Raw genomic sequence first — 54,480 nt, forward strand, 5'->3', positions numbered from 1 at the left:
TTTTCGAGGATTGTCCGGCCCGCTGCCGCGCGGCAAGCGGAAGTGCCGCGCGACTTGAGAGCCGACAAATCCGCGTGCTATACTCTTTGGCTAAGTCGACATCCAAATTTGCCGTCGTGCCCCATTTTGGGGTGGCATCGCGGTGAAAGGCTTACGGCACGGGCGTTTTGCACGTGCCGAATCGCAAGCCGGCGCAACCAGGGTGCCGTCCGTGCGGAATTCCCGCCTTTCGGGGCAGGTTCGCGCGGCGGTACGGCAGCCGGCTTAAGACCCAACCCTCGTGGAGAATTTACATGGCAGTCACGATGCGCCAAATGCTGGAAGCAGGTGTCCACTTCGGTCACCAGACGCGCTTCTGGAACCCGAAGATGGCTCCGTTCATTTTCGGTCACCGCAACAAGATTCACATCATCAACCTCGAAAAGACGCTGCCGATGTTCACGGACGCACAGAAGTACGTGCGCCAGCTGGCAGCGAACCGCGGCACGATCCTGTTCGTCGGCACGAAGCGCCAGTCGCGTGACACGATCGCCCAGGAAGCGCAACGTGCGGGCATGCCGTACGTCAACGCACGCTGGCTCGGCGGCATGATGACCAACTTCAAGACGCTGAAGGTATCGATCAAGCGCCTGAAGGACATGGAAGCGGCCGTCGAAGCGGGTGAAACCGAGAAGATGAGCAAGAAGGAAGCGCTGCTGTTCGAACGCGAAATCGCCAAGCTGCAGAAGTCGATCGGCGGCGTGAAGGACATGGGCGGCATTCCGGACGCGATCTTCGTCATCGACGTCGGCTACCACAAGATCGCCGTCACGGAAGCGAACAAGCTGGGCGTGCCGGTCATCGCCGTGGTCGACACGAACCACTCGCCGGAAGGTGTGGATTACGTGATCCCGGGTAACGACGACTCGAGCAAGGCAGTCGCGCTGTACGCCGAAGGCGTGGCCGACGCGATCCTCGAAGGCCGTGCGAACGCGGTCAACGAAGTGGTCCAGGCCGCACGCGGCGACGACGAATACGTCGAGGAAAACGCGTAACTGGCCCCGAGCCGGCGCAAAAAGGGGGCTCTCAACAGGCCCCCTTTTTTTAAGCTTGTGCGCCGGACCTGATCGCGCCGAATCGGCGCGGGTCCGGAAACGAATCTCGGCCGTTCGCGTCCAAGCGGGCGGCGTTGTGAATACAGACTCAAGGAGCGAATGATGGCGGCAATTACCGCAAGCATGGTGGCAGAACTGCGCGCGAAGACCGACGCACCGATGATGGAATGCAAGAAGGCGCTGACGGAAGCCGACGGCGATCTGGCCAAGGCTGAAGAACTGCTGCGCGTCAAGCTCGGCAACAAGGCGAGCAAGGCCGCATCGCGCGTGACGGCGGAAGGCGTCGTCGCATCGTTCGTCGGCGGCAACGCAGGCGCGCTGGTCGAGCTGAACTGCGAAACCGACTTCGTCGCGAAGAACGACGACTTCCTCGCGTTCTCGAAGACGGTCGCGGAACTCGTCGCGACGCAGAACCCGGCCGACGTGGCCGCGCTGTCGGCGCTGCCGCTCGAAGGCTCGACCGTCGACGCAGTGCGTCTGGCGCTGATCGGCAAGATCGGCGAGAACGTGTCGATCCGCCGTTTCGTCCGTTTCGAAACCGCGAACAAGATCGCGACGTACCTGCACGGCGCGCGTATCGGCGTGATCGTCGAGTACACGGGCGCGGAAGAGCAGGTCGGCAAGGACGTCGCGATGCACATCGCCGCGATGAAGCCGGTCGCGCTGTCGTCGGCCGACGTGCCGGCGGAACTGATCGAGACGGAACGCCGCGTGGCCGAGCAGAAGGCTGCCGAATCGGGCAAGCCGGCTGAAATCGTCGCGAAGATGGTCGACGGCAGCGTCCAGAAGTACCTGAAGGAAGTGTCGCTGCTGAACCAGACGTTCGTGAAGAACGACAAGCAGACGATCGAGCAGATGCTGAAGGCAGCGAATGCGGCAGTGCAGAAGTTTGCGCTGTTCGTCGTCGGCGAAGGCATCGAGAAGCGCCAGGACGACTTCGCCGCCGAAGTGGCCGCGCAAGTCGCAGCAGCCAAGCAGCAGTAAGCAGTCAGCAGTATCCGCGGCGGGCGTCCGTTCCGCCGCGGCCGGCGGCGCCGCCGGCCGGCCGGGAACCCCGGTCCGGTCGTCGGCGCTTGCCCGAATCAGTATTTCGCCCCTACAGTTCGTGGTTGTCATCCTCTCGTCGCTCGGAAGCCCCTATGTCCAATGCCTATAAACGCGTCCTCCTCAAACTCTCCGGCGAAGCGCTGATGGGCGACGATGCCTTCGGCATCAATCGCGCGACGATCGAACGGATGGTGGCCGATATCGCCGAAGTCGTGCGTCTCGGGACGCAGCTTGCGGTCGTGATCGGTGGCGGTAATATTTTCCGCGGCGTCGCGGGCGGCGCGGCCGGCATGGACCGCGCGACGGCCGACTACATGGGGATGCTCGCGACGATGATGAATGCGCTGGCGCTGCAGGACGCGATGCGCCACGCCGGCATCGAGGCGCGCGTGCAGTCCGCGCTGCGCATGGACCAGGTCGTCGAGCCGTACATCCGGCCCCGTGCGATCCGTCAGCTCGAGGAAGGCCGTGTCGTGATCTTCGCGGCCGGCACCGGCAACCCGTTCTTCACGACGGATACGGCCGCCGCGCTGCGCGGCTCGGAAGTGGGCGCGGAAGTCGTGTTGAAGGCGACCAAGGTCGATGGCGTATATTCTGCCGATCCGAAGAAGGATCCGTCGGCCACGCGCTACACGACGATCAGCTTCGACGAGGCGATCAGCCGCAACCTGCAGGTGATGGACGCAACGGCGTTTGCACTGTGCCGCGACCAGAAACTGCCGATTCGCGTGTTTTCGATCAACAAGCCGGGCGCGCTCAAGCGCATCGTGCTGGGCGAGGACGAAGGTACGCTCGTCCACGTGTAAACTCCCGCGGATGCGGGCGAACGGCGCGGGTTGCCGGCCGCGGCGCGCGACATGCGCCGGGCGGGGCTCGCGTTCTTTGAAGGTTTGAAGGTTCGGAGGTTGAAATGAGTGTCGCTGATGTGAAGAAGGGCGTCGAGCAAAAGATGCAGCGCTCGATCGAAGCGTTCAAGAACGATCTGGCCAAGATCCGTACGGGCCGTGCACACACCGGTCTGCTCGATCACGTGCAGGTCGACTACTACGGCTCGATGGTGCCGATCTCGCAGGTCGCGAACCTGACGCTCGTCGACGCGCGCACGATCGGCGTGCAGCCGTGGGAAAAGAACATGGTCGCGAAGGTCGAGAAGGCCATTCGCGAAGCCGATCTGGGCCTGAACCCGGCGACGGCCGGCGACCTGATCCGCGTGCCGATGCCCGCGCTGACGGAAGAGCGCCGCCGCGAGCTGACCAAGGTCGTGAAGAGCGAAGGCGAAACGGCCAAGGTCGCGATTCGCAACCTGCGCCGCGACGCGAACGAAGCGCTCAAGAAGCTCGTGAAGGACAAGGAAATCTCGGAAGACGACGAGCGCCGCGCGAGCGACGACGTGCAGAAGCTGACCGACAAGCACGTTGCCGAAATCGACAAGCTCGTGCAGACCAAGGAAGCCGAGATCATGACGGTCTGACGACCGTCCTCGCGCGCCGCCTTCTTCCCGCAACTGTCTCAACGGCCATGACCTATACCAGCTCTACCGTTCGCGTGCCTGACGTCGGCGTCGTGCCGCGTCACATCGCGATCATCATGGACGGCAACGGCCGTTGGGCGACCGAACGCCGATTGCCGCGCGTCGCGGGGCACACCCGCGGCGTCGATGCCGTGCGGGCGGTGGTCGAAGGCTGTGCGCGCGCCGGCGTCGAATACCTGACGCTGTTCGCGTTCAGTTCGGAAAACTGGCGCCGGCCGAACGACGAAGTGTCGTTCCTGATGCGGCTGTTCATCACCGCGCTCGAGCGCGAAGTGGGCAAACTGCATGCGAACGGGATCCGCCTGCGCGTCGTCGGCGATCTCGACCGTTTCGAGCCGCGCATTCGCGAGCTGATTCGCCGCGCCGAAACCAAGACGGCGCGCAATACCCGTCTGACGCTCACCATCGCGGCCAACTACGGCGGCCGGTGGGACATCCTGCAGGCGACGAAGAAACTCATCGAGCAGGCGGTGCGCGAAGGTCGCGAGGTCGAAGTGACCGAGGACGCCTTCGCGCCGCACCTGGCGATGGCCTACGCGCCGGAGCCCGATCTCTTCATCCGCACCGGCGGCGAGCAGCGCGTCAGCAACTTCCTGCTGTGGCAGCTCGCGTACGCCGAATTCTATTTCACCGACAAGTACTGGCCGGATTTCGACGGCGCGGCACTGGCCGACGCGCTGGCGTCGTATACCGAGCGCGAGCGCCGTTTCGGGCGCACGAGTGCGCAGCTCGAACCGCAATCGCAGAACGCCGACTCCCTTTCATGCTGAAAACCCGTGTGATCACGGCGATCGTGATGCTGGCGGTGCTGCTGCCGGTGACGCTGTTCGCGCCGCTCGCCGGATTCGGCGCGCTGATCGGCGTCGTGCTCGTGTTCGCCGCGTGGGAGTGGGCGCGCCTGCTGAAGCTCGGCGGCGCCGCTCCGATCGTCTATGCGGGCGTCGCGGCGCTCGCGCTCGCGGCCACCGCGCCGCTCGGCGTCGATGCGGCTTCGTCCCGTCCCCTTTTCATGGCGGCCGGCGTGTTCTGGCTGCTGGTCGGCCCATTCGCGCTGCGGCGCAAGCCCACGCTGGCGGGCGGCGTCTGGCGGCCGTTCCTGCTGGCCGCCGGCCTCGTCGTGTTCGCCGCCTGCTGGCACGCGCTCGTCGCCGCCCGCGCGCAGGGCGTGCCGTTCGTGCTGTCGCTGCTTCTGGTCGTCTGGCTGGCCGATATCGGCGCATACTTCGCGGGCAAGGCCTTCGGAAAGCGTAAACTGGCCATCACGATCAGCCCCGGCAAGAGCTGGGAAGGCGCGATCGGCGGCTGGTTCGCGGTGATGGTCGTCGGCGGTGTCGCGATGGCCGTGCACGTATTCGAACCGACCCTGTTTTCTGCATTCAGCGCGCGCTACGGGATGCCCGGCGCGTGGGCCGCGCTGACGCTGCTGGTCGCGTACAGCGTGATCGGCGACCTGTTCGAGTCGCTGCTGAAGCGGCAGGCGGGCGTGAAGGATTCGAGCGGATTGCTGCCGGGCCACGGCGGCGTGCTCGATCGTGTCGACGCGCTGCTGCCGGTGCTGCCGCTCGCGATGCTGCTGCTTGGTTAAACCATTATTTCTGTTATGCAAAAACGTCTGACATTGCTCGGTTCCACGGGCTCGATCGGAGACAGCACGCTCGACGTGGTCGCGCGCCATCCCGAGCGCTTCTCCGTCTACGCGCTCACCGCGCACCGCAACGGCGACAAGCTCGTCGAGCAGTGTCTGCGCTTCGCGCCCGAAGTGGCGGTGGTCGGCGATGCCGCGACGGCCGCGCAGGTCGACGCGAAACTGCGCGCGGCGGGCAGCAAGACGGTCGTGCTGCACGGGCCGCAGGCGCTCGTCGACGTGTCGAAGAGCGATGGCTGCGACACGGTGGTCGCGGCGATCGTCGGCGCGGCCGGCCTTGCGCCGAGCCTGGCGGCCGCACGCGCCGGCAAGCGGATCCTGCTCGCGAACAAGGAAGCGCTCGTGATGTCGGGCGCGATCTTCATGGACGCCGTGCGCGACCATGGCGCGATCCTGCTGCCGGTCGACAGCGAACACAACGCGATCTTCCAGTGCATGCCGCGCGACGCGGCCGAGCACGGCGGGATCTCGAAGATCATCCTGACCGCGTCGGGCGGCCCGTTCCGCACGCGTGAACCTGCCACGCTCGTCGACGTGACGCCGGACGAGGCGTGCAAGCATCCGAACTGGGTGATGGGCCGCAAGATCTCGGTCGATTCCGCGACGATGATGAACAAGGGCCTCGAAGTGATCGAGGCGCACTGGATCTTCGGGCTGCCGGGCGACCGGATCGACGTGCTGATCCATCCGCAGAGCGTGATTCATTCGCTCGTGTCGTACCGTGACGGCTCGGTGCTCGCGCAGCTCGGCAACCCCGACATGCGCACGCCGATCGCACACGCACTCGCGTTCCCCGAGCGCGTCGACGCCGGCGTCGACCCGCTCGATCTCGCGCAGATCGCCCAGCTGTCGTTCGAGAAACCCGATTACGCGCGCTTCCCGTGCCTCGCGCTCGCGCTGAAGGCGCTCGAGGAAGGCGGTATCGCGAGCGCCGCATTGAACGCGGCGAACGAAGTGGCGGTCGAAGCCTTTCTCGAGCGCCGGATCGGCTTCATGGCGATCGCGGCGACGGTCGACGCGGTGCTCGACGCGCTGCCGAACCGCGCGCCCGACGGGCTCGACGACGTCCTCGCGGCCGATGCCGAGGCTCGCCGCCTCGCCGCCGCGATCATTGCGAAAGCGCCTGCGCCCCGCGTGGAGCGTACGGTCTGAATGGGGTGCTCATGAACGTGCTGGTCGAACTGGTCGCGTTTGCGGTGGCGATCGGGGTACTGGTCGTCGTGCATGAGTACGGACACTATCGCGTCGCGCGCTGGTGCGGCGTGAAGGTGCTGCGTTTCTCGATCGGCTTCGGCCAGCCCGTCGCACGCTGGGTCAGCCGCAAGACGGGCACCGAGTGGACGCTGTCCGCGCTACCGCTCGGCGGCTACGTGAAGATGCTCGACGAGCGCGATCCAGGCCCCGGCGGCATTCCGGCCGACGAGCTCGGCCAGGCATTCAACCGCCAGTCGGTCTACAAGCGCATCGCGATCGTCGCGGCCGGCCCGATTGCGAACTTCCTGCTGGCAATCGCACTGTTTTCCTTCGTATTCGCCACTGGCGTGACCGAGCCGGCCGCGATCGTCGCGTCGCCGGCCGCCGGCACGGCGGCGGCCCGGGCGGGTTTCGACGGCAGCGAGACGGTGGTGTCGATCCGAAACGCGCAGGGCGGCGAGTCCGAGCCGGTGCGGTCGTGGTCGGACCTGCGCTGGAAGCTGCTGGCGGCCGCGTTCGACCATCGCGAGGTCGTGCTCGGCGCGCGCGACGGCAATGCGACGTTCGATTTCCGCGTCGATCTCCGCAACGTCCCCGACAGCCAGCTCGACGACGACTTCATGGCCCATCTGGGCTTCGAGGCCGGCGGCGGCACGTTGTCGGTCGCGTCGGTGCAGCCGGGCAGCGCGGCGGAGCAGGCCGGCCTGAAGGTCGGCGACAAGCTGGTCGCGCTCGACGGCAAGCCGATCGGCGGCGCGTCGCGCTTCATCGACGCGGTGAAGCACCATGCGGGCCAGCCGCTCGAGTTGCGGATCGAGCGCAGCGGCGCCGCGCAGACGGTGCCGATCGTGCCGCAGAGGCAGCGCGACGACGAATCGGGGCAGCAGGTCGGCCGGATCGGCGCGGCGCTGTCGATGCACGCGCCGTCGGTGGACGTGCGCTACGGGCCGATCGAGAGCCTGCGGCTCGGCGCGCACCGCACGTGGGACATTTCCGTGTATTCGCTGAAGATGTTCGGGCGGATGATCACGGGCAACGCGTCGCTGAAGAACCTGTCCGGCCCGGTGACGATCGCCGACTACGCAGGCAAGAGCGCGCGGCTCGGTCCGTCGGCGTTCCTGTCGTTCCTCGCCCTTGTCAGCATTAGCCTTGGCGTCCTGAACTTGTTGCCGATTCCCGTTTTGGACGGGGGGCATCTGTTATATTATGCGGTTGAAGCCGCGACCGGGAAAGCCGTCTCGGAGCGCTGGCAGCTGATTCTGCAAAGAGCCGGGTTGATCTGCATCGTCGCGTTGTCGGCGATCGCGCTGTTCAACGATCTGGCTCGGTTAATCCATTTCTGAAGCGTCAGGCGGCGGCCGCTGGTCAGCCGCCTGATTTGATGCAGCTAAATATTGGGGATGCATGTTGTTCAAACCTCATCGCTTTGTACCTAAGACAGTTGCAGCGGCCGCGCTCGCCGCGCACGGCCTCGCGGCGCATGCAGCGGCACCGTTCGTGGTGCAAGACATCAAGATCGAGGGGCTGCAGCGCGTCGAAGCGGGTTCGGTGTTCGCCTATCTGCCGATCAAGCAGGGCGATACCTTCACGGACGACAAGGCATCCGAAGCAATCCGCGCGTTGTACGCGACGGGCTTTTTCAACGACGTGCGCATCGCCACGCAGGGCAACGTCGTCATCGTGCAGGTGCAGGAGCGTCCGGCCATCGCGTCGATCGACTTCACCGGCACGAAGGAATTCGACAAGGACAACCTGACGAAGGCGCTGCGCGCGGTCGGCTTGGCCGATGGCCGCTACTACGACAAGGCGCTCGTCGACAAGGCGGAGCAGGAGCTCAAGCGCCAGTACCTGACGCGCGGCTTCTATGCGGCCGAGGTCAAGACGACGATCACGCCGGTCGACGCGAACCGCGTGTCGATCCTGTTCGCGGTGGCCGAAGGCCCGAGCGCGAAGATCCGCCAGATCAACTTCATCGGCAACAAGGCGTTCAGCACCAGCACGCTGCGCGACGAGATGCAGCTGTCGACGCCGAACTGGTTCTCCTGGTACACGAAGAACGACCTGTACTCGAAGGAAAAGCTCACGGGCGACCTCGAGGCCGTGCGCTCGTACTACCTGAACCGCGGCTACCTCGAGTTCAATATCGAGTCGACCCAGGTGTCGATCTCGCCGGACAAGAAGGACATGTACCTGACGGTCACGCTGCACGAAGGCGAACCGTACACGGTGTCGGGCATCAAGCTGTCGGGCAACCTGCTCGATCGCGAGGCCGAGCTCAACAAGCTGATCAAGATCAAGCCGGGCGACCGCTTCTCGGCGGAAAAGCTGCAGCAGACCACCAAGTCGATCGTCGACAAGCTCGGCGAATACGGCTACGCATTCGCGACCGTCAACGCGCAGCCGGACATCGACCAGGCGAACCACAAGGTTAACCTGAACCTCGTCGTCGATCCGAGCCGCCGCGTGTACGTGCGCCGCATCAACGTGGTCGGCAACACGCGCACGCGCGACGAAGTGGTGCGCCGCGAAATGCGCCAGCTCGAAAGCTCGTGGTTCGACTCGAACCGCCTCGCGCTGTCGAAGGACCGCGTGAACCGCCTCGGCTACTTCACCAACGTCGACGTGACGACGGTGCCGGTGGAAGGCACGAACGACCAGGTCGACGTGAACGTGAAGGTCGACGAAAAGCCGACCGGCGCGATCACGCTGGGCGCAGGCTTCTCGTCGACGGACAAGGTCGTGCTGTCGGCCGGCGTGTCGCAGGACAACGTGTTCGGTTCGGGCACGAGCCTGTCGGTGAACGTCAACACCGCGAAGAGCTACCGCACGCTGACCGTCACGCAGGTCGACCCGTACTTCACGGTCGACGGCATCAAGCGGATCACGGACGTGTTCTACCGCACGTACCAGCCGCTCTACTATTCGACGAGCTCGAGCTTCCGGATCATCAGCGCGGGCGGCAACCTGAAGTTCGGCATTCCGTTCTCGGAAGTCGACACCGTCTACTTCGGCGCGGGCTTCGAGCAGAACCGCCTCGACGTCGATTCGAACACGCCGCAGAGCTACCAGGACTACGTGAACGAGTTCGGCCGCGTGTCGAACACGGTGCCGCTGACGGTCGCATGGTCGCGCGACGCGCGTGACAGCGCGCTGATTCCGAGCCGCGGCTACTTCACGCAGGCGAACATGGAGTACGGCGTGCCAGTCGGCAAGATCCAGTACTACAAGGCCGACCTGCAGGCGCAGTACTACTATTCGTTCTCGCGCGGCTTCATCCTGGGCCTGAACCTGCAAGGCGGCTACGGTAACGGTATCGGCAACCCGTATCCGATCTTCAAGAACTACTACGCGGGCGGTATCGGCTCCGTGCGGGGCTACGAGCCGAGCTCGCTGGGCCCGCGCGACACGAAGACGAACGACCCGATCGGCGGTTCGAAGATGGTCGTCGGCAACATCGAGCTGACGTTCCCGCTGCCGGGCACGGGCTACGACCGCACGCTGCGCGTGTTCACGTTCCTCGACGGCGGTAACGTGTGGGGCAACGCGCCGGGCGGCACGAGTACGGGCGCGAACGGCCTGCGCTACGGCTACGGCGTGGGCCTCGCGTGGATCTCGCCGATCGGCCCGCTGAAGCTGAGCCTCGGCTTCCCGCTGCAGAAGCACGAAGGCGACCAGTACCAGAAATTCCAGTTCCAGATCGGGACGGCGTTCTGACCGAACGCATGACAACAGCAACGAGAGGGTAATTTTGCTAACCGGTAAGTTTTCGAAACGAGTGATGTGCGCGCTAACCGTTGCGCTGGCCTTGGGCGCGGCAACGGTGCACGCACAGGACGTCGCCCGCATCGCGGCGGTCAATTCGGATCGGATCCTGCGCGAGTCGGCACCCGCGAAGGCGGCGCAGACGAAGCTCGAAGCCGAGTTCGCGAAGCGTGACAAGGATCTGCAGGACCTGGCGGCACGCCTGAAGTCGATGTCCGATTCGCTGGACAAGAACGGCACGTCGCTGTCGGCGGCCGATCGCGCGCAAAAGCAGCGCGATCTCGCGCAGCTCGACACCGACTTCCAGCGCAAGCAGCGCGAGTTCCGCGAAGACCTGAACCAGCGTCGCAACGAAGAGCTGGCAGCCGTGCTCGAAAAGGCGAACAAGGTCATCAAGCAGATCGCCGAGCAGCAGAATTACGACCTGATCGTGCAGGAAGCCGTGTACGTCAGCCCGCGCATCGACATCACCGACAAGGTGCTCAAGGCGCTCGCGTCCGGCTCGACGAACTGAACGGAGCAGACGACGAATGGCATTGACGCTTGAGGCACTCGTAACGCGGTTCGGCGGCGAGATCGCCGGCGATGCACAGTGCACGGTCGGCGGCCTCGCGCCGCTCGACCAGGCAGGCCCTCAGCAACTCGCGTTTCTCGCGAACCCGAAGTACCTGTCGCAGGTCGAGACGACCCGCGCCGGCGCGGTGCTGATCGCGCCGAAGGATCTGGAAAAGCTGGGCGCGGCCGCGAAAGGTCGCAATTTCATCGTGACGCCGAATCCGTACGCGTACTTCGCGCGCGTCGCGCAGATGTTCATCGATCTCGCCACGCCGCCGCGCGCGGCCGGCGTGCATCCGAGCGCGACGATCGATCCGGCCGCGCAGGTCGCCGCGACCGCGGTGATCGGCCCGCACGTGACGATCGAGGCCGGCGCGGTGATCGAAGACGGCGTGCAGCTCGACGCGAACGTATTCATCGGCCGCGGCACGACGATCGGCGCCGGCTCGCATTTCTATCCGAACGCATCGGTGTACCACGGCTGCAAGATCGGCCCGCGCGCGATCGTCCATTCGGGCGCCGTGATCGGCTCCGACGGCTTCGGTTTCGCACCGGATTTCGTCGGCGACGGCGACGCGCGCACCGGCAGCTGGGTCAAGATCCCGCAGGTCGGCGGCGTGACGATCGGCCCGGACGTCGAAATCGGCGCGAACACGACGATCGACCGCGGCGCGATGGCGGATACCGTCATCGAGGAGTGCGTGAAGATCGACAACCAGGTGCAGATCGGTCACAACTGCCGGATCGGCGCGTACACGGTGATCGCCGGCAGCGCCGGCATCGCGGGCAGCACGACGATCGGCCGCCATTGCATGATCGGCGGCGCGGCAGGGATCGCCGGCCACGTGACGCTCGGCGACTATGTGATCATCACCGCGAAGTCGGGCGTATCGAAGTCGCTGCCGAAGGCCGGCATCTATACCAGCGCGTTCCCGGCCGTCGACCACGGCGAATGGAACAAGAGCGCCGCGCTCGTGCGCAATCTCGACAAGCTGCGCGAGCGCATCAAGGCGCTCGAAGCCGCGCTCGCCGCCCAGGGCGGCGCGGGCGCCTGAGCCCATCATGCGAGACCACGAACCGGGCACGGCCAGCGCAACCGGCCCGGTTTGCCAGACTGGGCCGCGCGGCGGCCCGCTTCAGCCTTTGCATCACCACCGCGCAGCCTCTGCGTGAGACGAACCATCATGAGCACTGAAAAAATCAATCTCGACATCCACAAGATCCTCACGCTGCTGCCGCATCGCTACCCGATTCTGCTCGTCGACCGCGTGCTCGAACTCGAACCGCACAAAGGGATCAAAGCGCTGAAGAACGTGTCGATCAACGAGCCGTTTTTCCAGGGGCACTTCCCGAAGCGGCCGGTGATGCCGGGCGTGCTGATTCTCGAGGCGCTCGCGCAGGCCGCCGCGCTGTTGACGTTCGCGGAAGAGCAGCCGAAGGATCCGGAGAACACGCTGTATTACTTCGTCGGGATCGACGGCGCGCGCTTCAAGCGTGTGGTCGAACCGGGCGACCAGCTGATCCTGAACGTGACGTTCGAGCGCTACATCCGCGGCATCTGGAAGTTCAAGGCGGTGGCGGAAGTGGACGGCAAGGTGGTGGCGGAAGCCGAGCTGATGTGCACGGTCAAGACGGCCGACGCGGCGCCCTGAGCGACGCGGCACGCATGGGTAACATCACGCGAACAACGCGACACATCATATCGAGAGGCAACGGCGCATGACCAGGATTCATCCTACCGCGATCGTCGAGCCGGGCGCGCAGATCGACGAATCGGTCGAGATCGGCCCGTACGCGATCGTCGGCCCGCACGTCACGATCGGCGCGCGCACGACGATCGGCTCGCACAGCGTGATCGAAGGCCATACGACGCTCGGCGAGGACAATCGCATCGGCCATTACGCATCGGTCGGCGGCCGTCCGCAGGACATGAAGTACAAGGACGAGCCGACGAAGCTCGTGATCGGCAACCGCAACACGATCCGCGAATTCACGACGATCCACACGGGCACCGTGCAGGACGTCGGCGTGACGACGCTCGGCGACGACAACTGGATCATGGCCTACGTGCACATCGGCCACGACTGCCGCGTCGGCAACAACGTGATCCTGTCGAGCAACGCGCAGATGGCCGGCCACGTCGAGATCGGCGATTTCGCGATCGTCGGCGGCATGTCGGGCGTGCACCAGTTCGTGCGCATCGGCGCGCATTCGATGCTGGGCGGCGCGTCGGCGCTCGTGCAGGACATCCCGCCGTTCGTGATCGCTGCCGGCAACAAGGCCGAGCCGCACGGGATCAACGTCGAAGGGCTGCGCCGGCGCGGCTTCTCGCCCGACGCGATCTCCGCGCTGCGCAGCGCGTACCGCCTGCTGTACAAGAACGGCCTGTCGCTGGAGGAAGCGAAGGTGCAGTTGCGCGAGCTCGCGGAAGCGGGCGGCGACGGCGACGCACCGGTGAAGGCGCTCGTCGAGTTCATCGACGCGTCGCAACGCGGCATCATCCGCTAAGCGATGCCGCTCACCACCCATCAGCTCCGGCTCGCGATGGTGGCCGGCGAGCCGTCGGGCGACCTGCTCGCGGCGTCGCTGCTCGGCGGGCTGCGCGAGCGGCTGCCCGAAGCGGCCCAGTATTACGGGATCGGCGGGCCGCGCATGATCGCGCAGGGCTTCGACTCGCACTGGCAGATGGACAAGCTGACCGTGCGCGGCTATGTCGAGGCGCTGGGCCAGATTCCCGAGATCCTGCGGATTCGCGGCGAACTGAAGCGCCAGCTGCTCGCCGAGCGGCCGGACGCGTTCATCGGCGTCGACGCGCCCGATTTCAACTTCAGCGTCGAACAGGCGGCGCGCGACGCGGGCATCCCGTCGATCCACTTCGTGTGCCCGTCGATCTGGGCATGGCGCGGCGGCCGGATCAAGAAGATCGCGAAATCCGTCGATCACATGCTGTGCCTGTTCCCGTTCGAGCCGGCGATCCTCGACAAGGCCGGCGTCGCATCGACGTACGTCGGTCATCCGCTGGCCGACGACATTCCGCTCGAACCCGACACGCATGGCGCGCGCATCGCACTGGGCCTGCCGGCCGACGGCCCCGTGATCGCGGTGCTGCCGGGCAGCCGGCGCTCGGAGATCGCGCTGATCGGCCCGACGTTCTTCGCGGCGATGGCGCTGATGCAGCAACGCGAACCCGGCGTGCGGTTCGTGATGCCGGCCGCGACGCCCGCGCTGCGCGAACTGCTGCAGCCGCTCGTCGATGCCCATCCGCAACTCGCGTTGACGATCACCGACGGCCGTTCGCAGGTCGCGATGACGGCCGCCGACGCGATCCTCGTGAAGAGCGGCACCGTCACGCTGGAAGCCGCGCTGCTGAAGAAGCCGATGGTGATCTCGTACAAGGTGCCCTGGCTGACCGGGCAGATCATGCGCCGGCAGGGCTACCTGCCGTACGTCGGCCTGCCGAACATCCTGGCGGGGCGCTTCGTCGTGCCCGAGCTGCTGCAGCATTTCGCGACGCCCGAGGCGCTCGCCGATGCGACGCTCACGCAGCTGCGCGACGACGCGAACCGCCGCACGCTGACCGAAGTGTTTACCGAAATGCATCTCTCGCTGCGGCAGAACACGGCCGCGAAGGCGGCCGAGGCCGTCGTGCGCGTGCTCGAACAACGCAAGGGGCGCGCATGACCGCAGTTCGTGCACCGCGCCGCCGCGCGCCGGGCGACGTGCAGGGCGGTTTCGACTTCAGCCGCCCGGACGAGATCGTCTGCGGCGTCGACGAGGCCGGCCGTGGCCCGCTTGCGGGGCCGGTCGTGGCCGCGGCGGTGATCCTCGATCCGGCGCAGCCGATCGACGGGCTCGACGATTCGAAAGTGCTGTCCGCGAAGAAGCGCGACATGCTGTACGAGCTGATCGTCGCGCGTTCGCACGCGTATTGCGTCGCGTCGGCGAGCGTCGACGAGATCGATACGCTGAACATCCTGCACGCGACGATGCTCGCGATGAAGCGGGCCGTCGAAGGCCTGTCGGTGCTGCCGACGCTCGCGCAGATCGACGGCAACCGCTGCCCGACGCTGAGCGTGCGCGCCGAGGCGATCGTCAGCGGCGACGCGCTCGTGCCGAGCATTTCCGCCGCGTCGATCCTCGCGAAGGTCACGCGCGACCGGATGCTGGTCGACCTGCACGAACGCTTCCCGGTGTACGGTTTCAACGTACATGCGGGCTACGGCACCGCGAAACACCTTGCCGCATTGCGCGAACACGGCCCGTGCGAAGCGCACCGGCGCTCGTTCGCGCCGGTTCGTGCGGCGCTTGACCTGATTCGATGAAAAGCATCACTTCCCGCGACAACCCGCTGTACAAGCGCCTGAAGGCGCTCGCGGGTTCGACGCCCCATCAGCGCCGCAGCGGCCAGGCGCTGCTCGAAGGTTTCCATCTCGCGAGCGCGTACCTCGAGACGGGCGCGACGCCCGAGCTGTGCGTGACGACCGAAGGCGCGCTCGGCCACGCGGAAGCGCAGGCGATCGTCGCGCGGATCGACGCACAGCGGATCGTCACGCTGCCGGACGCGTTGTTCGGGCAGTTGTCGAACGTCGTCAGCGGCGTCGGCTTCCTGCTGCTGGTCGACCGGCCGGCGCAACCGCTGCCGGAGCGCGTGACGCATACGTCGGTCGTGCTCGACGGCGTGCAGGATGCCGGCAACGTCGGCTCGATCCTGCGCAGCGCGGCGGCGGCCGGCGTGCGTCACGTATTCTGCGCGCCGGGGACGGCCTACGCGTGGTCGTCGAAGGTGCTGCGTTCGGGCATGGGCGCGCATTTCCTGTTGTCGATCCATGAGGACGTCGAAGCGGCGGCGCTGGCCGAACGCCTCGACGTACCGGTCGCGCTGACCGACTCGCACGGCGCGCAGGCGCTCTACGACTGCGACCTGTCGCAGCCCGTCGCGTGGGTGTTCGGCAACGAAGGCGCCGGCGTGTCGGCATTCTGGCGCGATGCGGCCACGCATCGGGTGACGATTCCGCAGCCGGGCGGGATGGAGTCGCTGAACGTGGCGGCCGCCGCCGCGGTGTGCCTGTTCGAACAGGTGCGTCAGCAGCGGCCGGCGTGACGCCGCACGCGCGCATGCGCCGCAAAAACGAGAAAAGGCCGCGTTCGACGCGGCCTTTTTTGCTTGGGGCGGCGGCCAGACGGTCGCGCTGGCGCGCCGACGCTCAGTACGACTGCCGGTCGAGGCGGATTTCCTGCAGGATCGTCGTCGCGATTTCCTCGATCGACTTGTGCGTCGACGACAGCCACTTGATCCCTTCGCGGCGCATCATCGCCTCGGCCTCGTTGATCTCGTAGCGGCAGTTCTCCGGCGCCGCGTACTTGCTGCCCGGCCGGCGCTCGTTGCGGATCTCCGACAGGCGCTGCGGGTCGATCGAGAGCCCAAACAGCTTGTCGCTGTACGGCGACAGCGCCGACGGCAGCTTGCCGCGTTCGAAGTCTTCCGGAATCAGCGGATAGTTGGCCGCCTTCACGCCGTACTGCATCGCGAGGTACAGGCTCGTCGGCGTCTTGCCGCTGCGCGACACGCCGACGAGGATCACGTCGGCCTCCGACAGGTTGCGGTTCGACTGGCCGTCGTCGTGCGCGAGCGAGAAGTTGATCGCCTCGATCCGCGTCTTGTATTCCTCGGTGTCCGCATTCTGATGGCCGCGGCCCATCGCATGGCTCGATTTGAGCTCCAGTTCCTGCTCGAGCGGTTCGACGAAGCGCTGGAACATGTCGAGCACGAGCGCGTTCGAGCGCTTGACGATGTCGTTCGACTCGCTGTCGACGAGCGTCGTGAACACGATCGCACGGCGGCCGTCGTGCACGGCGGCTTCGTTGATCTTCTCGACGGTCGCATAGGCCTTGTCGAGCGAGTCGACGAACGGCACGCGCACGAGGCGGAATTTCTGGTCGAACTGGGAGAGGATCGAATGCGCGAAGGTTTCGGCAGTGATCCCGGTGCCGTCGGAGACGATGAATACGGTAGGCAGCATGAATCTGGACATCGAGCGTGAAGGGCAGTTGCGCGGGCGGCTGGAGGCGAGCCTCCAGACCCAGTGACAAGGTCGCGCCACATCCGGCAGCCGGCACGGTAGAATAGCGGCAACCTGTTGGATAAGCAATTGCGGGGGCAGGGCGCGAACGGCGCCCGCCGGCTGGGCCGCGCGATTCCAGAATTCCCGGCAAGTCTGGCGATTTGTCTGCAAATATCGCCCTTCTGCCGGGATTTTTGTAAATCGGGTCGGAAGATTTTCGCCGCTGCGAATGTTTATCTAACAGGTTGCGCAAGACGCGCCGCGCCTTTTTGCAAGCGCCCGCCTCCAAGCCCACTTGCGCGATCGAGCATTTTTTTCACACTTAGGGGCTTGTATGACTAACGCAGCAAACGTCGCAAAGGACCAGGCGTATGTAATTCCGTTCGAGCAGTTGCGGATGACCGATGTGGAGATCGTGGGCGGCAAGAATGCGTCGCTCGGCGAGATGATCAGCCAGCTTTCCGAAGCAGGCGTGCGCGTGCCCACCGGTTTCGCCACGACCGCGCTCGCATTCCGCGATTTCCTCAAGCACAACGACCTCACCGATCGCATCGCCAAGCGTCTCGAGTCCCTCGACATCGACGACGTGAAGGCGCTCGCCGAAGCCGGTGCCGAAATCCGCAAGTGGATCGTCGACGCACCGCTGCAGCCGCGCCTCGAGCAGGAAATCCGTGCGCAGTTCGAAGTGCTGAAGAACGGCTCGCCGAGTGAACTGTCGTTCGCCGTGCGCTCGTCCGCGACCGCGGAAGACCTGCCCGACGCATCGTTCGCCGGCCAGCAGGAGTCGTATCTGAACGTCGTCGGCATCGACGACGTGCTCGACCGCATGAAGCACGTGTTCGCGTCGCTGTACAACGACCGCGCGATCTCGTACCGCGTGCACAAGGGCTTCACGCACGCGGAAGTCGCGCTGTCGGCCGGTGTGCAGCGCATGGTCCGCTCGGACGTCGGCGCCGCCGGCGTGATGTTCACGATCGATACCGAATCGGGCTTCAAGGACGCCGTGTTCATCACGTCGAGCTACGGCCTGGGCGAAACCGTCGTGCAGGGCGCGGTGAACCCGGACGAGTTCTACGTGTTCAAGACGACGCTCGCGCAGGACAAGTACCCGATCATCCGCCGCTCGATCGGCTCGAAGCTGATCAAGATGGAATTCACGCAGCCGGGCGAGCCGGGCCGCGTGAAGACGGTCGACGTGCCGCACGAGCAGCGCAACCGCTACTCGATCACCGATGAAGACGTGATCGAGCTGGCGAAGTACGCGGTCATCATCGAGAAGCACTACCAGCGTCCGATGGACATCGAGTGGGGCAAGGACGGCCGCGACGGCAAGATCTTCATCCTGCAGGCGCGTCCGGAAACGGTGAAGAGCCAGGCGAGCGGCAAGGCCGAGCAGCGCTTCAAGCTGAAGGGGCAGTCGCAGGTGCTCGCGACGGGGCGTGCGATCGGCCAGAAGATCGGCGCCGGCCCCGTGCGCGTGATCCAGGATCCGTCGGAAATGGAACGCGTGCAGCCGGGCGACGTGCTGGTGGCCGACATGACCGACCCGAACTGGGAGCCGGTGATGAAGCGTGCGGCGGCGATCGTCACGAACCGGGGCGGGCGCACCTGCCACGCGGCGATCATCGCGCGTGAGCTGGGCGTGCCGGCCGTCGTGGGCTGCGGCGATGCAACGGACGTGCTGAAGGACGGCGCGCTCGTCACCGTGTCGTGCGCGGAAGGCGACGAAGGCAAGATCTACGACGGCCTGCTCGAGACGGAAGTCACGGAAGTGCAGCGCGGCGAACTGCCGGAAATCCCGGTCAAGATCATGATGAACGTCGGCAACCCGCAGCTCGCGTTCGACTTCTCGCAACTGCCGAACGGCGGCGTGGGTCTCGCGCGTCTCGAGTTCATCATCAACAACAACATCGGCGTTCACCCGAAGGCGATTCTCGAGTACCCGAACATCGACCAGGACCTGAAGAAGGCGGTCGAGAGCGTCGCGCGCGGTCACGCGTCGCCGCGTCAGTTCTACGTCGACAAGCTGACGGAAGGCGTCGCGACGATCGCGGCGGCGTTCTATCCGAAGCCCGTGATCGTGCGTCTGTCCGACTTCAAGTCGAACGAGTACAAGAAGCTGATCGGCGGTTCGCGTTACGAGCCGGACGAGGAAAACCCGATGCTGGGCTTCCGTGGCGCATCGCGCTACATCGCCGAGGACTTCGCGCAGGCGTTCGAGATGGAATGCCGGGCACTGAAGCGCGTGCGTGACGAGATGGGCCTGACCAACGTCGAGATCATGGTGCCGTTCGTGCGGACCGTGAAGCAGGCGGAGCGCGTCGTCGGCCTGCTCGAGAAGTTCGGCCTGAAGCGCGGCGAAAACGGCCTGCGCCTCGTGATGATGTGCGAAGTCCCGACCAACGCGATCCTCGCCGAAGAGTTCCTGGAACACTTCGACGGTTTCTCGATCGGCTCGAACGACCTCACGCAGCTCACGCTCGGCCTCGACCGCGATTCGGGCATGGAACTGCTGGCCGTCGACTTCGACGAGCGCGACCCGGCCGTCAAGTTCCTGCTCAAGCGTGCGATCGATACCTGCCGCAAGATGGGCAAGTACGTCGGTATCTGCGGCCAGGGCCCGTCCGATCACCCGGACTTCGCGCAATGGCTGACGGACGAAGGCATCGTGTCGATCTCGCTGAACCCCGACACGATCATCGATACGTGGCAGGCGCTCGCCAACCGCAAGTAACGGTCGGTCATGCAGCTTCGGCGAAAGCGCGGTCCGCCGCGCTTTCGTTGAAGGCAAAATGCAAGGTTCGTGCTATAAACACCCCGGTAAGCACCGGGGTGTTTTTTTTCGTCGGTACGCGCGGCGATCTCCAGCGTGCCGACCGCTTCGCACAGTTGCGCACGCAGCGAATATAGTGAGCATCGGGGACGTTTTTCTGGAGACCACAATGATGTCGGGGCATCTGTTCTGGTGGGTCGGGGTGGGCATGCTGGTCGTCGCGGAGTTGCTGACGGGCACGTTCTATCTGCTGATGATCGCGCTCGGCTTTCTCGCGGGCGGGGTGTTGCAACTGGCCGGTTTCGCGCCGCACGTGCAGTTCGGCGCGGCGGCCGCGGTCGCGATCGTCGCGATGATCGTGCTGCGCCGTTCGGGGCTCGGCCGCAAGCAGAAGCGCGACACGTCGACGAATCCCGACGTCAATCTCGATATCGGCTCGACCGTCACGGTCGACGCGTGGCGTGACGGCCGCGCGCGCGTGCAGTATCGCGGGGCCGACTGGGACGTCGAGCTCGCGCACGGCGAGCGCGACGATGCGCACGTGTACCAGGTCAGCGCCGTGCGCGGCAATTGCCTCGTGGTCGTGGCGAAACCCGCGGGCTGATCGTCCGCTGATACAACAAGGAGAGAATATTTCATGGATTCGCTGATCATCTGGGTTGTCCTGCTCGTCATTGCGATCGTGATCGTGTCGAAGACGGTGAAGATCGTGCCGCAGCAGCATGCATGGGTGCTCGAGCGCTTCGGGCGCTACCACGCGACGCTGTCGCCCGGTCTCAATATCGTGCTGCCATTCGTCGATCGCATCGCATACCGGCACGTGCTGAAGGAAATTCCGCTCGACGTGCCGAGCCAGGTCTGTATCACGCGCGACAACACGCAATTGCAGGTCGACGGTGTGCTGTATTTCCAGGTGACCGATCCGATGAAGGCGTCCTACGGGTCGAGCAATTTCGTGCTGGCGATCACGCAGCTTGCGCAAACCACGCTGCGCTCGGTGGTCGGCAAGCTCGAACTCGACAAGACGTTCGAGGAACGCGATTTCATCAACCACAACATCGTGTCGGCACTCGATCAGGCGGCGGCGAACTGGGGCGTGAAAGTGCTGCGCTACGAGATCAAGGACCTGACGCCGCCGAAGGAGATCCTGCACGCGATGCAGGCGCAGATCACCGCCGAGCGCGAAAAGCGCGCGCTGATCGCCGCATCGGAAGGCCGCAAGCAGGAACAGATCAACCTCGCGTCGGGGGCGCGCGAAGCCGCGATCCAGAAGTCCGAAGGCGAGCGGCAGGCCGCGATCAACCAGGCGCAGGGCGAAGCCGCCGCGATTCTGGCGGTGGCCGAGGCGAACGCGCAGGCGATCCAGAAGATCGCGAGCGCGATCCAGTCGCAAGGCGGGATGGATGCAGTGAACCTGAAGGTCGCCGAGCAGTATGTCGGCGCGTTCGCGAATCTCGCGAAGCAGGGCAACACGCTGATCGTGCCGTCGAACCTGTCGGATCTCGGCACCGCGATCTCGTCGGCGCTGACGATCGTCAAGAACGCCGGGGCGGCGTCCGGCGCGAAGGGCTGAGCCCGATGTTCCGTCCGAGGCCCGTGCGGGCGCCCGGTGCGATCGTCGTGCGACGAATCGTCGCGCAGCCGGGCAAACGGCACGCGCGATTCAGGTAGTCCAAAGCAACACGGCCCGCTTCGAGCGGGCCGTGTCGTTTGCGATGAATGCGGTGGGCGTCAGGTGCCGGCGCGCATGATGCGCGCCTTCTCGCGTTCCCAGTCGCGTTTCTTCTCGGTTTCGCGCTTGTCGTGCAGCTTCTTGCCCTTCGCGAGCGCGATGTCGCATTTCACGCGGCCGCCCTTGTAGTGGAAGTTCAGCGGCACGAGCGTGTAGCCGCGCTGCTCGACCTTGCCGATCAGCTTCTTGATTTCCTCGCGGTGCAGCAGCAGCTTGCGCGTGCGAACCGGGTCGGGCTTGATGTGCGTCGAGGCTTCAGGCAGCGGGCTGATATGGGTCCCGATCAGGAAGATCTCGGCGTTCTTCACCACGACGTAGCCTTCCTTGATCTGGCCGCGTCCGGCGCGCAGCGCCTTGACTTCCCAGCCCTCCAGCACGAGCCCCGCTTCGTAGCGTTCCTCGATGTGATAATCGAAGTGCGCTTTCCTGTTGTCGATGATGCTCATGAAAGGATCGGGCCAACTCGTTTAAAATCACGATTTTAGCAAAGCGGGGCGGGAATCGCCCGGCTTGGCTTTCCCACTTTCAGCGATGCCGCGCGATTTATGGCAGATGTTCAGAAAACCGTATTGATCCGCCACTCGGCGGAACAGATGTTCGACCTCGTCACCGACGTGGCCGACTACCCCAATTTCCTGCCCTGGTGCGGCGGTGTCGAGATTCGCCGTCAGGACGAAAGCGGGATGGAAGCGCGCATCGACATCAACTTCAAGGGTATCAGGCAGCATTTCGCGACGCGCAACACGCAGCAGCGGCCGACGCGCATCGACATGGAGTTCGCGGACGGGCCGTTCAAGAAGTTCACGGGTTCGTGGCGCTTCATCCCGCTGCGCGCCGATGCGTGCAAGATCGAATTCGCGCTGCACTACGAGTTTTCGAGCATCCTGCTCGAGAAGATCATCGGGCCGGTGTTCAGCCACATCGCGAACACGTTCGTCGATTCGTTCGTGAAGCGCGCGGACCAGCGCTACGGCAAGGGGTGACGCGATGCTGTCGATCGAAGTCTGCTATGCCCTGCCGGACCGCCAGACGCTGATTCCGCTGTCGTTGCCCGAAGGCGCGACCGTGCGCTCGGCCATCGACGCGAGCGGCGTGCTCGCGCTGCACCCGGAGATCGATCTCGTGCACGCGAAGACGGGCGTCTACGGCAAGCTCGCGCCGCTCGATGCGCCGCTCGTCGATCACGATCGCGTCGAGATCTACCGTTCGCTGATCGTCGATCCGAAGCTCGCGCGCCAGCGGCGCGTCGACAAGTCCCGCCGCGACGGTTCGATCGAGGGCCGCAAGTGGATGCACAAGGACGCGCGCTGACGCGTCGTTCGCGCTGACGCGTCCGATCAAACGCCGCGGCGCTCAGTGGGCCGCGGCGTTTGCGTTTGTCGGTGCGCCGCCCGGCGTGTCGCCATGCTTGCGCACCGAGCCGTATACGCCGGCGAGCAGCAGCACGAGCGCGGCGATTTCGAGCGCATGCGGCATCCGCCGGTCGTACACGAACGCGTACAGCATCGCGAACACGGTTTCGAACACGATCAACTGGCCCGACAGCGTCAGCGGCAGCCGCTTCGACGCGGCGTTCCACAGCCCGTTGCCCAGCCACGACGCGCCGATCGCGAGCGCGAGGTTCAGCAGCCAGAACAATTGCCAGCGCGATGCCGGCACGGCCGCCTGCACGGTGCCGGCCGGCAGCGCGAGGATCGCGAGCCAGCAGAGCCCGCCGATCAGGCCCGTCACGACACCCCACAGCACCGACCATTCGTTGCCGCCGAAGCGGTGATGGCGCTGCAGGTAGCGCGTGTTCGCCACCGCATACCAGGTCCAGCTCGCGAGCGCGCCCGCCGCGCAGGCGATGCCCGCGAGCTTTTGGGCGAGCGTCGTCGCGTGCGCGGCTTCGGACGTAAACAGATCGACGTTGATGCAGACGATGCCCGCGATCACCAGCGCGAGCGGGGCGGCGAGCCGCCGCAGCGGCATCGCGCCGTGATCGCCGAGGCCCGCGAGCGTGACGGTCACGGGCAGCACGCCGACGATCAGCGAACTGGGCGCGATGCCGATCAGGCGCACGGCGCCGGACAGCAGCATGTAGTACGCGACGTTGCCGATGACGGCGAGCCTCACGAGGGCGACGAGATCCTCGCGGGTCAGCCGGGCAAGCAGCGAGCGGGCGGCCGGCAGGGCGGCCACGAGCGACACGAGGCCGTACATCGTGTAGCGGCCGGCGCTCAGCAGCAGCGGCGAGAAATCGGTCAGCAGCCGCGGAACCAGAAACACCATGCCCCACAGGGCGCCTGCCAGGACACCGTACACCACGCCGCGCTGCATCGACCGCTCCGAACACATGACCGAGGTGCGCGCATCTTAGCGATGCCGTCGCGGCGGCGTCTTGTTCATTCCTGCACTCGCGGCATGGCGCGGCGCATCGAGCGGGTTCGGCGCGCGGCGAATCAGTCCTCTGTCGAATCGGGTGTCGCCGCCGCGCCGTCGCTGGCCGCACGCTTGCGCGCGGGGCGTCGCACGGCACGCAGCTTGCCGCTGTTGCCGCCGCCGCAGTAGAAGCGGTCGTGACCGTCGGATTCGAGCCCCGAGACGCCGACGCCGGCCGGCATGTCGATCTGCTCGAGCACTTCGCCCGTGCGCGGATCGATGCGTCGCAGGTCGCTCCGGTCGGCTTCCCACGTGCCGTGCCACAGCTCGCCGTCGACCCACGTCACGCCGGTGACGAAGCGATTCGATTCGATCGTGCGCAACACGGCGCCCGACTGCGGATCCACCTGATGAATCTTGCGTGCGCTGTACTGGCCGACCCACAGCGTGCCTTCCGCCCACGCGAGCCCCGAATCGGCGCCGCCGCCGGGCGCGGGGATCGTCGCGAGCACGTGGCCCGATTCGGGATCGATCTTCTCGATGCGGTCGTCGACGATCTGGAACAGGTGGCGGCCGTCGAACGCGGTGCCCGCGTGCGCGGCGACGTCGAGCGAACGGACGATCGTGCCGCGCTCGGGGTCGAGCGCATTCAGCTTGTCGCCGGACGCGTACCACACGTGCTGCCCGTCGAACGTGACGCCGTGCACGCCGTCGACGCCCGGAAACGGGCCGTACTCGTGAAGGAGGTCTGCGGTGGAGCGTTTCATGTTCGTCACCTCGTCGTTCGATGAGGCCATCCTAATCGCCCGGCAGCGCAACCGGGAGTAACAACGTCGTCGCGAATCCGGGCAGCGGCGGCGTCATCCAGCGGCGCGCGCGTCCGCGGCCGAGCGCCTGCACCTTGCCGGCTTCCGCGAGCGCATCGAGCGCGCGCTGCACGGTGCGCTGGCTGGCGCCGAGCGCGAGCGCCAGCGCGGAGCTCGACCATGCTTCGCCATCCGCGAGCAGCGCGAGCACGGCCGCGTGCCGATCGTCGACCGGGCGCGCGAGGACGACGGTTTCGCGCACGCCGAGCGGTTCGAGCGCGAAACCGCGCGGCGTCGCGACGACGTTCGCGAGCGGGCGCAGCACCGCGCGCAGCCGCCCGATCTCGACACGCAGCCGCGCACGATGCGATTCGTCGGCCTGTTTCGCGCGGAATGCGGCGGCGACGAGCGCGTTTCTCGACACGTCGGCCGGCCACGCTTCGCCGAGCGCCCGGGCGAGCACGAACAGCACCGGACGCCGCGCGAGCGACACGGTCGTGCGCGCATCGCGCACCATGTGGCGGCATGCGTCGACGACCAGCGCATTCGACTCGAACAGCGTTTCGACTTCGTCGAGCGGCACGAGCCGCGACGTGCCGCGAGCGATGAGCCGCGCGGCCGGCGCGTCGACCACACGCGCGGCGGTGTCGACCTCGGCCGTCAGCGCGGCGATGCCGGCGGCGCGGGCGGCTGTCCGCGCACGGGCAAGCGCCGCACGGGCCGCGTGCGTGCGGATGCGGCGCATCGCGATGCCGGCCGCGATCAGCTCGTGGGCGGCGCGCGACGCGGGCGGCAGCGGCGCGGGATCGAGGTGCGCGAGCAGCCGCTCGGCCTCGTCGAGATGGCCGATCAGCAGCAAGCGGCGCATGCCGAGATAGCGCGCATGCGCGGCGTTCGCGCGGTCGCCGTGCGCGTCGAGCGTCGTGCAGGCCGCATCGAGCGCGCGCGTCGGCCAGTGCAGGTCGCGCGACGCGAGTGCGATCTCGGCTTCCGCGACGACGCAGCGCGCCCGTGCGACCGCTTCCTTTGCGCCGAACGCGCGGGCGGCGGCGCGCACGAGCGAACGCGCGCGTTCGAAATCGCCGAGCTGCGCGAGCGCGATGCCGCGCAGCGCGAGCGCCGGCGCATCGTCGCGCAGCGCGACGCGGTTCAACGCGCCGAGCGCGTCACCGGCCGCGAGCGCGCGTGCGGCCGCCGTGATCAGCGAATCCATCCGAATCCCGCCACACTTGTCACTCCCTTCGGTCCGAAACCCGGCACTAATCTAGCACCACGCACACGGCCCCGTCCGCCGTGCCCGGATACCCATCGGAAGGAGGAACACGCAATGACGACCCATCTCACCGGAACCCGCGACGAATGGCTGGCCGAACGCCGCGCGCTGCTCGACGCGGAAAAGGCGCTGACGCGGCAAAGCGACGAACTCGCGCGGCGGCGCCAGGCGCTGCCGTGGGTGCGCGTCGACAAGACTTACCGGTTCGATACCGAGGAAGGGCGCGCGACGCTCGACGACCTGTTTCGCGGCCGTTCGCAACTGCTCGTCTATCACTTCATGTTCGGCCCCGACTACAAGGCAGGCTGTCCGTCGTGCTCGGCGCTCGCCGACGGCTTCGACGGCTTCGCCGTGCATCTGGCGCACCACGACGTGACGCTCGCGGCCGTGTCGCGCGCGCCGCTCGCGAAACTGCTCGCGTACCGGCAGCGGATGGGGTGGACGTTCCCGTGGGCGTCGTCGGTCGGCAGCGATTTCAACTTCGACTTCAACGTGTCGTTCACCGAAACGCAGCAGCGCGCGGGCGACGTCGAATACAACTATGCGCGGGCCGGCCATGCGATGGACATGGATCCTCCGCCGGCGCCCGTCGTGCAGTTCGCGGCCACGTGCGGTACCGATGCGGCCACGTATTCGCTCGACCGGCCGGGGATGAGCGCGTTCGTGCGCGAGGACGGCGTCGTCTATCACACGTATTCGACCTACGCGCGCGGCCTCGATGGGCTGTGGGGGATGTACCAGTGGCTCGATCGCGCGCCGCGCGGTCGCAACGAGGTCGGGCCGTGGTGGCGCCGTCACGACGAGTACGCGCGCGGCTGAGCGGGCCGGCGACGGGCGGGAGCGCGCGATGACACGAACGGCGAACGGGCTGGCAACCGGGCTGGCAACCGGCGAGACGGCCCCCGATCCGCGGGCGTTCGGCGCGGCGGTCGCGGCCGCGTTCGCGGTCGCCGCGATGGCATTGCTGGCACAGCACGCGTCGATGGCGGCGATGGGCGGCGAACCGATGCCCGGCGGCTGGATGGCGTCGGCCGCCTGGCTGCGGCCGTGCGGGCAGGGCGCCGGCCGCGCGTTCGTGGCGTTCGCCGAAATGTGGGGCGCGATGACGGTGACGATGATGCTGCCCGTGCTCGCGCCGCAGCTCTGGTATTACCGGCAGCGCATCGGTGCGCGGACGGCGCGGTCGGCCTGGCTCGTCGTCGTCGCTGGCGTCGCATATTTCTCGGTCTGGATCGCGCTCGGCGCGCTCGTGTTTCCGGCCGGCGTCGCACTGACGACGGCCGCCGCCCGGCTGCCGGCGCTCGCCCGGGGGATCCCGTTCGCGGCCGGCGCCGTCGTGCTGGCCGCGGGCACGCTGCAATTCTCCGGGTGGAAGGCGCGCCGGCTCGCATGCTGCCGGCATGAGGCGGCGCACGGCGGGCACTGGCCGCGAGCGGCGGCCGTCACGGCATGGCGGTACGGCGTGCACGCCGCGATCCGATGCGGCGCGTGTTGCGCCAACCTGATGGTGGTCGCGCTGGCGGCCGGCATGATGGATCTGCGCGTGATGGCCGCGGTCGCGGTGGCAATCGCCGCCGAGCGCATGGCGCCGGCCGGCGGCCGCGTCGCGCGGATCATCGGTTGCGCAGTGGTAGTGGCCGGCATGGCGATGATCGCCGGCGCGGCCGGGCTGGCATGAGGCGGGCAGGCACGCCGCTTCGGCGGTGTGTCGCCGGCCGTGCGCGGCGGCTGTCGTCGCGCACGTGTGGCCTCGCCACGACACGTGCACGCGCCTCCCGGCCCGGGTTGCGCGAATGGTTCGACGCGGCCGTGAAACGAAAAGCGATCGAAAACGAACCGAACGGCGATCCGAACGATTCGGCCCCCGAACGGCCGAAACCGGCTAAGCCGTTGTTCGTGTTGTGAAAATTCACGGCGCTTCGCGTATAATTCGCTTTTGCGCCCATAGGATTTGCCATGCGTCTGATCCAAAAAGCACTCACTTTCGATGACGTGCTCCTCGTTCCCGCCTTCTCCGACGTTCTCCCGCGCGACACCAGCCTCAAGACCAAGCTGACCCGCAACATCTCCCTGAACATGCCGCTCGTGTCCGCCGCGATGGACACGGTCACCGAAGGTCGCCTCGCGATCGCGATGGCGCAGCAGGGTGGCGTCGGTATCGTCCACAAGAACCTCACGCCGGCCGAACAGGCCCGCGAAGTCGCGAAGGTCAAGCGTTTCGAGTCGGGCGTCGTTCGCGACCCGATCACGGTGCCGCCGCAAATGAAGGTGCGCGACGTGATCGCGCTGTCGCGCCAGCATGGCATCTCGGGCTTCCCGGTCGTCGAAGGCCCGCAGCTCGTCGGCATCGTCACGAACCGCGACCTGCGTTTCGAAACGCGCCTCGACGAGCCGGTCAAGTCGATCATGACGCCGCGCGAGCGCCTCGTCACGGTCAAGGAAGGCACGCCGCTCGCCGAAGCGAAGGCGCTGATGCACAGCCACCGTCTCGAGCGCGTGCTGGTCGTCAACGATGCGTTCGAACTGCGCGGCCTGATGACCGTCAAGGACATCACGAAGCAGACCGAGCACCCGGACGCGTGCAAGGACGAACACGGCAAGCTGCGCGCAGGCGCGGCGGTCGGCGTCGGTCCCGACAACGAGGAACGCGTCGAGCTGCTGGTGCAGGCCGGCGTCGACGTGATCGTCGTCGACACCGCGCACGGTCACAGCAAGGGCGTGCTCGAGCGCGTGCGCTGGGTCAAGCAGAACTTCCCGCACGTCGAGGTGATCGGCGGCAACATCGCGACGGCCGCCGCCGCGAAGGCGCTCGTCGAATACGGCGCGGACGCGGTCAAGGTCGGTATCGGCCCGGGCTCGATCTGCACGACGCGGATCGTCGCGGGTGTCGGCGTGCCGCAGATCAGCGCGATCGCGAACGTCGCGGAAGCGTTGAAGGGCACCGGCGTGCCGTGCATCGCCGACGGCGGCGTGCGCTTCTCGGGCGACGTGTCCAAGGCCCTCGCGGCCGGCGCGAATGCCGTGATGATGGGCAGCATGTTGGCGGGCACCGAAGAGGCGCCGGGCGACGTGTTCCTGTACCAGGGCCGCCAGTACAAGTCGTATCGCGGCATGGGTTCGGTCGGTGCGATGAAGGACGGCGCGGCAGACCGCTACTTCCAGGACAACTCGGCGAACATCGACAAGCTCGTGCCGGAAGGCATCGAAGGCCGCGTCGCGTACAAGGGTTCGGTCAACGCGATCCTGTTCCAGCTGGTCGGCGGCGTGCGCGCGAGCATGGGCTACTGCGGCTGCAAGACGATCGACGAGCTGCACGAGAAGGCCGAATTCGTCCAGATCACCGCGGCGGGCATGCGCGAGTCGCACGTGCACGACGTGCAGATCACGAAGGAAGCGCCGAACTACCACGTGGACTGATCGCCGATGAAACCGCTGCTGCGAGCCGTGCTGATCGTCGATGCCGTGCTGTTGCTGGCGTTTGGCGTGCTATTCGTGCTGACGCCCTGGCAGGCGCTGTTCAACGCGCTGCAACTGGCGAACATCCAGCCGGCGATGCTCGGTCAGGCGTTCGGTATCGCGCTGCTCGGGCTCGCGTGGCTCGCGTTTCATGCGGCGTTCAACGGCGACCTCACGGCGCCCGTCGCACGGGCCGTCGGCCATGTGAACTGGCTGACCGGCGTGCTGACGATCGTGTGGTCGCTCGGCACCGGCAGCGGGCCGGCGCTCGCGGCCGCGGGCCGGGTGTTGTCGGCGGTGGCCGGGGTCGCGTTGATCCTGCTCGGCCTCGGCGGCGTGCGGCTCGCATCGGCCGTACGGCGGCGCGAAAGGGCCGACAGGGCGCAGACGCTCGAAAGCCGGGGCGCGCAGCGTCCGGTCGAACCGGCGCCGGCCTCCGCCGTGCAGCCGCGGGTCGAGCCGGTCGTCGGCCGTCCGGTGGCGCCTTCGGCGCCGGCCACGGCAGCCCCGTCGGCCGCTTCCGAGCGCGCGTCAGGCAGCGTCGCATTCGACGCGCGTCCGCCGTCGCAGAATTGACCGGCGATGCGTCGCGCGAGCCGCCTGCCGCCCGACGCCGCTGCCCATGCTTTTGACGCAGCGCCTCGTGCGCTGCTTTTCTTATTCTCTTCATCCCGTCCGCAGCCATGCACGACAAAATCCTGATTCTCGACTTCGGTTCGCAAGTCACCCAACTGATCGCGCGCCGCGTGCGTGAAGCGCACGTCTATTGCGAAATCCATCCGAACGATGTGTCCGACGACTTCGTCCGCGAGTTCGCGCCGAAGGCGGTGATCCTGTCGGGCAGCCACGCGAGCACGTACGAAGACCACCAGCTGCGCGCGCCGCAGGCCGTATGGGATCTCGGCGTGCCGGTGCTCGGCATCTGCTACGGCATGCAGACGATGGCCGTGCAGCTTGGCGGCAAGGTCGAGTGGAGCGACCATCGCGAATTCGGCTACGCGGAAATGCGTGCGCACGGCCATACGCGCCTGCTCGACGGCATCGAGGATTTCACGACGGCCGAAGGCCACGGGATGCTGAAGGTCTGGATGAGCCACGGCGACAAGGTAGCCGAGCTGCCGCCGGGCTTCGCACTGATGGCGTCGACGCCGAGCTGCCCGATCGCCGGCATGGCCGACGAGGTGCGCGGCTACTACGCGGTGCAGTTCCATCCGGAAGTCACGCATACGGTGAAGGGCCGCCAGATCATCGAGCGCTTCGTGCTGCAGATCGCCGGCGCGAAGCCCGACTGGATCATGAAGAACCACATCGAGGAAGCCGTCGCGAAGATCCGCGAGCAGGTCGGTGACGAGGAAGTGATTCTCGGCCTGTCGGGCGGCGTCGATTCGAGCGTCGCCGCGGCGCTGATCCATCGCGCGATCGGTGATCAGCTGACGTGCGTGTTCGTCGATCACGGCCTGCTGCGCCTGAACGAAGGCAAGATGGTGCTCGACATGTTCGAGGGCCGCCTGCATGCGAAGGTCGTGCACGTCGACGCGTCCGACCAGTTCCTTGGCCATCTGGCCGGCGTGACCGATCCGGAAGCGAAGCGCAAGATCATCGGCCGCGAGTTCGTCGAGGTGTTCCAGGCCGAGGCGAAGAAGCTGTCGAAGGCGACGTGGCTCGCGCAGGGCACGATCTACCCGGACGTGGTCGAATCGGGCGGCACGAAGACGAAGAAGGCGACGACGATCAAGAGCCACCACAACGTCGGCGGCTTGCCGGAAACGCTCGGCCTGAAGCTGCTCGAGCCGCTGCGCGACCTGTTCAAGGACGAAGTGCGCGAGCTGGGCGTCGCGCTCGGCCTGCCGCCGGAGATGGTTTACCGCCATCCGTTCCCGGGTCCGGGCCTTGGCGTGCGGATCCTCGGCGAAGTGAAGCGCGAGTACGCGGACCTGCTGCGTCGCGCGGACGCGATCTTCATCGAGGAACTGCGCAACACGACCGCGACCGCGCAGGATGCGGCTGCCGGCCTGTGCGGCGAGGCCGATGTCGGCAAGAGCTGGTACGACCTCACGAGCCAGGCGTTCGCGGTGTTCCTGCCGGTCAAGTCGGTCGGCGTGATGGGCGATGGGCGGACGTACGACTACGTGACGTCGCTGCGCGCGGTGCAGACGACCGACTTCATGACTGCGCATTGGGCGCATCTTCCGTATGCGCTGCTCGGCCGTGCGTCGAATCGGATCATCAACGAGGTGCGCGGGATCAATCGCGTGGTGTACGACATCTCGGGGAAGCCGCCGGCGACGATTGAGTGGGAGTAATTTAGGATCCTCTGCAGTGGTCTGCAGAGGCCCGTCGATTCCCTGATTTTCCACACAAGATCAAGGGTTTATCGACTATTTTGGTCCGCTGCCGTCCGTCGGCAGCGTTACGTCGCCGACGGCATGAGCGACGGTATAGCATCTTTCTCTGCAGGCGATCCATTTTGATACCGTCACGGCGCGTGACGGTATCAAACACGGTATCAGTTCACGGAGTATTGCATGCTTACGGACCTCGAATTGCGGGCGCTCAAGCCGACCGGCAGGATATACAAGGTTGCTGACCAGCGCGGCCTTTACGTGGCGGTTACCTCGTCCGGAGCGGTGAGTTTCCGCTTCGACTATCGTCTGAATGGTCGCCGGGAAACCCTGGTCATTGGCCGCTACGATCCCGGGCTGTCAGCACGCGGCGCACGCGCTGCCGACGAACTTTCCTTTGGCATGTCGGTACGTCTTGCGGAAGCAAGGCTGCTCCTTGAACGGGCTCGTCGGGAAGTTGAACAGGGCGTCAGTCCGTCGAGAAGCAAGGTTGAAAAGCGGGTAGAGGCGGCCGAAGCGATGACGTTCGGCAAGTGGGCCGAAAAATACTTCACGGAAGCCACGCTCGCTGAGTCGACCCGTGCGATGAGGAAGTCTGTCTACGACCGGAACCTCGCGATGGAATTCGGGCGATTAAAGCTAGAAGAGATCACACCTTCAAGACTCCTCACGAGATGCGAGAAGATCAAAGAGCGGGGTGCGGCTGCGCCTGCCGTTCAGGCACGCGACATCGTCCTGCAGGTCTACCGCTTTGTGCAGGCAAGGGGGCTGAAGGTAGCCAACCCGGCGGAAGATATCCGGCCCTCCGCTATCGCTACTTTCAGGCCACGAGATCGCGCGCTGACGCCCGGGGAAATCCACGTGTTTTTCAAAGCCCTAGAGCGTACGCCTACGCTCCCTACGTTGCGTCTGGCGGTCAAGTTCATGCTGCTGACAATGGTGCGCAAGTCGGAATTCATCCAGGCCAGGTGGGATGAGGTCGACTTCAATACTGCGGTCTGGACCATCCCGAAAAACAGGATGAAGGCTGGGCGTGCGCACAACGTCTATCTAAGCCAGCAGGCGCTGGACATCTTGGTCGCTTTCAAGACATGCTTTGGTGCAAGCGAGTATCTGCATCCAGGACGTTACGAGACCGCGTTGCCGATCAGTTCAGCTACTCTAAATCGCGTGATCGACAGCACGGTAAAGGGTATCCGTAGCGCTGAGGCTGAGGACTTCGAGCCTTTCTCCGTGCACGATCTGCGTAGAACCGCCAGCACGCAGTTGCATGAAGCTGGATTCAGCAGCGACTGGATTGAGAAGTGCCTGGCGCACGAGCAGCGTGGCGTCAGGGCGGTCTACAACAAAGCGGAATACGCGGAGCAGAGAAGGGGGATGCTACAAACCTGGGCGGACATGCTGGATGACTGGATTGCTACGAATCCAAAGGTAAGTGTTATCGTGCCGGCGCAGTTGCTCGGGGTTTCTTCGGCAGTAGGACTTCATTTGGCGCATTGCGTCGGCGAGCATCCAGAGGGCGCGGTTGAGCTTCACGTTCTGGTCGATACCGGTGATGGGGCGGGTGGACATCGAGCGACCCGTGCGCGAGCGACCATGCAGGCCGCCTTTGGTGAGGTTTTCCTGAACGCGGTTAAAAACGGTCCAGAGGTCGTCGCGGCGATCCTCGAAGCGGCGCGAGGCAAGCAACTGGCTGTCGGTAACCGGGGCCGGGGCCTCTGCGTCGGTCGGGTCGTAGCGCAGCGCGAGTGCGGAGCGGGCGAACGCGTGCTGTTCGTCGCGGTCAAGCGTGACGGCTCGCATGCCTTCCTTCTGCTCGCGGATCAGGTCAAAACCGTCGAGCACGTCGAACGCGCCGTTAATCACGTTCTGGACAATGTTGCCCTTGTGCGGGACGCGGATATCGGCAACGTTGTCGCCTGCCACCATGCCGTTCTGGCAGACAAAGCGCAGCATGCCTGCGAGCATCTGGTAACTGCTGGTGCCATCGTGCGAGTTCAGCAGCACGATTTCGTTGGCTTCCTCGCCGGTAATCTGGTCGGCGTGACGAAGCCGAAGCATGTGTTTCGTGTATTCGCGGCGGTCGTCGTGCCTCACGCGCGTCTGGCAGACCATGAAGGGTTGAAAGCCTTCATTGCGCAGTCCGCGCAGCACGTCGATAGTCGGAATGTAAGTGTAGCGTTCGGAGCGGCTTTCGTGCTTGCCGTCCGCAAAGATGGATGGGGCAACGCGGCGAATCTGGTCGTCTGAGAGCGGCGAGTCGGCGCGCAGCATCGGGGAGCCGTAGCGGAAAGAGGAAGTGAGTTGCATGGCAATCTCCACAGTCAAGGTTGAGGACCTGAACCGGGCGATGGGATGTGACTTGCCGTTGCGGCTGGACACCTCCCGGTGGAACTCGGGGTTGGCTTTGCTCCGCCAGGCTCCCGGGTTCCCGCCCGTGCGACTTGAGGAGCCGATAGCGGGCAGGCGTCAAGGAAAAAGGCGAGGGAGGGGTGCGGGCAACACGGTCCCTCGCCCCTTGACGCCTGCCCGCTATCGGCTACGGTCGCGGGTCAAGGGCGGGAACCTGGGAACCGGATGCATGCCGAGCCTCGGGTTGACCGGGCAGGGGCGCCATAAGCGAGGGCGATCACGGCAGCATGTGCAGGCTGCGTGTGAAGAGATATTGAAGGGATGAGGGGCCGCGAGCCGATGCGCGACAGGTGTGAGTCGCTGCTCGTGGCCAGATGCTGGACTCGGAAGCCGAACTGGCAGCGCTCGCGCCCGAGTGCGCCGTAGCTGAGAGATGGTTTGTCCCTTCGCCGCGCTTAGTGGCACCGTTTCGGCCGTTCCCGGCCGAGCAGTCTGGACGCTGACGGTCGTAATTCCTTGTGCTCGTCGTTACGGACACGGTCCGGTGAGGTTCGATATCGACGTTGATGCTCGACGTTCAAAAAAGTTTGCGCTTGCGAAATTGCGTGGTAAGATTATCTTACTACCGGTAAGGCCGGGTACGGATGGCAAACATGAATGCAGCCGTAGTACGCGCATCGCTCGTCGAAGTTCTGCAGGAAATTCAGGCCGCAAGCGGACTCGAATGTCCACCTCTTGTCGGTGCAACGAAGCCGATGGAAGCCTTGCCGAAGTTCGACAGCAAAATCTGGCCAGTAGCCATAGGGATGCTTGCCGCGAAATTGGGCGTCGTAATCGCGAACGACGTAAATATCTTTCGCAAGGAAAAGAGTTGTATTGCACTCACCCTTGACGAAAGCGTAGGGCTTGTCGTGGCTTTGGTCGACGCACAAGCTCCGGCACAACAGGCCGCACAGGCGGCAAACGCAAAATGAGTGAACAGCAAGAAGCCAAGCGGGCCGAAATTGCTTCCCGGCTACGGGAAGCGAGGAAAATGGCCGGGCTGTCGCAGGGGCAGGTCGCGAAGCTGCTTGAAATGCATCGACCGACTATCTCCGAAATAGAGGCAGGGAATCGACGGGTGTCGGCGGAGGAGCTTTCCCGATTTGCGGAAATATACGACGTCACCGTTCCGTGGCTACTTGCGGAAACGGCTGAGCAACTGGAAACAGATGATCCACGGCTGCAACTCGCTGCGCGAGAGCTGGCCAAGCTCAAACCAGATGATCTCGATCGCCTGCTGCGCTTACTGGCATCGATGAGAGGCACCGATTCTGAAGGCGAAGGTAACTCATGATGAGCGCGAATTCCTCAGTGTCGACGTCGCGCACAGAACAGAAAGCATTGGTCATGAAGGGGATGCAGGCAGCAATTGCCGCACGCACGAAGGCCGGTCTTGACCAGAAAAGTCCGGCGTGCATCTACGGACTCTGCGAGGCACATCGCGTCACGGTGCGGTTCAATGACATCAATATGGAGGGGATGTACGACCGCGAGCCTCGCCCCCGTATTCATGTTTCGGCTTTGCGACCATTGGCAAGGCGTGCATTTACCTGCGCGCATGAACTTGGGCATCATGTGTTTGGGCATGGCTCAACAATCGATGAACTGCGGGAAGAACAGCTCTCGACCGAGGTCCGTCACCCGGACGAAGTGCTCGCAGACGCTTTCGCTTCGTTCGTCCTGATGCCGACGTTGGGATTGCGTGAAGCGTTAAATCGGCGCGGACTAGACCCGAATACCGCTTCCGCGGCACAAATGTATGCAGTTGCGTGCAATTTCGGTGTCGGGCAGGCGACGCTCGTCAATCACATGGCTTACGGCATACAAGCAATGAGCTTGGCGCGGCGCGCAGAACTCGGAAAGATAACCCCGAAGATGATCCGGACTGAGCTCCTCGGGGAAGTTGTGCCTGAACCACTGACGATTGCGGACCGCGAATGGAACTCGCCAACGCTTGACGCGGAGGAGGGAGCGCGGCTGCTGCTTCCAATGGGTGTTGTCGTGGATACGGCAATCCTGATGCCAGAGCGAGACGTAAAAGCAGGAAGAGTTTTTCGCATCATGAGGCCGGGTATCACGCGTGTCGTCATCCCCGGAACTTCATGGGCCACCTTTGTGCGCGTAGCCAGGAGGCGGTACGTTGGACTCGCGCGGTATCGCCACCTAGAGGATGCGTCAGATGACTAAGCGACATACACCAGTCGTAGCCCCATTTCTCGTCGACGAGCCCGATTTGTCCCGCGCTTGGGCCAAAGCGGTACTACACGTTATCGACCATGGAGGGACCGAGATTTCCCCTTTCGTGCTGAGCGTAACGGGTTTTGACGAGGACGGGATGCCTGCTGAGGACGCCGGCGTTCGTCACGAACTGGACAAGCTGTTGCTTTCCAAAAAATTCCGAGATGTGGAGGACGTCGCCTTTACGATCTTTCCGCAACGACTTTGGCAGATCGCGCGAGGCGACAGAAAGGTATTGTTCAAGCTTTACCGTGACGCTTTTCCTCGCTATCAGGCAATGAATCGCCGGGACAACAAGCGAGGACTCTACTTCGAACGCTTGACCAGCTTCGGGAGTGGCCCGTGCGACGGAAATCAGCTGGAATGGATTCTGTCGCAATACAGCGCGCGTGATGGCGTGCGGCGGTCGATGTTCCAGGCAAGTGTTTTTGACCCGGCACGGGACCATGTCGCAGACGCGCAACTGCAGTTTCCCTGCATGCAACATGTTAGCTTTGAACCCACAAGCGAAGGCTTAGTCATTAACGCCTTTTACGCGACACAACAGTTGTTTGTGAAGGCCTACGGCAATTATCTTGGGATTGCCCAGCTTGGCGCTTTCATGGCACATCAGATGGATATGAAGTTGATACGGATGAACGTAGTGGTTGGTGTTGCCAAATTTGAAAGGATCTCGAAGACCGATCCGGCTATGAAGCCATTGCTTGCGGCCGCTCGTGCGTGCCTCACGGAGCAGGAATCGGCGGTCTCGCCGCAGCCAGCAGAACAAACGACAACAGAGACAATGGCGTGAGACGCAAATCAAGTGCTGGTGCAGCGAGCGGCGGCGGGGCGGGGATCGGTACGACGGAATTAGTTGATGCAAAATCGAAGACGTCGCATCTGTCGCCGTTGAAGGTGTCGACGGCGTACGACAGCTATTGGCGCTTTGCCGTTGAGAGACAGTGCGTTTTTTTTCGCCGACTTGCCGGTGAACCTGGTCCCTGGACTGCTGATCCGATCATATCTGTTCACAAATTTACGAATGCATACCGCGCATCAGATCGGGTTAGCCAGTATCTGATTCGGCGTGTTATCTATCGCAATGACTTGCCCGATTCCGCACCTGAGGTCCTTTTCAGGACCTTGTTGTTCAAGCTGTTCAACAAGATCGAGACATGGGAATTGCTGGAGTATGCTTTCGGTTCTATAACGTTCAAGGATTACCGTTTTGAACGATACGACCGTGTTCTAAGCGAGGCGATGCGCGCCGGCGCGCGTATTTATTCGGCTGCCTACATTATGCCACCGGGAGGATCCGCATTTGGTCATGCGGCAAAGCACCAGAACCATCTTCGGCTTCTGGAAAGAATGATGGCGGACGACCTCGCGGGTCAACTCGGCAGAGTGCGGAATATGCAGGCAGCGTTCGAGTTACTGAGAAGCTATCCGACCATTGGTGACTTCCTGGCGTATCAGTTCACGACCGATATAAACTATAGTGAAATCACAGACTTCTCTGAGATGGATTTTGTCGTGCCGGGGCCGGGGGCGCGAGATGGTTTGCGGAAGTGCTTTTCGGACAGTGCGGGACTCAACGAAGCTGAGCTTATCCGGTTGATGGCGGATAACCAGGAGCGAGAGTTCGAGCGGCTGGGCATAACGTTTCAATCACTATGGGGACGCCGACTTCAGCTTATCGACTGTCAAAATCTGTTCTGCGAAGTTGACAAATACGCTCGTGTTGCTCATCCCGAAATCGCTGGAATCTCGGGGCGAACACGTATCAAGCAGAAATTCTCGCCGACTGGGCCACTCAACCCTCCATGGTATCCGCCCAAGTGGGGCCTTAATGAGAAGATCGACGCGAGCTTCGTGCCTCTTAAATCCAATCAAGAAAGAGGAAAGAAGCATCAAAGTTTGACGCAAGAGATGCAAGGAACTTTGAAACTTGGGGACTCTTAATGAATCTGAACGTTTACCAGCAGGAAGCGCAGAAAACCGATCGTGTACCTGGCCGTGAGAGGAGCCAGACCGGCACAGACGTCATCGTGCCACTATTGGGTCTTGCTGGTGAAACGGGCGAGTTGTTAAGCGAATACAAGAAGCATTTGCGCGACGGAGATTCTCATCAACTTTTCAAGGACCGCGTCGCTGAAGAGTTGGGCGATCTCCTTTGGTATATCGCCAACGTTGCAACCAAGTTCGGTCTTACTCTAGAGGACATCGCGAGCATCAATCTTCGCAAGACGCAGGATCGCTGGGGTGACCAGGACTCCTCGTCCATAAATTTTGACGCTGGCTACGACGCGCATGAGAGCTTCCCTCGGCAATTCGAGGTCGAACTTAGTGAAGTGTTAGTCAAAGGCAAGAAAAAAATACGCGCACGGATGGATGGAAAGAAAATCGGTGACGATCTCACCGACAACGCCGACGATCCAGACGGTTACAGATTTCATGATGTTTTCCACCTGGCGTACGTTGCCGTCCTTGGCTGGTCACCGGTGATCAGGAAACTGCTAAAGCGCAAACGAAAGAGCCGCGTGGATATAGATGAGGTTCAGGATGGAGGGCGTGCACAGGTAATCGACGAAGGTGTTGCCGCGCTTGTCTTTGAGTATGCCAAAGGACACAAATGGCTGGATGGGGTATCTGAGCTTGATTATCATCTGCTTCGAACTATCAAAGGGATAACGTCCCTTCTTGAAGTCAGGAAGCGTTCGATGGGTGACTGGCAGCGAGCGATTCTCTTGGGGTTCAAGGTGTGGCGAGAGGTACTTGCCAATGAGGGTGGCAGGATTCTCGTAGACATGGATGCGAAGAATTTGAAGTATCTTGGCCCGATTAAATTGGGCGGAAGGAAAGGCAAATCCCAATAGGGAGGGTGGAATGACGACGGCACATATTGCAAAGCCACTGGGAGGTATCCTGGGGCACGGTCTTGATGTTGTCGATATTCATGAGTTCTCGATACTCCTCAAGGAGCCAGCGCTTCCTTTTCTTGATCGCTATTTTACTTCGGGGGAGCTGGCTGCGGCGGGGACCGGTGTCGATCAGTTGGCTAGATTGGCGGGACGTTTCGCGACGAAAGAGGCTGTTTTAAAAGCGCTTGGGATAGGATGGGGTGATGGTGTCTCGTTTACCGATGTGGAAGTTCTTACATCGAATGTTGGGACACCTACTGTTGTTTTGCATCGGAATTTGGCTACTCTGCAGGTCGAACGCCAAATAGAAAGTTGGCTGGTTAGTTTGAGCCACGCAGGAAACGTCGCCGTCGCTAGTGTCATCGCCCTGGGATGCGTCCGTTGACCGACGATCTGTCGGAATGTAGTCTTTGAACACGTAACTATTACGAGTGCTATGTCCAGTTCCGCGACATTTCTTCATTTGACGGATACACACCTGGCGCTGGCCGGTGTGCCGTTCGTACGCGATGACCATAAAATAACGATCCCCGCAATCGAGGGTGAAACACGAGAGTCTGCACTCGAACTGCTGTTTACCCGTCTTGCCGAACGGTTGAGCCGTGGTCGTCAGCAACTAGACGGCGTGTTGTTCACAGGCGACGCGCAAGAGCGAGGGCAACCCGGCGGTCACAAGATAATTCTCGATCTTCTGCTGCATCATTTTGAGCCTTTAGGCATCACGACAGCCAACATCGTAGCTATCCCCGGCAATCACGACGTCCCGCGTGCTAGCGAACCGAGTTCCGCCGCCCGCTATGACGCGTTTATAGAAGTGTGGCGAAAGGCTGGATGCGTTACCCCGTGGCTTGACGGAGTTGATGCTTCGGACGGAGAGGGCGGACCGCATCGACTTGTTAGTAACGACGGACGTTGGGCTGTTTTTCCAATCAACACAAGCAACTGGTCACACGCCACTCAAATCCTCCCCGAGCCGCTCGCTAGCGTATGGGCTGGTCTACCTTCTATCGCGGCCGATGGGAACGGTGAGATGGAAGCGAAGCTACGTCTTCAGCTTGATGCCTTAGCTCGCTACGATATGGCCCGAGTGTCCGGGCGACAACTCGAAGTTCTGCGCAAAATTATAGAAGAGACGCCCCTGCCTTCATCAGGGCGGCAAGTCAGGATTGCGCTGCTGCATCATCACCTCCGCACACCAAGCTTACGCGAGGAGCTGAAGCCGTTTGCGGATATTTCTAACCTGGAACAGGTACGGAGCTTTTTACGCGATCGGGATATCGCCGTTGTCGTGCATGGTCATAAGCACGAACACTCGGTTCAATTCGAGCACATCTATGATCGTGATGGTAATAAAGAGAACCGGATTCTCGTGGTTTCCGGGGCGACATTCGAAGCGGGAAGCGAATCTGATGCCGCTCGCCTGATTGCTTTTACTGGCATGCCCAATAGCCCGACTGTGTCGATCGAGCGGGTGCGGATTCCGCGTAGCGGTGTCGAACTCGTTGATCTGCCACCCATTGTTCGTCGGATCTGGACTGCTGACGTTGTTCAAGGGGGCCCGGTCGTTATCCAGGGTAATAGCCTTGATGAGGTTTACGAACGCGCCTGTGAGGCAGCTGCGAAGGAAGCCGCAAACGGAACACTGATCGTTCATCTTGATCTTGAGCTCGGGGTATCCGGAAACCTGCCTCTTCCCACGGACTACCCAACTTCGGAGCCGATGGATGAGTCGGAGCGCCAGCGTTGGCTGAAAGATCTTGTCACGTGGTGGCAGCTCGATCGGTCAGGTCTGGAAGATCGAATGCCGTTCGTTCATGGGGCCCGTCTTCGGCGCTTCGGCGGTAAGATCAACCAGGTCGAACGAGTAATCAAGCTGCTAGAAACGAAGGCTAGTACCCGAGCGATAGCGGTGCTAATTGATCCGTTCCGGGACTTCACGGCGGACGGAATGGGGGAAGAATTCGCTTCTTTCTGCTTGGTAGAATTTAAACGCCGCGATTTGGGAAATGCACGACACGCGGTCGATGTTATTGCGTTCTACCGCGCTCAGGAATTCGCGCGTTGGTGGCCGATCAACGTCGCCGAGATGCGATATCTGCAATGGGAAATCTGTAACGCGCTGAGATTTCAACCTGGCCGGATTACGACGATTACCGGTGATGCTCGTACCCATTCTCGATCGCCCACGCAAGTCGCTATGCCGATCATCGATCGCTGGCTTGACCAGTCGCCGGAGCGCTTCCATCTATTGGCCAATACACTGGTGCATCGCTCTGCGCGAAATGTCGCCCAGCGCGACGCCATGCGTGGCTGGGAACGTACGCTCCGCGATCTGGAAGCAACGGCCAATGAATTTAACCCAGACGGCCTTCCGATAGCGATTGAAGGTCTCAAGCTGCTGGCGTCCTATCTGGAAGTTGTCGATGAAGGCGAGGATCAGGATCTCCGAATGTTTGTACGTGTCTTGCGGCGTTTGGCACGGGACAACGAGGGATTCGAGAAGAGCTCCCGCTCGAAAAATGACTTTGATCGTTGGGCACCGAGCGCGTTGGATGCGGTGTCCGAGCTGCGGTCACTGACAAAGAAACGGGTGCAGTCTCCCTGACTTGGATATAGCAAAGACACATAGTTACCTGGATGAACAATGAGACTGAATGAGTATCAGCAACGAGCAAATGCTACAGATCAAGTTTCAGATACGCAGCGGATTGAAGCACTGATGACACCGGTACTCGGTCTATCAGGAAGGGCCGGGGCATTGTCGACGGAGTACTTGCGCTACTTGCGAGACGGAGCCGCCTATCAAGCATTTCGTCAGCGCACTGGGGAGGTCCTTGGGGATTTACTATGGTACGTTTCTAATATCGCACACAAAAATGACCTGACGCTTGAAGACATCGCCAGGCAGAATCTTGAGAAAACCAGTAACCGCTGGGATCGAGGTACAGGCGAAGAAGCGGGCGCCCCAGATTTCGATGGCGCGTTTCCTGACAATGAGCGATTTCCTCGGCTATTTACTGTGGATGTCACCGCAACGAGAAAGTCCGATGGCACAAGTGCGGTGTCACTTTCGTACAATGGTAAGCCGTTCGGTGACCCATTGACTGACAACGCGGAAGACGAGGATGGTTATCGCTTTCATGACATCTTCCACTTGGCCTTTGTCTCGCACCTGGGCTGGTCGCCAGTACTCAGAGGGCGTCTTTTCTTCAATTGCAAGCGGAAAAGTAGCCCGACCGTTGATGAAGTTGAAGACGGAGGGCGTGCGGCTGTAATTGATGAAGCTATCGCCGCACTGATCTTTAATGAGGCACAAAAGAATTCCTACTACGAGGGTGTCAACAGTGTGAGCATTCAGCTGCTTCAACTCATCGGTCAGTTGACCGGCCACCTCGAGGTTAGTCGCTGCACGATGGCCCAGTGGGAACAAGCCATTCTTAATGCTTTCGCAGTCTGGCGACGCGTATGTCGTGAGCCGAGCGGCCGCCTAATGGGAAATCGAGAGACCCGTCGAATCGAATATGTCACAAACTCATGAAGACAGCTGTGTCCGACGCAGATGGCTGAATACATTTCAGAGGAACGTTGAGCCTGATTCGGGATTGGGACAAGCATCTGGCGGTCACTAAAGTGTACAGAAGGATCAGCGAGGATCCATGAAATGACTAAATCCGAACAGCGTAGGCATCTCTTTATCAGCCACCATCATCGAGATGATGCCTTGGTTGATAAATTTACGGGGCTACTCGGCGGAAAAGGATGGGACGTACGCAATAGTTCGATTCGTGCGAAGCCCGCGAACCAGGAGCGACTGGATCGAGGTTTGGTGAAAGATGCTGTGATTGAGCGTTTGCTCCGTATGAAGATCTCGTGGGCGTCCACCGTTGTGGTTCTAATCGGAGAGAAGACCCATACAAGACCTTGGGTTAACTGGGAAATCGATCAGGCTCATGCTCAAGGTAAGAGAATAGTCGGCGTATTTGAGCAGGGGGGGAAGGACGCAGATATTCCTAAGAGCCTTGAAAAATATGCATCGGCCATAGTTGGGTGGAATGCAAATAGTATTAAAAAGGCGATCGACGATGAAGATAATGCATTCGAAAACCCAGATGGATCCGCTCGATCTCCAGTAAACGCCTCAGTGACCTCCCAGTGTTAGCTATGTCGAAGGTATACATCTATGTGGTGGATCGCGATTTTGGGTTTGCCCCGAATCCGTTCCACAAATTGTGCACTTTAGCTACCTGTAAGCCAATTATACGGCGCGTAGCCAAAGAGGGCGATTGGGTTATCGGAATGGGAGGCTCGCGACTAAACGCAACGGGTAGGTGCGTTTTTGCTATGAGAGTGTCGAGTTCGATTACGTTCAATGAATACTGGGAGAATCCACTCTACCGAGACAAGAAGCCAGTGCGAAATGGAAGCAAGAAAATGATGGTGGGCGATAATATTTATCATAAGGTTGCGGGGGATTGGGCGCAGTTGAATTCGCATCATAGCCATCCAGATGGTTCGCCAAATGTTCATAATGTGAGAAACGACACCCAGACCGACGCAGTTCTCGTGTCAGACTATTTCTTCTATTTTGGCGCCTCGGCTATAGAGATCCCGGCTGCTCTGCTTCAGAAAATCAATTATCGAAATGCAAGGCATCACAGGGTTTTTGATATTTCTGATGTTGAGCCGATATTGAAATTTATCGAATCGAATTTTACGGCTAATAGAGTGCTGGGAGACCCATTCGATTTTGAGGCGGCGAGTGCAAGATATTCCGCAAAGGACAACAAAGTCATCGTGGACGGTTAGCAGTGGAATAGATTGCATTTGAGAAGAACAAGTTTTCCCGGCTGTCGGTGGTTCTTGCGGGTCCGAAGTCGCCGAGGTGGATCGCCGCTTGGCTGATAGCGTGCATCTTGGTATACAGTTCGAGCGTGGGCCGAGAATGTCGGCGACCGCGTTCGTGTCGGTGAAGATCTGAATTACGAGACGAGAGCCCGAACAGGAATGATCGGGATCGACGCCTGAAACACGCTTAGGACATCCATGGTCGATATTGCTCGCCCTTTCTTAGTGGTCTACATCGTCTGGCATCCAGATTTTGAGGACGGAGCCGCGGTGGCGGAGGTGCTGAGGAAGCATTTTCGCCGCGAACTTTACGCAAACGTGGCGGGAGGCACGGGCTTAAGTGTCATATTCCGTTCTGAACCGGCGCCTGACGCCGGAAGGCCGTTGCCGATCGATCTTGGCGAGGCAGAGACGACAGCTATAGTCGTACTCTCGGAATCATCTCTGGCGAACGATGCGGATTGGATGGCGTACATCCGTGAGTTGTCTGAACAGACGGACGCTGCGGGTCTCGCGGCGCGCCTGTTCCCCGTCGCGATTGAGCGGGCCGGACTCGTAGTGGCCGAACAGGCTCTTCGATGGGATCAATGGAGCGATACGCTGGCCGGCGACAAGCTCCTTCTACGGCTAATCAGTGAGCTGACGTACGAGTTCTGTCGCATGCTCAGACACTATCTCGAACACCTGAAGCGGCCGGGGGAGGATAGCGAGGCACTCATCAGGTATTTGCAGAAGGTTCAGATATTTTTGAGCCACTCCAAGCATGACGATGACGGCGAACGCATTGCGCGTCGCATTCGCGAGCATCTTCATCTTGGCCATGGTTTGGGCAGTTTTTTCGACGTACACGATATTCCAGCGGGACTTCGCTTTAATGAGGTCTTGTTGAAACAGGTGGCTCAGAGTGCGGTCGTCGCGATTCACACCGACTCATATTCTTCTCGCGAATGGTGTCGGCGCGAGATTATCGAGGCCAAACGACGGAATGTTCCACTGGTAGTCGCCAACTGCATTGGCGATCAAGACGAGCGGGCGTTTCCGTACATGGGCAACGTTCCGATCGTGCGTATGGATCCTCAGTTCGCTGATCGTATCGATGTCGTTGTTGGGCGATTGCTCGATGAAGTGCTCAAGGACTTCCTCTGGCGTTGCCGGGTTGAACTTGAAAGAGGCGGCGAGCGCGACGTCGTTTTTGTTCCCCGCGCACCCGAGCTCATTTCGCTTGCCGGACTTCCCCCGGTTGCGGAGATGGCAAAACCGACTATTGTCTATCCAGACCCGCCCTTGAGCGCTGAAGAGGAACGTCTGTTTGAAACTGTCGCGCCACATGTGCGGTTGCGAAGCTTCACAGAATGGATTGCGGAGGAGATCTGATGACTTACCGTCAGGCACTGGCGCAGCATGCCGTTGCGATTTCGACCTCCGATAGCCCGGACATGCCCGCTCTTGGACTCAGTGATCAGCACTTGAGCGATGCGATGACGGAAATTGCACGTCACCTCCTTGCCCTCGGGGCTCGGATAGTCTATGGCGGTGACCTGCGCGCGAACGGCTTTACCGAGTTGCTATTCGAACTCGTTGCGCGGCACCGTCGAGATGCCGATGACGGCGATGAGCGTGCCGGGATTCTGAACTACCTTGCCTGGCCGGTGCACATCCAGAAGCCGGTACAGGAGCTGGAGCGGATCCAGTCGGACCTGAACGGGGTAGCCAAACTTGTCCTTCTGGACCTGCAGGGGCGAGTTGTCACCATGGGTGAACGGAGGAATTTTCCCGAGCAGCATCCGACAGGCGAGGAGTGGCAACAAGGACTTACAGCGATGCGGGAGGCGGCGGCGCGAACCACACACGGCCGTATCGTCCTCGGCGGGTGCGTCGATCGGTACAGTGGATTGATGCCGGGTATCGCAGAGGAGGCGTTGCTGGCACTCCAAGGTAAACAGCCGCTCTTCGTGATTGGCGGGTTTGGTGGTTGTGCCCGCGATATTGCGGAGACGTTGGGGATGGTAGCACCGTGGACGAACGCATATCGCGGTTGGGCTGAGCGTCAGGCATTTGAGGCGTTCTCGTGGCGTGACTTGAACAATGGCTTGACGGAACAGGAAAATGCAATCGTCGCTCGTACGCCGCACGTGGACCAGGCTGTTGCGCTGATCTTACGGGGCCTTTTTCGGCTCGGGCCAAGGGCCGTCTGACTTAGTGGAAGTAATGGCGTGTTTAAGTTTTGCCTGGATGTCGCTGGACTGACGTCGGCCATGTACGTTGGCATGCGTGTCTGATGCTCGACACCAGCCCCCAGCAAAGCGCCATACCTGGACGCGAAGGGCCTACAGCTGGAGGAGTGGTGACGGGTTGGTTTCCGGCACCACAAGCGTAAGTTGTTCGCAAGATCGGCTAAGCGCAACGTACAGCAAGCATCGGTTTTTCTGATTGGGCGCGAGACTGCCCGCATCGCATGGAATCAGAATGGCGCGATCGCATTCAAGCCCTTTGGACTTGTGAATCGTGCTGATCGACCGGGAGGGTACCCGGTCGTTTCCCTTGCCGCGCTGATAGGCAAGTCCTGCAAGCACGGTGCTGATGTCAGGGTGTGCCTGGATGCGCCGAGCCTGTGCAAACTCCATCCGTAGATCGATGCGGGCGTCGCTGAAGTGCCGGCTCGTATTCATCAGGTGATGGATGTGCTCGATCGCTTCTCCGACGCCGGTATGATCGGGCGTCTGCAAGATCAACCGGGCGATCGACTGAATCTCTGCAGGTTTGCCGCGGCAGGGCCTCGCGCAACGGGTCTCCAGTTCCTGGGCAAGCCGATTGCCGAAGGCTGTGGGCGAGAAGCCTTTTCCGACCGCTTCGAGGAAGATACAAATTGCCCTGCCGAGAGCGACGGGATCGCCGGACCGGATGCGGCAGGCCGCGAGGAGTTCGCCCAAGGCGTTCCTCGTATAGCCCTCCCAGATCGGAACGCGGGCCCCCCAGAAAGCGTTGAGACCGAAGGCCATTTGATTGTGAGCGGTCAACACCAGCAGGTTCGGACTGTTCTGGACCGCGATGTCGAGCGGACGACGTTCCGCAGGACTCAGCTGGAAGCCGCCAAAGCGTGGTGCACGATTGTCTGCTCTCAATAGGCGTAGGCCTCTGGGCAAGCTGTTCCGCAGATCGACACTGCCGCCGACGCGTAGATGCTCCCGCTGTTCGAGCACCCAGGCGCCCAGTTCAGGAGAGCCGTTAGCCCAGCGGTGTGCCGTGTCCAGTCGCTCGAAGGCGTTGGCGCTTGCCACGAGCTCGCGCCATTGCAGCTCATGTGCTTCGCGTTCCCGTCCCGTACTGAAAATCATCTGCATGGGGTCGCCAAAGAACCGCACTTTCGCGCCTGCCTGCGCAAGCAGGGTGACGATCGCGTGCTGATCGCTGCTGGCATCCTGATGCTCGTCACAGATGATGATGGGGTGTCGCTCTGCGACCGCATCGGCGATACCCGGTGAACGGACGATCAGGCGCCGTACTCTGTTGGCCAGGTCGGCGTAACATTCCTGCCCACGATCAATTGACCACGCGTGAATATCAGCCGGCAGGTCAAGGGCCCGGTGATAGATCTGGGAAATCGTTGCCACGAGTGAATCGATGGTCCCAATTCTCAGCCGTCCTGCAAGGTCGGTCGTTCTCGACGAAAAGACGTTACAGGCGGAATGTGTATGCGCTAATATCAGTACCCGCTGGCCTTTACCCAGACCAGTTGTGGCGTCCCGGGCGTAGCTGGCGGCCTGATGTGTCTTTCCTGTTCCTGCAGGCGCCTCAACGACGACACGCTGTACCTCCGAGCGTAGCGCCTCAGCGACAGAGGCGTCGCTCACTGTGCTTGCCTCGGAACGGCAGCCGGAACCGGATCGGCCTGTGTGCGGACAACCGCGTCGACGAAGGGGCGCAGCAAGGCGTTCAGTTGTGTGTCCCAGACACCGGAGCGGTAAACCTTTTCGGCCAGCTCGCGACCGCCTTCAATGCTCTTGAACCACGCTGTCGCGTGTCCCTTGAAGGGATTGCGCTGCGCGGCCGGCGCGTCGCGCAGTACATCGGGTACCTTACCCGTTGCGGCTTCCACGATCCAGGGGACCAGAGGGTGAGCAGGGTGGTCAATGTTCTCACTGCGGCGCGCTAACGCGAGCGCGCTCAGCGCCTCGAACGATGCGTCGGCTGTGTCCAGCCTATCGGCAAGCGTCCGCAACCGCAGCCCCGTTTTTTCGCCTTCCGGATCAATAATCAGCATTTGAATCTGATCGGCTTCGAACAGAGGGATCACATTCTCTTCCATGTTGCCAGCGTTCCACTGGAACAGAAGCGCGCCGACGCGGTCTGCCACGGCACGCCATCGACCCGCGTGCCTGTTTTCGTTGTCGACAAATCCGGCAAACTTAACACCGCCGGTCGAAAGCGCTTCCAGCAGCATCAGGGTGTCGTCATTGCCGCCGCCGTCTGCGATATGCACACCGCAGTCCTTCCATCCGGGTAGTTCGTGATCAAAAATCTCTTGCAGGAACCCGACCTCGGTTGCGCCTTCGGCGACGAGTGTCAGCCGTGCCAGAAACGCTTCCGGGTCTCGGGCCAGGTGGCGAGACACTTTCTCTCGAGCAAGCGCGCCAACCCTTGCGCCGGTGTCGACATACCAGATTGACGCATCAGTTGCCGTGGTGACAACAGAGGCGCTGTGCGTGGTGACGAAAGTCTGGCCCTGTGCTCCCGCAATATGGCGAACGAGCTGACGCTGGCGATAGGGCTCAAGCCCGCGTTCGAGTTCGTCCACGAGGGTGATCGGGTGGCCGTCCTGCAGAGAATCTGCGATGGCCAACGCAGCCAAACGACGGGTGCCGGAACCCCAAGTTGCAAGGGGTAACACGACGTCGTTTTTGACGGCGGTCAGGCCAATGAGTGCATTAATAGACTGACCTGCGCCGCCGGTGAAAGCCAGGCCGAGCCGGTTGGGAAGTTGACGCTCAACGAAGTCCTTGTCGAGCTGCTGCAGTCGAGTGCGCGGCTCGTCTTCGAGATGCTGATCAACGGAGTTGGCGGCAAACTCCCGCCCGAGCCGGGCGCGCAAACCACGGTCATTGATCAGGCGGTCGAGACCGGATCCAACAACCAGCCGCAGGTCGCGATCGCTTTGGTCATCGCCCAACAATCGCACGAGTCCAATCTGACGGCGCAATGCAACGGAAAACGCCGTGACGCTTTCGTCGGGCTGTATGATTTCATATACGAGTTCCAGGTCGGCAGTACCGCGGACTCGGACCTTGTAGACCGCAGGCCTGGCCGGTTGAGGAGCCCGTGCTGGTGCCGCATTCTCCGGCTCCGCAGCCAACGCAAGTACAGCGTTCTGACCGTCCCATTCCCACGGCCAAGCCATGCTGCTCTGGCGATTCACGTCTCCGGGAAGATTCATGACAGCTTCAATGAGAAATCCGTCTTCGACTAGACGGCCAAAGTAGTCCGAGTCTAGGAGCGTGTAGCTCGTAGTCGGGCTGAGCAGAAGGCCGATCGCCTCCAGGATTGTCGACTTGCCGACGTTGCCTCCACCTAGTAACAGGTTCAGACCCGGCTGGGGGTGCCAGGTTAGTTCCCGAATCCCGCGGAAACGTTCGATGTGAAGACGCTTGATCTCTGATGCCATTCGGATCCCCGATTCGGCGTTTCCGCGCCGTTCGACCAAGTATAGTATCCGGGAAAGGACGCGGCGCGAGGGCGCGTTGCCCGGGCGCCAGCCGTGCTCGAATTTTCGGATTGCCAGTTGCTTCAGGCTGCCCGGCATTCACACGGAGATCGTGTGGATCGGCATGTCGGGCATAGTGGTATGCACCGTCACCGTTCAAGCGACATACCATGGGGCGAGGTGTGGTGGCGGCCAAATGACTGATGTGGATCAAGCATCTTGCATAGTCTTGCTGTCTCTGTGGGGACGCAGTGCAACGTCCCGCTGCCATGTAGAGCCGCGCGCGCCGAATGAGCGCCAATCACCTGCAATGATTCCCGGTGCTCGTGCCCGGTGCTCGTGATTACTGCGAAAACCGGTGCTCCGGCATGCCTCGAGACATCTCTCCCGGGGTTCCCTATGTGAGGGGCTATGTACGTCGCGCACGGCAAGTTTGCCGAAATAGCGGGGACAACCACCCCCGTGCGGAAACGTCTTGCCCGCTGTACGATTGCGTATCCTGTTACCCCATCGTTTTTCCATGAAGAAAAAGCTCTTGATAACTGTTGGTGCTGGCGCATCCATCGACTTCGGCTTACCGTCTGTCGGAGACGTCGACATGCTTCTTGATCAGCAAGCGGGACGACTTTATCCGCTCGCCGCCAACCCGGATTCCAACCTGTATCGTTTTTGCCGGGATGCGATCAATGTGTACTACGGCGGGTCGCCGAACCCGGCATTGCGCAAATGGGCGAACTTCGAAGAAGTGCTGTATCAGCTCAATCTTCTTCTTCCCTACGTGTCGGACTCGTTGCGGCAACATGGCTCAAACACTTTGCTGAGAGCGTCTTTTCTTCCGGACGTACTGGAGTTCGGCCGCACATTGTCTCCAACCAACGAGAATGTGTTACGTGGGCTTACGAACACGCTCATGGACGCCTTGGTCGACCATTTCATCGATGCTTGTGCGATGATCGGAACGTCGAAAGCCGCCGAGATCAGCGAACTCGGGGGATTCATGAGCGCCTTGCGGGAGGAGTTCGAGATCGGCATCATCACGCTGAATTACGATAATCTTTTTACTCAGGTGGTGCCAGGGCTTCATACGGGCTTCGATGAGACAGGTAACTTCGATCCAATGTCCGTGCTGACCCGATCGGACTGGAACTTTATCTATCATCTGCACGGCTCCGTGCACTTCGCCATGACCGGGGTTGCTCACAATTTGCACGGTGTGAGCTGGGTGACCGCTCCGACGAAGGATTCCAAGGTCCATTCGAACGGTCGTAACAGCCAAGACTCAATGGAAGGAACGACCTATCCTATGTCCCCTTTCGTCGCTGGGTACGGTAAGACACAGCAGATCCTGCGACAGCCATTCCGCACTTACTTCGCCCAGATCAACCGTCTCGTGCACGAGGCTGACAGCTTCCTTTTCCTCGGGTATGGTTTCGGCGACCTGCACCTGAATGCGGTATTTTCCGAGGTGCGCAATCAGCAACGTCCGATCGTCTTGGTTGACTGGGCCCGCGATGACCAGGATCCCCTTCCGTTTCGGCAAGACACGTGGTCGCACAACCTTTTCAGGACTCTGCCCGGTGACGCGCACACCATGAGTTCCGCAGGCCGTTCAGCGCCTGCTGATATTGGGGACCTGAGAGCGACCCGCGAACTGGAAGTCTCGACAAATCCAGCCTATCCATTGGCCGTCTGGTACAACGGCATGCTCGAAGCCTGCAGGCATCCACAGAAAATACTGCGACACCTCAGGTGATGGGGGAGAAGGTTCAAGGGTGCTGCTTCTACTGGCGAGTTTCCTCGCTGCCGGTTGGCGAGGTAGGCAACTGCCGGGCTCCTTCAGCAGATGCTCGTGCCTGACTGGCCGCCGCTCCGGTGGAACGTCGACGTAAATCGCCCTCCGGCAATTCGCCATCGCATCGGCGTTCCACCGCGTTTGCGTATTGTGCCAGTTCCGCCGATGCGCGCACGAGAACGGGTGAAAGGCACGCTACAGAGATCTCTGACCGATTGTTTCGACAGAGCGTCGGACGATAGACCACTTCTTTCTGAGGCCGCTTCGACAAGCAAAAATCCTTCTGGCGCGATCCATGTGTCGACAGCGGCCATGGCTCGGCTGGTGTCAGATCGAAAGTCCCCCATTATCGATCTGCGTAGTCGAAGAGTACCATTCAATGCATCGAGTGCCGTGTGCTGAAATCCTTTATGACAAAATTCACTAATGGACTACCGGGTTACCGGGGTTTCGAGTACCAGATTGAAGCAACCGTTTGGGTCGCCCTTCATATGATGCTCGAAGTTAAGCGCTGTCAGGAGATCGTAGTAGAGCCTAAAAGCGCCGAGGATGTGGAATTCCTAGTCTCTGCTGATGAGACTATCTCAACAGTCACCGTCGACGCGGGCCCGACCAGACGCCTGATGTTGCAGTTCAAGACTCGAAGTACTGGCCCGTGGACCAAGAGCGCGTTTTCTGACGTAGTGGGGGACGGCACGCCACGCGTGCGTAAGCCAAATGGACCCGCACCGCGCCCAAAAGCACTGGAGATATTACTTGAGGACGACAGTACCGCCTACGTGCTGGTGACCAACGCTAGTGTGGACTCTGGCATTTTCAACCTTGCAACGACGTCGTTACTCAACAGCGACACCAAAAAAATTCCCACTGGTATCCTTCACGGTAGCGTAAAGGTTTGCGCACCTAAGCTAGAAAAGCGCATAGCGATCCTCCACGACCTGACACCCGAACTCATCGCGTTCAGGACGGAAGATGTTCTCTCTAAGATCGGAAAAGTACCGCTTGGTCAGATCGCTGACTGCGTCGCAGCACTCAAGGCACAGATCAGGCGGCGGCTCTTAGGCGAGCTCCCTAGTGTGCTTCTCCTAAAAGAAGTGAAGAACATACTCGAAATTTATGGAGGGGTATCCAACGGTGATATCGCGCAAGATTACTTTCCGCCTGAGAGGCTAGCGGAATTTGAATCTGCTTTGTCGGAGCGCAATGTGCTGGTGCTGATCGGTCCGCCCGGCATCGGAAAGTCCTCTCTAGCCTCGTATTTGACAAAGCGTCATCAGACGGGGGAGATACCGTTCGCGATTCACCGAGAGCGAGTCTCTCCGGGACAAATCGAGCAAAGACTCCAAGAGTGCGGCCCCGCGCTTTTCGTGATCGCTGATCCTTGGGGAATTAGTCACAGCAGGGGCGAAAGCGTCATGACGCACGAACTGCCACGCATCATCCGCATGGCCCGCCATGACAAACGCTTCATCATCACGAGCCGCAATGACGTGTACGACGATGTTAGCGATGCCGTCAAGTTGGCGCTCAAGGGATTTGTTCTTCCGCTATCAATGGAGAGCTATGGTGAGGCAGCTTTGTGGCGTATTGCGACCCGTCGGATTGAGGGACAAACTTTAGCGATGAGCGTAGTGGAAAGCTTCCGCTTACAAATCCTGTCGGAGCTAAAGACGCCAGCCGAACTGGACCTCTTCGGGAAACTCGTATCGGAGACTCCCACGGAATTGATTGAGGAGTGGGCCGAGGCGTTGGGCAGTCTCGTATTCCCGGACCAACCTTGGACGGCGGCGATTGAGGTAATGGATCTGATCCGAGACGCTGGCCAAGCCGTCTCCGGGCTCTATGCCAAACAGGTTCTGTCAGGCTGGAGTTTGAATCAGGTGGAGCATGTGGCGGCTAGTTGGGTATTGTTTGAATCGTTCGAGGCCCTGCACGAGCCCGAGCTTGAGGTGCTGCTTGAGGTTGCTGGCGCCGGCTCGGGTGCGGACATGCGCCCCCAGCGGTTCATCGCCTACCTGAAAGAAAACAAGATTGCGGAGTACCGCGACGAGCGATTGGTCATTCATTCCTTCGCGTTGAAGGGAATGCGCGATCTGCTTGATCCGTCACGGGAGGTCGCGCTCGCGGTGACGGAGCGTATCGTGCACTACTATGTGTCGCAAAAATCGACTCCAAATTCAATGGAGTTCGTTTGGCGAGCTCGTCAGGTCATCGATACTTGGGACAAGTGGGTCGGACGTCGGACACGGGACTTTACCGATTCTGTTGTAGCGGTCGATGAGTTTCTTGAGAGTCGATGTCTGAACGGCGTCGGTGACGAGTTTCTGGAGGCTGTTTCAACTGCGATGTGGTGGAGGCGATCAAAGAACGCATTCGTGCAGTTTGTAGGGGCATGGGGCTCCAGCGAGTCCGGGTGGATCGCACCGTGGTATCCGCCGGACCTGCCTTGCGACGTTATCGAGGCAGTCATGGTGTCGGGCAAAGCTGCACATTTTCTCCCGCGATTTGTTAAGGAAGTTATGCCCAACATCGCCGTCAGATACGACCTCGACGTTCCAGCGTTCGTTCAGTTCATCAAAGGCTTCAAGGTAGAGCTCGGCCCAGCTGCACGGACTGCGCTCGACCTGATCTATGACAGGATGTACGTCGACCATGGTGAAGGGCGCAACTACTATGATTACCACGATATCCATCAGCAACCTGCCGACCTCAACGAAAAACCGTTAAGAGCTCTCTTAAAGGAGTATACAGGCGAGTGCTATCCAGATCCACCGGCCCCAACGCCGGACTGGGATTTGTGAGCGCGAAATTGCGCTTCATTGAATCTGCCTCGTCACGCACCAACGCGGCTGACCTGCTCCCGGCGTTTAGTACGGTGACGGTGTAGAGTCCGTTCCAGAGAGGAACGGCAATGAAAAAGCGATTCACCGAAGAGCAAATCATCGGCATCTTGAAGGAAGCCGAGGCTGGCCTGAAG

General features: G+C 62.3%; 48 protein-coding genes and 2 pseudogenes. 42 read left to right on the forward strand and 8 right to left on the reverse strand.

What is annotated here, in order from left to right:
* The first annotated feature begins 293 nt into the window (after nucleotides 1-293).
* From rpsB to QZM72_RS16430, 16 genes are all read left to right on the forward strand, one after another.
* On the forward strand, nucleotides 294-1,034 hold the full coding sequence (rpsB, locus tag QZM72_RS16355) for a 30S ribosomal protein S2 (protein WP_069617666.1): 741 nt from the start codon (nucleotides 294-296) through the stop codon (nucleotides 1,032-1,034).
* A 162-nt stretch (nucleotides 1,035-1,196) separates the two neighbouring features.
* Complete coding sequence (gene tsf, locus QZM72_RS16360) at nucleotides 1,197-2,078, forward strand: translation elongation factor Ts (protein ID WP_021159104.1); 882 nt, start codon at nucleotides 1,197-1,199, stop codon at nucleotides 2,076-2,078.
* Between the two features lie 155 nt (nucleotides 2,079-2,233).
* On the forward strand, nucleotides 2,234-2,947 hold the full coding sequence (pyrH, locus tag QZM72_RS16365; protein WP_006402648.1) for a UMP kinase: 714 nt from the start codon (nucleotides 2,234-2,236) through the stop codon (nucleotides 2,945-2,947).
* Between the two features lie 104 nt (nucleotides 2,948-3,051).
* Nucleotides 3,052-3,612, forward strand: coding sequence for a ribosome recycling factor (frr, locus tag QZM72_RS16370; protein WP_089467731.1), 561 nt, complete (start codon nucleotides 3,052-3,054; stop codon nucleotides 3,610-3,612).
* Nucleotides 3,613-3,659: 47 nt separating this feature from the next.
* Nucleotides 3,660-4,442, forward strand: a complete 783-nt coding sequence (uppS, locus tag QZM72_RS16375; protein WP_089467730.1) for a polyprenyl diphosphate synthase — start codon at nucleotides 3,660-3,662, stop codon at nucleotides 4,440-4,442.
* On the forward strand, nucleotides 4,436-5,257 hold the full coding sequence (locus QZM72_RS16380) for a phosphatidate cytidylyltransferase (RefSeq protein WP_089467729.1): 822 nt from the start codon (nucleotides 4,436-4,438) through the stop codon (nucleotides 5,255-5,257). The genes uppS and QZM72_RS16380 overlap by 7 nt, the downstream gene beginning before the upstream one ends.
* Nucleotides 5,258-5,272: 15 nt before the next feature.
* Nucleotides 5,273-6,469: a 1-deoxy-D-xylulose-5-phosphate reductoisomerase gene (locus tag QZM72_RS16385; RefSeq protein ID WP_089467728.1), complete on the forward strand. Its 1,197-nt coding sequence runs from the start codon at nucleotides 5,273-5,275 to the stop codon at nucleotides 6,467-6,469.
* Between the two features lie 11 nt (nucleotides 6,470-6,480).
* Nucleotides 6,481-7,854 (forward strand): RIP metalloprotease RseP, encoded by a 1,374-nt coding sequence (rseP, locus tag QZM72_RS16390; RefSeq protein WP_089467727.1) that lies wholly within the window; start codon nucleotides 6,481-6,483, stop codon nucleotides 7,852-7,854.
* 61 nt (nucleotides 7,855-7,915) lie between these two features.
* Nucleotides 7,916-10,225 carry an outer membrane protein assembly factor BamA gene (gene bamA / locus QZM72_RS16395; RefSeq protein WP_301738650.1) on the forward strand — a complete coding sequence of 770 codons (2,310 nt, stop codon included), beginning with the start codon at nucleotides 7,916-7,918 and terminating at the stop codon, nucleotides 10,223-10,225.
* 64 nt (nucleotides 10,226-10,289) lie between these two features.
* Entirely contained in the window at nucleotides 10,290-10,787 is a 498-nt protein-coding gene (locus tag QZM72_RS16400; RefSeq protein ID WP_069256978.1) for an OmpH family outer membrane protein, read from the forward strand.
* Nucleotides 10,788-10,803: 16 nt separating this feature from the next.
* A complete protein-coding gene (gene lpxD, locus QZM72_RS16405; RefSeq protein ID WP_301738651.1) occupies nucleotides 10,804-11,883 on the forward strand; it encodes a UDP-3-O-(3-hydroxymyristoyl)glucosamine N-acyltransferase in 1,080 nt (359 codons plus the stop codon).
* Nucleotides 11,884-12,012: 129 nt separating this feature from the next.
* On the forward strand, nucleotides 12,013-12,480 hold the full coding sequence (gene fabZ / locus QZM72_RS16410) for a 3-hydroxyacyl-ACP dehydratase FabZ (RefSeq protein ID WP_301738652.1): 468 nt from the start codon (nucleotides 12,013-12,015) through the stop codon (nucleotides 12,478-12,480).
* A 67-nt stretch (nucleotides 12,481-12,547) separates the two neighbouring features.
* Nucleotides 12,548-13,336: an acyl-ACP--UDP-N-acetylglucosamine O-acyltransferase gene (gene lpxA / locus QZM72_RS16415; protein WP_089467724.1), complete on the forward strand. Its 789-nt coding sequence runs from the start codon at nucleotides 12,548-12,550 to the stop codon at nucleotides 13,334-13,336.
* Nucleotides 13,337-13,339: 3 nt separating this feature from the next.
* The gene (gene lpxB / locus QZM72_RS16420; protein ID WP_089467723.1) at nucleotides 13,340-14,509 is read left to right on the forward strand and encodes a lipid-A-disaccharide synthase; all 1,170 of its coding nucleotides are present in this window, start codon (nucleotides 13,340-13,342) and stop codon (nucleotides 14,507-14,509) included.
* The gene (gene rnhB, locus QZM72_RS16425) at nucleotides 14,506-15,150 is read left to right on the forward strand and encodes a ribonuclease HII (protein ID WP_089467722.1); all 645 of its coding nucleotides are present in this window, start codon (nucleotides 14,506-14,508) and stop codon (nucleotides 15,148-15,150) included. Before lpxB ends, rnhB begins: the two co-directional genes overlap by 4 nt.
* Nucleotides 15,147-15,929, forward strand: a complete 783-nt coding sequence (locus QZM72_RS16430; RefSeq protein WP_089467721.1) for an RNA methyltransferase — start codon at nucleotides 15,147-15,149, stop codon at nucleotides 15,927-15,929. Before rnhB ends, QZM72_RS16430 begins: the two co-directional genes overlap by 4 nt.
* Before the next feature lie 103 nt (nucleotides 15,930-16,032).
* On the opposite strand, the gene QZM72_RS16435 is transcribed toward QZM72_RS16430, so the two are convergent.
* Nucleotides 16,033-16,848 (reverse strand): pyruvate, water dikinase regulatory protein, encoded by an 816-nt coding sequence (locus QZM72_RS16435; protein WP_034207652.1) that lies wholly within the window; start codon nucleotides 16,846-16,848, stop codon nucleotides 16,033-16,035.
* A gap of 376 nt (nucleotides 16,849-17,224) precedes the next feature.
* Here QZM72_RS16435 and ppsA point away from each other — a divergent pair, with 376 nt between their 5' ends.
* From ppsA to QZM72_RS16450, 3 genes are all read left to right on the forward strand, one after another.
* Nucleotides 17,225-19,624, forward strand: a complete 2,400-nt coding sequence (gene ppsA / locus QZM72_RS16440) for a phosphoenolpyruvate synthase (RefSeq protein ID WP_089467720.1) — start codon at nucleotides 17,225-17,227, stop codon at nucleotides 19,622-19,624.
* Nucleotides 19,625-19,832: 208 nt separating this feature from the next.
* Nucleotides 19,833-20,267, forward strand: a complete 435-nt coding sequence (locus QZM72_RS16445) for an NfeD family protein (RefSeq protein WP_301738653.1) — start codon at nucleotides 19,833-19,835, stop codon at nucleotides 20,265-20,267.
* A gap of 33 nt (nucleotides 20,268-20,300) precedes the next feature.
* Nucleotides 20,301-21,236, forward strand: a complete 936-nt coding sequence (locus tag QZM72_RS16450) for an SPFH domain-containing protein (RefSeq protein ID WP_050012889.1) — start codon at nucleotides 20,301-20,303, stop codon at nucleotides 21,234-21,236.
* 158 nt (nucleotides 21,237-21,394) lie between these two features.
* Here QZM72_RS16450 and smpB read toward each other — a convergent pair whose 3' ends face one another.
* Entirely contained in the window at nucleotides 21,395-21,841 is a 447-nt protein-coding gene (gene smpB, locus QZM72_RS16455; protein WP_006478511.1) for an SsrA-binding protein SmpB, read from the reverse strand.
* Nucleotides 21,842-21,940: 99 nt separating this feature from the next.
* On the opposite strand from smpB, the gene QZM72_RS16460 reads away from it, so the two are divergent.
* Together QZM72_RS16460 and QZM72_RS16465 are read left to right on the forward strand one after the other, a co-directional pair.
* Nucleotides 21,941-22,378, forward strand: coding sequence for a type II toxin-antitoxin system RatA family toxin (locus tag QZM72_RS16460; protein ID WP_089467718.1), 438 nt, complete (start codon nucleotides 21,941-21,943; stop codon nucleotides 22,376-22,378).
* A gap of 4 nt (nucleotides 22,379-22,382) precedes the next feature.
* Nucleotides 22,383-22,706, forward strand: coding sequence for an RnfH family protein (locus QZM72_RS16465; RefSeq protein ID WP_089467717.1), 324 nt, complete (start codon nucleotides 22,383-22,385; stop codon nucleotides 22,704-22,706).
* A 42-nt stretch (nucleotides 22,707-22,748) separates the two neighbouring features.
* Here the strand turns inward: QZM72_RS16465 and QZM72_RS16470 are convergent, their stop codons facing one another.
* The 3 genes from QZM72_RS16470 to QZM72_RS16480 form a co-directional block, all read right to left on the reverse strand.
* On the reverse strand, nucleotides 22,749-23,714 hold the full coding sequence (locus QZM72_RS16470; RefSeq protein ID WP_089467981.1) for a DMT family transporter: 966 nt from the start codon (nucleotides 23,712-23,714) through the stop codon (nucleotides 22,749-22,751).
* Between the two features lie 122 nt (nucleotides 23,715-23,836).
* Entirely contained in the window at nucleotides 23,837-24,523 is a 687-nt protein-coding gene (locus tag QZM72_RS16475; protein WP_089467980.1) for a glutamine cyclotransferase, read from the reverse strand.
* 31 nt (nucleotides 24,524-24,554) lie between these two features.
* A complete protein-coding gene (locus tag QZM72_RS16480) occupies nucleotides 24,555-25,775 on the reverse strand; it encodes a helix-turn-helix domain-containing protein (RefSeq protein WP_301738654.1) in 1,221 nt (406 codons plus the stop codon).
* Nucleotides 25,776-25,889: 114 nt separating this feature from the next.
* On the opposite strand from QZM72_RS16480, the gene QZM72_RS16485 reads away from it, so the two are divergent.
* From QZM72_RS16485 to QZM72_RS16510, 6 genes and pseudogenes are all read left to right on the forward strand, one after another.
* Nucleotides 25,890-26,654 carry a DUF899 domain-containing protein gene (locus tag QZM72_RS16485; RefSeq protein WP_301738655.1) on the forward strand — a complete coding sequence of 255 codons (765 nt, stop codon included), beginning with the start codon at nucleotides 25,890-25,892 and terminating at the stop codon, nucleotides 26,652-26,654.
* Between the two features lie 28 nt (nucleotides 26,655-26,682).
* Nucleotides 26,683-27,513, forward strand: coding sequence for a DUF2182 domain-containing protein (locus QZM72_RS16490; RefSeq protein WP_301738656.1), 831 nt, complete (start codon nucleotides 26,683-26,685; stop codon nucleotides 27,511-27,513).
* 278 nt (nucleotides 27,514-27,791) lie between these two features.
* A complete protein-coding gene (gene guaB / locus QZM72_RS16495; protein ID WP_050012882.1) occupies nucleotides 27,792-29,252 on the forward strand; it encodes an IMP dehydrogenase in 1,461 nt (486 codons plus the stop codon).
* Between the two features lie 6 nt (nucleotides 29,253-29,258).
* Complete coding sequence (locus QZM72_RS16500; RefSeq protein ID WP_301738657.1) at nucleotides 29,259-29,867, forward strand: hypothetical protein; 609 nt, start codon at nucleotides 29,259-29,261, stop codon at nucleotides 29,865-29,867.
* 107 nt (nucleotides 29,868-29,974) lie between these two features.
* Nucleotides 29,975-31,594 (forward strand): glutamine-hydrolyzing GMP synthase, encoded by a 1,620-nt coding sequence (guaA, locus tag QZM72_RS16505; protein WP_301738658.1) that lies wholly within the window; start codon nucleotides 29,975-29,977, stop codon nucleotides 31,592-31,594.
* A gap of 222 nt (nucleotides 31,595-31,816) precedes the next feature.
* Nucleotides 31,817-33,049: pseudogene (locus tag QZM72_RS16510) on the forward strand (tyrosine-type recombinase/integrase); the annotation flags it as partial.
* A 63-nt stretch (nucleotides 33,050-33,112) separates the two neighbouring features.
* Here the strand turns inward: QZM72_RS16510 and QZM72_RS16515 are convergent.
* Nucleotides 33,113-33,943, reverse strand: a pseudogene (locus QZM72_RS16515) (DUF932 domain-containing protein); the annotation flags it as partial.
* A 695-nt stretch (nucleotides 33,944-34,638) separates the two neighbouring features.
* Here QZM72_RS16515 and QZM72_RS16520 point away from each other — a divergent pair.
* The 13 genes from QZM72_RS16520 (at nucleotide 34,639) to QZM72_RS16580 (ending at nucleotide 46,208) form a co-directional block, all read left to right on the forward strand.
* Nucleotides 34,639-34,959 carry a hypothetical protein gene (locus QZM72_RS16520; protein WP_301738659.1) on the forward strand — a complete coding sequence of 107 codons (321 nt, stop codon included), beginning with the start codon at nucleotides 34,639-34,641 and terminating at the stop codon, nucleotides 34,957-34,959.
* Complete coding sequence (locus QZM72_RS16525; protein WP_060126803.1) at nucleotides 34,956-35,321, forward strand: helix-turn-helix domain-containing protein; 366 nt, start codon at nucleotides 34,956-34,958, stop codon at nucleotides 35,319-35,321. The genes QZM72_RS16520 and QZM72_RS16525 overlap by 4 nt, the downstream gene beginning before the upstream one ends.
* The gene (locus QZM72_RS16530; RefSeq protein ID WP_301738660.1) at nucleotides 35,321-36,214 is read left to right on the forward strand and encodes an ImmA/IrrE family metallo-endopeptidase; all 894 of its coding nucleotides are present in this window, start codon (nucleotides 35,321-35,323) and stop codon (nucleotides 36,212-36,214) included. Before QZM72_RS16525 ends, QZM72_RS16530 begins: the two co-directional genes overlap by 1 nt.
* Nucleotides 36,207-37,058, forward strand: coding sequence for a thymidylate synthase (locus tag QZM72_RS16535; RefSeq protein WP_244123935.1), 852 nt, complete (start codon nucleotides 36,207-36,209; stop codon nucleotides 37,056-37,058). The genes QZM72_RS16530 and QZM72_RS16535 overlap by 8 nt, the downstream gene beginning before the upstream one ends.
* Nucleotides 37,055-38,209: a nucleotide kinase domain-containing protein gene (locus QZM72_RS16540; RefSeq protein ID WP_244123936.1), complete on the forward strand. Its 1,155-nt coding sequence runs from the start codon at nucleotides 37,055-37,057 to the stop codon at nucleotides 38,207-38,209. The genes QZM72_RS16535 and QZM72_RS16540 overlap by 4 nt, the downstream gene beginning before the upstream one ends.
* Entirely contained in the window at nucleotides 38,209-39,123 is a 915-nt protein-coding gene (locus QZM72_RS16545; RefSeq protein WP_186105380.1) for a nucleoside triphosphate pyrophosphohydrolase family protein, read from the forward strand. The genes QZM72_RS16540 and QZM72_RS16545 overlap by 1 nt, the downstream gene beginning before the upstream one ends.
* Before the next feature lie 10 nt (nucleotides 39,124-39,133).
* Nucleotides 39,134-39,553: a holo-ACP synthase gene (gene acpS / locus QZM72_RS16550; RefSeq protein ID WP_186105382.1), complete on the forward strand. Its 420-nt coding sequence runs from the start codon at nucleotides 39,134-39,136 to the stop codon at nucleotides 39,551-39,553.
* 51 nt (nucleotides 39,554-39,604) lie between these two features.
* Nucleotides 39,605-41,773 carry a metallophosphoesterase gene (locus QZM72_RS16555; RefSeq protein WP_301738661.1) on the forward strand — a complete coding sequence of 723 codons (2,169 nt, stop codon included), beginning with the start codon at nucleotides 39,605-39,607 and terminating at the stop codon, nucleotides 41,771-41,773.
* A gap of 39 nt (nucleotides 41,774-41,812) precedes the next feature.
* Nucleotides 41,813-42,706: a nucleoside triphosphate pyrophosphohydrolase family protein gene (locus QZM72_RS16560; RefSeq protein ID WP_301738662.1), complete on the forward strand. Its 894-nt coding sequence runs from the start codon at nucleotides 41,813-41,815 to the stop codon at nucleotides 42,704-42,706.
* A gap of 123 nt (nucleotides 42,707-42,829) precedes the next feature.
* Entirely contained in the window at nucleotides 42,830-43,327 is a 498-nt protein-coding gene (locus tag QZM72_RS16565) for a TIR domain-containing protein (protein WP_186105386.1), read from the forward strand.
* 2 nt (nucleotides 43,328-43,329) lie between these two features.
* Nucleotides 43,330-43,974 (forward strand): hypothetical protein, encoded by a 645-nt coding sequence (locus tag QZM72_RS16570; protein WP_301738663.1) that lies wholly within the window; start codon nucleotides 43,330-43,332, stop codon nucleotides 43,972-43,974.
* A 237-nt stretch (nucleotides 43,975-44,211) separates the two neighbouring features.
* Entirely contained in the window at nucleotides 44,212-45,387 is a 1,176-nt protein-coding gene (locus QZM72_RS16575) for a toll/interleukin-1 receptor domain-containing protein (RefSeq protein WP_301738664.1), read from the forward strand.
* Nucleotides 45,387-46,208 (forward strand): hypothetical protein, encoded by an 822-nt coding sequence (locus QZM72_RS16580; protein WP_186105391.1) that lies wholly within the window; start codon nucleotides 45,387-45,389, stop codon nucleotides 46,206-46,208. The genes QZM72_RS16575 and QZM72_RS16580 overlap by 1 nt, the downstream gene beginning before the upstream one ends.
* Nucleotides 46,209-46,340: 132 nt before the next feature.
* Here QZM72_RS16580 and QZM72_RS16585 read toward each other — a convergent pair whose 3' ends face one another.
* Nucleotides 46,341-47,864, reverse strand: coding sequence for a UvrD-helicase domain-containing protein (locus tag QZM72_RS16585; protein ID WP_301738665.1), 1,524 nt, complete (start codon nucleotides 47,862-47,864; stop codon nucleotides 46,341-46,343).
* A complete protein-coding gene (locus QZM72_RS16590; RefSeq protein ID WP_301738667.1) occupies nucleotides 47,861-49,810 on the reverse strand; it encodes an ATP-dependent endonuclease in 1,950 nt (649 codons plus the stop codon). The genes QZM72_RS16585 and QZM72_RS16590 overlap by 4 nt, the downstream gene beginning before the upstream one ends.
* A 421-nt stretch (nucleotides 49,811-50,231) precedes the next feature.
* On the opposite strand from QZM72_RS16590, the gene QZM72_RS16595 reads away from it, so the two are divergent.
* Together QZM72_RS16595 and QZM72_RS16600 are read left to right on the forward strand one after the other, a co-directional pair.
* Nucleotides 50,232-51,464: an SIR2 family protein gene (locus tag QZM72_RS16595; RefSeq protein ID WP_301738669.1), complete on the forward strand. Its 1,233-nt coding sequence runs from the start codon at nucleotides 50,232-50,234 to the stop codon at nucleotides 51,462-51,464.
* 434 nt (nucleotides 51,465-51,898) lie between these two features.
* A complete protein-coding gene (locus tag QZM72_RS16600) occupies nucleotides 51,899-54,304 on the forward strand; it encodes a hypothetical protein (RefSeq protein WP_301738670.1) in 2,406 nt (801 codons plus the stop codon).
* Nucleotides 54,305-54,480 lie beyond the last annotated feature (176 nt).

It is taken from the genome of Burkholderia sp. AU45388 (assembly GCF_030481585.1).
Classification (GTDB): Bacteria; Pseudomonadota; Gammaproteobacteria; order Burkholderiales; family Burkholderiaceae; genus Burkholderia; species Burkholderia sola.

What these genes read in the sequence shown, in the direction of transcription:
- rpsB (WP_069617666.1), top strand. Translation starts at nt 294, where the DNA reads ATGGCAGTCACGATGCGCCAAATGCTGGAAGCAGGTGTCCACTTCGGT.
- tsf (WP_021159104.1), top strand. Translation starts at nt 1,197, where the DNA reads ATGGCGGCAATTACCGCAAGCATGGTGGCAGAACTGCGCGCGAAGACC.
- pyrH (WP_006402648.1), top strand. Translation starts at nt 2,234, where the DNA reads ATGTCCAATGCCTATAAACGCGTCCTCCTCAAACTCTCCGGCGAAGCG.
- frr (WP_089467731.1), top strand. Translation starts at nt 3,052, where the DNA reads ATGAGTGTCGCTGATGTGAAGAAGGGCGTCGAGCAAAAGATGCAGCGC.
- uppS (WP_089467730.1), top strand. Translation starts at nt 3,660, where the DNA reads ATGACCTATACCAGCTCTACCGTTCGCGTGCCTGACGTCGGCGTCGTG.
- QZM72_RS16380 (WP_089467729.1), top strand. Translation starts at nt 4,436, where the DNA reads ATGCTGAAAACCCGTGTGATCACGGCGATCGTGATGCTGGCGGTGCTG.
- QZM72_RS16385 (WP_089467728.1), top strand. Translation starts at nt 5,273, where the DNA reads ATGCAAAAACGTCTGACATTGCTCGGTTCCACGGGCTCGATCGGAGAC.
- rseP (WP_089467727.1), top strand. Translation starts at nt 6,481, where the DNA reads ATGAACGTGCTGGTCGAACTGGTCGCGTTTGCGGTGGCGATCGGGGTA.
- bamA (WP_301738650.1), top strand. Translation starts at nt 7,916, where the DNA reads ATGTTGTTCAAACCTCATCGCTTTGTACCTAAGACAGTTGCAGCGGCC.
- QZM72_RS16400 (WP_069256978.1), top strand. Translation starts at nt 10,290, where the DNA reads ATGTGCGCGCTAACCGTTGCGCTGGCCTTGGGCGCGGCAACGGTGCAC.
- lpxD (WP_301738651.1), top strand. Translation starts at nt 10,804, where the DNA reads ATGGCATTGACGCTTGAGGCACTCGTAACGCGGTTCGGCGGCGAGATC.
- fabZ (WP_301738652.1), top strand. Translation starts at nt 12,013, where the DNA reads ATGAGCACTGAAAAAATCAATCTCGACATCCACAAGATCCTCACGCTG.
- lpxA (WP_089467724.1), top strand. Translation starts at nt 12,548, where the DNA reads ATGACCAGGATTCATCCTACCGCGATCGTCGAGCCGGGCGCGCAGATC.
- lpxB (WP_089467723.1), top strand. Translation starts at nt 13,340, where the DNA reads ATGCCGCTCACCACCCATCAGCTCCGGCTCGCGATGGTGGCCGGCGAG.
- rnhB (WP_089467722.1), top strand. Translation starts at nt 14,506, where the DNA reads ATGACCGCAGTTCGTGCACCGCGCCGCCGCGCGCCGGGCGACGTGCAG.
- QZM72_RS16430 (WP_089467721.1), top strand. Translation starts at nt 15,147, where the DNA reads ATGAAAAGCATCACTTCCCGCGACAACCCGCTGTACAAGCGCCTGAAG.
- QZM72_RS16435 (WP_034207652.1), bottom strand. Translation starts at nt 16,848, where the DNA reads ATGCTGCCTACCGTATTCATCGTCTCCGACGGCACCGGGATCACTGCC.
- ppsA (WP_089467720.1), top strand. Translation starts at nt 17,225, where the DNA reads ATGACTAACGCAGCAAACGTCGCAAAGGACCAGGCGTATGTAATTCCG.
- QZM72_RS16445 (WP_301738653.1), top strand. Translation starts at nt 19,833, where the DNA reads ATGATGTCGGGGCATCTGTTCTGGTGGGTCGGGGTGGGCATGCTGGTC.
- QZM72_RS16450 (WP_050012889.1), top strand. Translation starts at nt 20,301, where the DNA reads ATGGATTCGCTGATCATCTGGGTTGTCCTGCTCGTCATTGCGATCGTG.
- smpB (WP_006478511.1), bottom strand. Translation starts at nt 21,841, where the DNA reads ATGAGCATCATCGACAACAGGAAAGCGCACTTCGATTATCACATCGAG.
- QZM72_RS16460 (WP_089467718.1), top strand. Translation starts at nt 21,941, where the DNA reads ATGGCAGATGTTCAGAAAACCGTATTGATCCGCCACTCGGCGGAACAG.
- QZM72_RS16465 (WP_089467717.1), top strand. Translation starts at nt 22,383, where the DNA reads ATGCTGTCGATCGAAGTCTGCTATGCCCTGCCGGACCGCCAGACGCTG.
- QZM72_RS16470 (WP_089467981.1), bottom strand. Translation starts at nt 23,714, where the DNA reads ATGCAGCGCGGCGTGGTGTACGGTGTCCTGGCAGGCGCCCTGTGGGGC.
- QZM72_RS16475 (WP_089467980.1), bottom strand. Translation starts at nt 24,523, where the DNA reads ATGAAACGCTCCACCGCAGACCTCCTTCACGAGTACGGCCCGTTTCCG.
- QZM72_RS16480 (WP_301738654.1), bottom strand. Translation starts at nt 25,775, where the DNA reads ATGGATTCGCTGATCACGGCGGCCGCACGCGCGCTCGCGGCCGGTGAC.
- QZM72_RS16485 (WP_301738655.1), top strand. Translation starts at nt 25,890, where the DNA reads ATGACGACCCATCTCACCGGAACCCGCGACGAATGGCTGGCCGAACGC.
- QZM72_RS16490 (WP_301738656.1), top strand. Translation starts at nt 26,683, where the DNA reads ATGACACGAACGGCGAACGGGCTGGCAACCGGGCTGGCAACCGGCGAG.
- guaB (WP_050012882.1), top strand. Translation starts at nt 27,792, where the DNA reads ATGCGTCTGATCCAAAAAGCACTCACTTTCGATGACGTGCTCCTCGTT.
- QZM72_RS16500 (WP_301738657.1), top strand. Translation starts at nt 29,259, where the DNA reads ATGAAACCGCTGCTGCGAGCCGTGCTGATCGTCGATGCCGTGCTGTTG.
- guaA (WP_301738658.1), top strand. Translation starts at nt 29,975, where the DNA reads ATGCACGACAAAATCCTGATTCTCGACTTCGGTTCGCAAGTCACCCAA.
- QZM72_RS16520 (WP_301738659.1), top strand. Translation starts at nt 34,639, where the DNA reads ATGAATGCAGCCGTAGTACGCGCATCGCTCGTCGAAGTTCTGCAGGAA.
- QZM72_RS16525 (WP_060126803.1), top strand. Translation starts at nt 34,956, where the DNA reads ATGAGTGAACAGCAAGAAGCCAAGCGGGCCGAAATTGCTTCCCGGCTA.
- QZM72_RS16530 (WP_301738660.1), top strand. Translation starts at nt 35,321, where the DNA reads ATGAGCGCGAATTCCTCAGTGTCGACGTCGCGCACAGAACAGAAAGCA.
- QZM72_RS16535 (WP_244123935.1), top strand. Translation starts at nt 36,207, where the DNA reads ATGACTAAGCGACATACACCAGTCGTAGCCCCATTTCTCGTCGACGAG.
- QZM72_RS16545 (WP_186105380.1), top strand. Translation starts at nt 38,209, where the DNA reads ATGAATCTGAACGTTTACCAGCAGGAAGCGCAGAAAACCGATCGTGTA.
- acpS (WP_186105382.1), top strand. Translation starts at nt 39,134, where the DNA reads ATGACGACGGCACATATTGCAAAGCCACTGGGAGGTATCCTGGGGCAC.
- QZM72_RS16555 (WP_301738661.1), top strand. Translation starts at nt 39,605, where the DNA reads ATGTCCAGTTCCGCGACATTTCTTCATTTGACGGATACACACCTGGCG.
- QZM72_RS16560 (WP_301738662.1), top strand. Translation starts at nt 41,813, where the DNA reads ATGAGACTGAATGAGTATCAGCAACGAGCAAATGCTACAGATCAAGTT.
- QZM72_RS16565 (WP_186105386.1), top strand. Translation starts at nt 42,830, where the DNA reads ATGACTAAATCCGAACAGCGTAGGCATCTCTTTATCAGCCACCATCAT.
- QZM72_RS16570 (WP_301738663.1), top strand. Translation starts at nt 43,330, where the DNA reads ATGTCGAAGGTATACATCTATGTGGTGGATCGCGATTTTGGGTTTGCC.
- QZM72_RS16575 (WP_301738664.1), top strand. Translation starts at nt 44,212, where the DNA reads ATGGTCGATATTGCTCGCCCTTTCTTAGTGGTCTACATCGTCTGGCAT.
- QZM72_RS16580 (WP_186105391.1), top strand. Translation starts at nt 45,387, where the DNA reads ATGACTTACCGTCAGGCACTGGCGCAGCATGCCGTTGCGATTTCGACC.
- QZM72_RS16590 (WP_301738667.1), bottom strand. Translation starts at nt 49,810, where the DNA reads ATGCCGGGCAGCCTGAAGCAACTGGCAATCCGAAAATTCGAGCACGGC.
- QZM72_RS16595 (WP_301738669.1), top strand. Translation starts at nt 50,232, where the DNA reads ATGAAGAAAAAGCTCTTGATAACTGTTGGTGCTGGCGCATCCATCGAC.